57 protein-coding genes (2 of these 57 only partly in view) are annotated in these 55684 nt (G+C 70.7%); 36 read left to right on the top strand and 21 right to left on the bottom strand.

Annotated features, from left to right (window positions below):
• Together ACPPVX_RS00815 and ACPPVX_RS00810 are read right to left on the bottom strand one after the other, a co-directional pair.
• On the bottom strand, positions 1–1606 hold the 5' portion of the coding sequence (locus ACPPVX_RS00815; RefSeq protein ID WP_426572980.1) for an ABC transporter substrate-binding protein. The gene continues 104 nt to the left of window position 1, outside the view; 1606 of the gene's 1710 nt are visible here — the first part of the coding sequence; its start codon is at positions 1604–1606; its stop codon lies beyond the left edge, outside the window.
• Positions 1607–1779: 173 nt separating this feature from the next.
• Positions 1780–3480: an ABC transporter substrate-binding protein gene (locus ACPPVX_RS00810; protein ID WP_426572979.1), complete on the bottom strand. Its 1701-nt coding sequence runs from the start codon at positions 3478–3480 to the stop codon at positions 1780–1782.
• Positions 3481–4445: 965 nt separating this feature from the next.
• On the opposite strand from ACPPVX_RS00810, the gene ACPPVX_RS00805 reads away from it, so the two are divergent.
• Entirely contained in the window at positions 4446–5279 is an 834-nt protein-coding gene (locus ACPPVX_RS00805) for a crotonase/enoyl-CoA hydratase family protein (protein WP_426572978.1), read from the top strand.
• A gap of 18 nt (positions 5280–5297) precedes the next feature.
• Here ACPPVX_RS00805 and ACPPVX_RS00800 read toward each other — a convergent pair whose 3' ends face one another.
• Complete coding sequence (locus ACPPVX_RS00800) at positions 5298–6059, bottom strand: glycerophosphodiester phosphodiesterase (RefSeq protein WP_426572977.1); 762 nt, start codon at positions 6057–6059, stop codon at positions 5298–5300.
• 78 nt (positions 6060–6137) lie between these two features.
• Here ACPPVX_RS00800 and ACPPVX_RS00795 point away from each other — a divergent pair, with 78 nt between their 5' ends.
• Both ACPPVX_RS00795 and ACPPVX_RS00790 read left to right on the top strand, forming a co-directional pair.
• Positions 6138–7559 (top strand): aldehyde dehydrogenase family protein, encoded by a 1422-nt coding sequence (locus tag ACPPVX_RS00795; protein WP_426572976.1) that lies wholly within the window; start codon positions 6138–6140, stop codon positions 7557–7559.
• A gap of 16 nt (positions 7560–7575) precedes the next feature.
• Complete coding sequence (locus ACPPVX_RS00790; RefSeq protein ID WP_426572975.1) at positions 7576–8382, top strand: transglutaminase family protein; 807 nt, start codon at positions 7576–7578, stop codon at positions 8380–8382.
• A 13-nt stretch (positions 8383–8395) separates the two neighbouring features.
• Here ACPPVX_RS00790 and ACPPVX_RS00785 read toward each other — a convergent pair whose 3' ends face one another.
• Positions 8396–9004, bottom strand: a complete 609-nt coding sequence (locus ACPPVX_RS00785; protein WP_426572974.1) for a histidine phosphatase family protein — start codon at positions 9002–9004, stop codon at positions 8396–8398.
• Between the two features lie 71 nt (positions 9005–9075).
• On the opposite strand from ACPPVX_RS00785, the gene ACPPVX_RS00780 reads away from it, so the two are divergent.
• The 6 genes from ACPPVX_RS00780 to ACPPVX_RS00755 all read left to right on the top strand — a co-directional run bounded on the left by ACPPVX_RS00780 (position 9076) and on the right by ACPPVX_RS00755 (position 12521).
• Positions 9076–9831 carry an alpha/beta fold hydrolase gene (locus ACPPVX_RS00780; RefSeq protein WP_426572973.1) on the top strand — a complete coding sequence of 252 codons (756 nt, stop codon included), beginning with the start codon at positions 9076–9078 and terminating at the stop codon, positions 9829–9831.
• Between the two features lie 33 nt (positions 9832–9864).
• Positions 9865–10791: a patatin-like phospholipase family protein gene (locus ACPPVX_RS00775; protein WP_426572972.1), complete on the top strand. Its 927-nt coding sequence runs from the start codon at positions 9865–9867 to the stop codon at positions 10789–10791.
• A gap of 180 nt (positions 10792–10971) precedes the next feature.
• On the top strand, positions 10972–11163 hold the full coding sequence (locus ACPPVX_RS00770) for a Flp family type IVb pilin (RefSeq protein WP_426572971.1): 192 nt from the start codon (positions 10972–10974) through the stop codon (positions 11161–11163).
• 196 nt (positions 11164–11359) lie between these two features.
• Positions 11360–11551 carry a Flp family type IVb pilin gene (locus tag ACPPVX_RS00765; RefSeq protein WP_426572970.1) on the top strand — a complete coding sequence of 64 codons (192 nt, stop codon included), beginning with the start codon at positions 11360–11362 and terminating at the stop codon, positions 11549–11551.
• 237 nt (positions 11552–11788) lie between these two features.
• On the top strand, positions 11789–11980 hold the full coding sequence (locus tag ACPPVX_RS00760) for a Flp family type IVb pilin (protein WP_426572969.1): 192 nt from the start codon (positions 11789–11791) through the stop codon (positions 11978–11980).
• A gap of 97 nt (positions 11981–12077) precedes the next feature.
• A complete protein-coding gene (locus ACPPVX_RS00755) occupies positions 12078–12521 on the top strand; it encodes a DUF3151 family protein (RefSeq protein WP_426572968.1) in 444 nt (147 codons plus the stop codon).
• Positions 12522–12524: 3 nt separating this feature from the next.
• Here ACPPVX_RS00755 and ACPPVX_RS00750 read toward each other — a convergent pair whose 3' ends face one another.
• The 3 genes from ACPPVX_RS00750 to ACPPVX_RS00740 all read right to left on the bottom strand — a co-directional run bounded on the left by ACPPVX_RS00750 (position 12525) and on the right by ACPPVX_RS00740 (position 15310).
• Positions 12525–13289 carry an SDR family NAD(P)-dependent oxidoreductase gene (locus ACPPVX_RS00750; protein WP_426572967.1) on the bottom strand — a complete coding sequence of 255 codons (765 nt, stop codon included), beginning with the start codon at positions 13287–13289 and terminating at the stop codon, positions 12525–12527.
• A 31-nt stretch (positions 13290–13320) separates the two neighbouring features.
• Positions 13321–13800 (bottom strand): hypothetical protein, encoded by a 480-nt coding sequence (locus ACPPVX_RS00745; RefSeq protein WP_426572966.1) that lies wholly within the window; start codon positions 13798–13800, stop codon positions 13321–13323.
• A 70-nt stretch (positions 13801–13870) separates the two neighbouring features.
• Complete coding sequence (locus ACPPVX_RS00740; RefSeq protein ID WP_426572964.1) at positions 13871–15310, bottom strand: aldehyde dehydrogenase family protein; 1440 nt, start codon at positions 15308–15310, stop codon at positions 13871–13873.
• Between the two features lie 125 nt (positions 15311–15435).
• On the opposite strand from ACPPVX_RS00740, the gene ACPPVX_RS00735 reads away from it, so the two are divergent.
• The 8 genes from ACPPVX_RS00735 to ACPPVX_RS00700 all read left to right on the top strand — a co-directional run bounded on the left by ACPPVX_RS00735 (position 15436) and on the right by ACPPVX_RS00700 (position 23318).
• Positions 15436–16206 (top strand): SDR family oxidoreductase, encoded by a 771-nt coding sequence (locus ACPPVX_RS00735; protein WP_426572963.1) that lies wholly within the window; start codon positions 15436–15438, stop codon positions 16204–16206.
• A gap of 110 nt (positions 16207–16316) precedes the next feature.
• Positions 16317–17693, top strand: a complete 1377-nt coding sequence (locus tag ACPPVX_RS00730; protein ID WP_426572962.1) for a glutamine synthetase family protein — start codon at positions 16317–16319, stop codon at positions 17691–17693.
• A gap of 97 nt (positions 17694–17790) precedes the next feature.
• Complete coding sequence (locus tag ACPPVX_RS00725) at positions 17791–19164, top strand: DUF222 domain-containing protein (RefSeq protein WP_426572961.1); 1374 nt, start codon at positions 17791–17793, stop codon at positions 19162–19164.
• 68 nt (positions 19165–19232) lie between these two features.
• Positions 19233–19799 (top strand): flavin reductase family protein, encoded by a 567-nt coding sequence (locus tag ACPPVX_RS00720; RefSeq protein ID WP_426572960.1) that lies wholly within the window; start codon positions 19233–19235, stop codon positions 19797–19799.
• Positions 19800–19808: 9 nt separating this feature from the next.
• Positions 19809–21053, top strand: coding sequence for a pyridoxal phosphate-dependent decarboxylase family protein (locus ACPPVX_RS00715; protein ID WP_426572959.1), 1245 nt, complete (start codon positions 19809–19811; stop codon positions 21051–21053).
• A gap of 7 nt (positions 21054–21060) precedes the next feature.
• Positions 21061–21726, top strand: a complete 666-nt coding sequence (gene mobA / locus ACPPVX_RS00710; protein WP_426572958.1) for a molybdenum cofactor guanylyltransferase — start codon at positions 21061–21063, stop codon at positions 21724–21726.
• Positions 21727–21779: 53 nt separating this feature from the next.
• Positions 21780–22106 (top strand): rhodanese-like domain-containing protein, encoded by a 327-nt coding sequence (locus ACPPVX_RS00705; protein ID WP_426572957.1) that lies wholly within the window; start codon positions 21780–21782, stop codon positions 22104–22106.
• Positions 22107–22109: 3 nt separating this feature from the next.
• Positions 22110–23318: a ribonuclease D gene (locus ACPPVX_RS00700; protein WP_426572956.1), complete on the top strand. Its 1209-nt coding sequence runs from the start codon at positions 22110–22112 to the stop codon at positions 23316–23318.
• A 297-nt stretch (positions 23319–23615) separates the two neighbouring features.
• Here the strand turns inward: ACPPVX_RS00700 and ACPPVX_RS00695 are convergent, their stop codons facing one another.
• Positions 23616–23855: a hypothetical protein gene (locus tag ACPPVX_RS00695; protein ID WP_426572955.1), complete on the bottom strand. Its 240-nt coding sequence runs from the start codon at positions 23853–23855 to the stop codon at positions 23616–23618.
• Between ACPPVX_RS00695 and typA the strand changes: the two genes are divergently transcribed.
• Positions 23838–25637, top strand: a complete 1800-nt coding sequence (typA, locus tag ACPPVX_RS00690) for a translational GTPase TypA (RefSeq protein WP_426572954.1) — start codon at positions 23838–23840, stop codon at positions 25635–25637. The two genes, ACPPVX_RS00695 and typA, sit on opposite strands and share 18 nt — an antisense overlap.
• 39 nt (positions 25638–25676) lie before the next feature.
• Positions 25677–26399 (top strand): VOC family protein, encoded by a 723-nt coding sequence (locus tag ACPPVX_RS00685; RefSeq protein ID WP_426572953.1) that lies wholly within the window; start codon positions 25677–25679, stop codon positions 26397–26399.
• Between the two features lie 55 nt (positions 26400–26454).
• Here the strand turns inward: ACPPVX_RS00685 and ACPPVX_RS00680 are convergent, their stop codons facing one another.
• Positions 26455–27207, bottom strand: coding sequence for a hypothetical protein (locus ACPPVX_RS00680; RefSeq protein WP_426572952.1), 753 nt, complete (start codon positions 27205–27207; stop codon positions 26455–26457).
• A 53-nt stretch (positions 27208–27260) separates the two neighbouring features.
• Here ACPPVX_RS00680 and ACPPVX_RS00675 point away from each other — a divergent pair, with 53 nt between their 5' ends.
• Positions 27261–28457: a GNAT family N-acetyltransferase gene (locus tag ACPPVX_RS00675; protein WP_426572951.1), complete on the top strand. Its 1197-nt coding sequence runs from the start codon at positions 27261–27263 to the stop codon at positions 28455–28457.
• Positions 28458–28487: 30 nt separating this feature from the next.
• Here the strand turns inward: ACPPVX_RS00675 and ACPPVX_RS00670 are convergent, their stop codons facing one another.
• Genes ACPPVX_RS00670 through cofH form a run of 3 tightly spaced genes read right to left on the bottom strand, consistent with a single transcriptional unit; the run spans position 28488 to position 32256 of the window.
• The gene (locus ACPPVX_RS00670) at positions 28488–28694 is read right to left on the bottom strand and encodes a hypothetical protein (protein ID WP_426572950.1); all 207 of its coding nucleotides are present in this window, start codon (positions 28692–28694) and stop codon (positions 28488–28490) included.
• 49 nt (positions 28695–28743) lie between these two features.
• Positions 28744–29859 carry a TIGR00730 family Rossman fold protein gene (locus ACPPVX_RS00665; protein ID WP_426572949.1) on the bottom strand — a complete coding sequence of 372 codons (1116 nt, stop codon included), beginning with the start codon at positions 29857–29859 and terminating at the stop codon, positions 28744–28746.
• A gap of 45 nt (positions 29860–29904) precedes the next feature.
• Positions 29905–32256, bottom strand: coding sequence for a 5-amino-6-(D-ribitylamino)uracil--L-tyrosine 4-hydroxyphenyl transferase CofH (gene cofH, locus ACPPVX_RS00660; RefSeq protein WP_426572948.1), 2352 nt, complete (start codon positions 32254–32256; stop codon positions 29905–29907).
• Positions 32257–32400: 144 nt separating this feature from the next.
• Here cofH and ACPPVX_RS00655 point away from each other — a divergent pair, with 144 nt between their 5' ends.
• Positions 32401–33702, top strand: a complete 1302-nt coding sequence (locus tag ACPPVX_RS00655; protein WP_426572947.1) for a DUF4214 domain-containing protein — start codon at positions 32401–32403, stop codon at positions 33700–33702.
• A gap of 9 nt (positions 33703–33711) precedes the next feature.
• Here ACPPVX_RS00655 and pgl read toward each other — a convergent pair whose 3' ends face one another.
• Genes pgl through tkt form a run of 3 tightly spaced genes read right to left on the bottom strand, consistent with a single transcriptional unit; the run spans position 33712 to position 37507 of the window.
• Positions 33712–34386, bottom strand: a complete 675-nt coding sequence (gene pgl, locus ACPPVX_RS00650) for a 6-phosphogluconolactonase (RefSeq protein ID WP_426572945.1) — start codon at positions 34384–34386, stop codon at positions 33712–33714.
• A 3-nt stretch (positions 34387–34389) separates the two neighbouring features.
• On the bottom strand, positions 34390–35490 hold the full coding sequence (gene tal / locus ACPPVX_RS00645) for a transaldolase (RefSeq protein ID WP_426572944.1): 1101 nt from the start codon (positions 35488–35490) through the stop codon (positions 34390–34392).
• Between the two features lie 28 nt (positions 35491–35518).
• Entirely contained in the window at positions 35519–37507 is a 1989-nt protein-coding gene (gene tkt, locus ACPPVX_RS00640; RefSeq protein WP_426572943.1) for a transketolase, read from the bottom strand.
• A 178-nt stretch (positions 37508–37685) separates the two neighbouring features.
• Between tkt and ACPPVX_RS00635 the strand changes: the two genes are divergently transcribed.
• Positions 37686–39125 carry an aldehyde dehydrogenase gene (locus tag ACPPVX_RS00635; protein WP_426572942.1) on the top strand — a complete coding sequence of 480 codons (1440 nt, stop codon included), beginning with the start codon at positions 37686–37688 and terminating at the stop codon, positions 39123–39125.
• A 105-nt stretch (positions 39126–39230) separates the two neighbouring features.
• Entirely contained in the window at positions 39231–39779 is a 549-nt protein-coding gene (locus tag ACPPVX_RS00630; protein WP_426572941.1) for a VOC family protein, read from the top strand.
• Between the two features lie 32 nt (positions 39780–39811).
• On the opposite strand, the gene ACPPVX_RS00625 is transcribed toward ACPPVX_RS00630, so the two are convergent.
• Both ACPPVX_RS00625 and ACPPVX_RS00620 read right to left on the bottom strand, forming a co-directional pair.
• Positions 39812–40978: an FIST signal transduction protein gene (locus tag ACPPVX_RS00625; protein ID WP_426572940.1), complete on the bottom strand. Its 1167-nt coding sequence runs from the start codon at positions 40976–40978 to the stop codon at positions 39812–39814.
• Between the two features lie 3 nt (positions 40979–40981).
• A complete protein-coding gene (locus ACPPVX_RS00620) occupies positions 40982–41371 on the bottom strand; it encodes a hypothetical protein (protein ID WP_426572939.1) in 390 nt (129 codons plus the stop codon).
• 75 nt (positions 41372–41446) lie between these two features.
• On the opposite strand from ACPPVX_RS00620, the gene ACPPVX_RS00615 reads away from it, so the two are divergent.
• The 9 genes from ACPPVX_RS00615 (at position 41447) to ACPPVX_RS00575 (ending at position 48891) form a co-directional block, all read left to right on the top strand.
• Positions 41447–42073, top strand: a complete 627-nt coding sequence (locus tag ACPPVX_RS00615; protein ID WP_426572938.1) for a TetR/AcrR family transcriptional regulator — start codon at positions 41447–41449, stop codon at positions 42071–42073.
• A gap of 67 nt (positions 42074–42140) precedes the next feature.
• Positions 42141–44300: an acetate--CoA ligase family protein gene (locus ACPPVX_RS00610; RefSeq protein ID WP_426572937.1), complete on the top strand. Its 2160-nt coding sequence runs from the start codon at positions 42141–42143 to the stop codon at positions 44298–44300.
• Positions 44301–45827, top strand: coding sequence for a D-alanyl-D-alanine carboxypeptidase/D-alanyl-D-alanine endopeptidase (gene dacB, locus ACPPVX_RS00605; protein WP_426572936.1), 1527 nt, complete (start codon positions 44301–44303; stop codon positions 45825–45827). It begins immediately after the preceding gene.
• Positions 45828–45957: 130 nt separating this feature from the next.
• Positions 45958–46266, top strand: coding sequence for a hypothetical protein (locus tag ACPPVX_RS00600; protein ID WP_426572935.1), 309 nt, complete (start codon positions 45958–45960; stop codon positions 46264–46266).
• Positions 46263–46472, top strand: a complete 210-nt coding sequence (locus ACPPVX_RS00595; protein WP_426572934.1) for a hypothetical protein — start codon at positions 46263–46265, stop codon at positions 46470–46472. The genes ACPPVX_RS00600 and ACPPVX_RS00595 overlap by 4 nt, the downstream gene beginning before the upstream one ends.
• The gene (locus ACPPVX_RS00590) at positions 46472–46912 is read left to right on the top strand and encodes a hypothetical protein (protein WP_426572933.1); all 441 of its coding nucleotides are present in this window, start codon (positions 46472–46474) and stop codon (positions 46910–46912) included. Before ACPPVX_RS00595 ends, ACPPVX_RS00590 begins: the two co-directional genes overlap by 1 nt.
• A 46-nt stretch (positions 46913–46958) precedes the next feature.
• Positions 46959–47159: a MoaD/ThiS family protein gene (locus ACPPVX_RS00585; protein ID WP_426572932.1), complete on the top strand. Its 201-nt coding sequence runs from the start codon at positions 46959–46961 to the stop codon at positions 47157–47159.
• Positions 47156–48100, top strand: a complete 945-nt coding sequence (locus ACPPVX_RS00580; RefSeq protein ID WP_426572931.1) for an ATP-binding protein — start codon at positions 47156–47158, stop codon at positions 48098–48100. Before ACPPVX_RS00585 ends, ACPPVX_RS00580 begins: the two co-directional genes overlap by 4 nt.
• Positions 48097–48891, top strand: a complete 795-nt coding sequence (locus ACPPVX_RS00575) for a tRNA (adenine-N1)-methyltransferase (protein WP_426572930.1) — start codon at positions 48097–48099, stop codon at positions 48889–48891. Before ACPPVX_RS00580 ends, ACPPVX_RS00575 begins: the two co-directional genes overlap by 4 nt.
• Positions 48892–48973: 82 nt before the next feature.
• On the opposite strand, the gene ACPPVX_RS00570 is transcribed toward ACPPVX_RS00575, so the two are convergent.
• The gene (locus ACPPVX_RS00570; RefSeq protein ID WP_426572929.1) at positions 48974–49207 is read right to left on the bottom strand and encodes a ferredoxin; all 234 of its coding nucleotides are present in this window, start codon (positions 49205–49207) and stop codon (positions 48974–48976) included.
• 256 nt (positions 49208–49463) lie between these two features.
• Between ACPPVX_RS00570 and arc the strand changes: the two genes are divergently transcribed.
• Positions 49464–51227 (top strand): proteasome ATPase, encoded by a 1764-nt coding sequence (gene arc / locus ACPPVX_RS00565; RefSeq protein WP_426572928.1) that lies wholly within the window; start codon positions 49464–49466, stop codon positions 51225–51227.
• Positions 51228–51239: 12 nt separating this feature from the next.
• Here the strand turns inward: arc and ACPPVX_RS00560 are convergent, their stop codons facing one another.
• The 3 genes from ACPPVX_RS00560 to ACPPVX_RS00550 all read right to left on the bottom strand — a co-directional run bounded on the left by ACPPVX_RS00560 (position 51240) and on the right by ACPPVX_RS00550 (position 53650).
• A complete protein-coding gene (locus tag ACPPVX_RS00560; RefSeq protein ID WP_426572927.1) occupies positions 51240–51572 on the bottom strand; it encodes a hypothetical protein in 333 nt (110 codons plus the stop codon).
• Positions 51573–51637: 65 nt separating this feature from the next.
• Positions 51638–52216 carry a hypothetical protein gene (locus ACPPVX_RS00555; protein ID WP_426572926.1) on the bottom strand — a complete coding sequence of 193 codons (579 nt, stop codon included), beginning with the start codon at positions 52214–52216 and terminating at the stop codon, positions 51638–51640.
• Positions 52217–52303: 87 nt separating this feature from the next.
• Positions 52304–53650, bottom strand: a complete 1347-nt coding sequence (locus ACPPVX_RS00550; protein WP_426572925.1) for a hypothetical protein — start codon at positions 53648–53650, stop codon at positions 52304–52306.
• 32 nt (positions 53651–53682) lie between these two features.
• Here ACPPVX_RS00550 and dop point away from each other — a divergent pair, with 32 nt between their 5' ends.
• The 3 genes in view from dop to prcB are tightly spaced (at most 49 nt apart) and all read left to right on the top strand, a layout consistent with a single transcriptional unit that may run on beyond the window.
• On the top strand, positions 53683–55185 hold the full coding sequence (dop, locus tag ACPPVX_RS00545; protein ID WP_426572924.1) for a depupylase/deamidase Dop: 1503 nt from the start codon (positions 53683–53685) through the stop codon (positions 55183–55185).
• Between the two features lie 13 nt (positions 55186–55198).
• Positions 55199–55393, top strand: a complete 195-nt coding sequence (locus ACPPVX_RS00540; protein WP_426572923.1) for a ubiquitin-like protein Pup — start codon at positions 55199–55201, stop codon at positions 55391–55393.
• A gap of 49 nt (positions 55394–55442) precedes the next feature.
• Positions 55443–55684, top strand: the beginning of a protein-coding gene (gene prcB / locus ACPPVX_RS00535; RefSeq protein ID WP_426572922.1) for a proteasome subunit beta. It continues 544 nt past the right edge of the window; 242 of the gene's 786 nt are visible here — the first part of the coding sequence; its start codon is at positions 55443–55445; its stop codon lies off the right edge, out of view.

The raw sequence follows: 55684 nt of genomic DNA, 5'->3' as shown, positions 1-55684 counted from the left end.
CGCTGCCGGGCAGCGGCGGGCCGAGGATGTTGTGGACGTTGCTCTTCTCGGCGACGGCCCAAGGGGTGAACCAGGACCACATGTTCCAGACCTGCTTGGCGAACTCGGCGCTCACCTGCTTGTAGATGTCGGCGCGCTTGGCGGCATCGGGCTCGCTGCGGCCTTCGTCCATCAGCTTGTCGATGGTGGCGTCGTTGTAGCCGCCGAAGTTGACCGGGTTGCTCTTGGCGCCGTACCACCACACGTAGTTGATGTCAGGATCGCCACCGGGGTAGTTGCGGAACAGCATCGCCTCGTACTTGTGGCCGATGGCGTCGTTGATGAGCGCCGCCTGGTCCCGCTTGATGATGGTGACCTTGACGCCGATCTGCGCTGCCTTCTGCTGGGTCAGCTCGGCGAGCTGCACCGTGGTGGGATCAGAGGTGGTGGTGAGGGCGAACTCGGCCTTGCCGCCGCTGTCGACGTACTTCTTCACGAGCTCCTTGGCCTTGGCCAGGTTGTACTTCGGGAAGCCGGGGTCTTGGACGTAGGCGACGGAGTCGGTGGCGAAGGGGCCGTTGGCGACGGTGGGCAGGCTGTTGTTCTGGGTCTTGTTGATGTCGACCCGGTCGGTGCCGTACGCCAGCGCCTTGCGCATGTTGATGTCGTCGAACGGAGGCTTCGCGGCGTTGAGCTGCACGAACGACACCTCAGCCCCGTCCTCGGACACGAGCATGTTGATCTTGCCGTTGTTGCGGGCGTCGAGCAGCGTGCCGCCGATCGACTCGGCGTCGGTGGTGTGGATGATGTTGGCGCCGTCGGAGCTCATGAGCGAGTTGATGCGCACGGTGTTGTCGGTCAGCACCCGGAACTCGATCGAGTCGGCGTACGGGTAGGGCTTCCCATCGGGGGCCGTCTGCCAGTAGTCGGGGTTGCGGACGCCCTCGAGCTTGTCGTTGGGGGTCCAGCTCTTGAACTTGAAGGGGCCGGTCCCGACGAGCTTGCGATCGCAGCTCTTGGCGTCGTCGAGCTGCGACTGCGCCATGATCCCCATGCGGCTGGAGCTGTAGAGGAACGCCGGGAAGGCGATCCACGGCACCTTGGTCTGGACCTTCACGACCTGGCCCTCGGACGAGGTGCTCTTGATGTTCTGGAGGACGAAGGTGAACAGCAGGGGGCTGCGGCCGGGGTAGGAGCCCCGGTACGCATCGATGTTGTTCTGGACGACCTTGCCGGTGAGCGGCGTGCCGTCGTGGAACTTGATGCCGTCGCGGACGGTGATGGTCCACTCGGTGTAGTCGGCGTTCGGGGTGACGCTCTTGGCGAGGTACGGCACGTAGTCGCCCTCGGAGTTGGGCACCGTGAGGGTGTCGTAGATGGCCCGCACGACCATCATCCCGGAGATGGCGAGCTGGCCCTCGGGCAGGCAGTAGCCGCCGTTGGTGTCGGCCTCGACGCCGTAGACGATCTTGCCGCCGCGCTTGGGCGTGCCCGCGTCCTTGAGGCCGCTCTCGCCCGCGGACGCGGTGAGGCCCTCTTGCTTGAGGGTCTTCTCCGACTCCTTGTCACTGGCCTTCGTGCCGCCGCACGCGGCGGCGAGGAGGCTGAACGCGAGTGCGGTGGCCACCAGACCACTGACTCGACGTCCCGACGTTCGGCTGACTCGACGCATTGTTTCCCCTGGATGTGCGGTGTAGGTCGGTCGCTGCTCGGTGTGACCCCTGGCAAGCGACGTGACCGCGACCATAGCGGCCGTTTTCGGGTGACGTTGTCGCGCTCGTTGAGCGAATTGCGAGAACGTCAGTTCCGGTCGATCCACACCCCGAGCAGCGAGTGCCCGGTCACCAGCCGCGTCGACGCCGGACCCTGGGAACCGGGCAGATCGGGGCCCAGGACGCCGTGCACGTTCGAGGCTTCCGCGACGGCCCAGGGGGCGTACCAGAGCCACACGTTCCAGGCCTGCTTGGCGAACTCGCGGTTGATGGCCTCGTACGCCTTGCGCCGCACCTCGAGGTCGGGGTTGCTGCGCGCCTTGTCGAGGTTCTGGTTGATCACGGGGTCGTTGAAGCGCCCGAAGTTGACGGGGTTCCCCTCGCCGTACCACCAGATGTAGTCCATGTCGGGGTCTTCACCGGGCTGGTTGCGGAAGGCGGCGAGCTCGTAGTCGCCGGCGATCACGCGAGAGATCAGGTCGCCCTCGGTCTCGATCTCGAGGGTGATCTTGAAGCCTGCGGCCTCGAGCATGTTCTTCTGGATCTGGGCCTGGCGCACCGCCACCGGCCCCGCGGAGGTCAGCAGCGACATCGAGGTGTCCTGATGCGCGGCCTTCATCTTCGCGACCTCGGCCTTGGCGGCGGCCAGGTCGAAGCCCGGGAACCCAGGGTCGTCGAGGTGGCCGAGCACGCCGGGTGCGAACGGTCCGTCGGCGATCGCCGGGAAGTCGCTGTTCGCCTGCTGGTTGAGCGCCTTGCGATCGATCGAGTGGGCGATCGCCAGGCGGGCGTCGCGGTCGCCGAGGGGGGCCTTCGACGAGTTCATCATCAGGTACGAGACCTCGGTGCGGTCCGACGAGACCGTCAGGTTGATGGCCCCGCTGTCGCGCAGCTGGGGGAGCACGCCGGCCATGTCGGCCGAGGTGGAGGTGTGCATCATGTTGATCTCGCCCTGCTCGAGCGCCGCGATGCGGGCGTCGCTGTTCTGCATGGGGCGGAACTCGATCGCGTTGAGGTACGGGTACGGCTTCCCGTCCGGGGCCGTCTGCCAGTACTTGGGGTAGCGGCGGACCTTGAGCGACTCGTCGCGGGTCCACGACACGAACGAGAACGGGCCGGTGCCGATGGGCTTGGTGGAGCAGTCCGTGGGATCGGCGTCGAGCTGCTTCTGCGCCATGATCCCCAGGCGCCCCGAGGCGTACAGGACGGCCGGGAACGCCACCCACGGCTTCTTGGCGGTGACCTGCACGGTGAGCTCGTTGATCGCCTTCACGTCCGCCACGTTCGACATCACGAAGCTGAAGAGCAGCGGGCTGCGCCCGGGGTACGTGCCGCGGTAGGCGTCGAGGTTGTTCTTGACGACCTTGGCGTCGAGGGTCGATCCATCGTGGAACGTGATGCCCGAGCGGAGGGTGATCGTCCACTTCTTGTAGGTGTCGTCGTGGTCGATCGCCTTGGCGAGGTACGGCACGTAGTTGCCCTGGGAGTCGGGCACCGTGAGGGTGTCGTAGATCGACCGGGCCACCTGCATCCCCGAGATGGCCAGCTCTGCCTCCGGGAGGCAGTAGCCCTTGTCGCTGACCTCGGCCTCCAGCCCGTACACCAGCTGGCCGCCGCGCTGCGGCGTGCCGGCCTGGTCGAGGCCGCTCTCGACGACCCCGGGTCCGCCGTCCGCCGTCGAGGCCTTGCCATCGTCGTTGCTCAGCAGGCTGCACGACGTCGCCACCACGGCCAGGCCTGCGATCAGCACGGCGATGCGGTGGTGAGGCCGGATTCGAGACGGTGACATGGTGGTGGCTCCTCGGAGGCCTGAGGGGAGCAGGCCGGTCACGGCGTCCTGTCGGCCCGTGCGCGACGAACTTGAGCCACCGGCAGCAGGCGGCATCCGGGGAGCGAGGCCCGAAAACGGTGGAGGCCCCGAGTAACCGACGGGGTTTCCCTCGCCAGCTCCTCGGGGCCGACCGTGCCAGGCGCCCGGGCCACCTCCCGAAGGCGGCGACCCGACGTTCCCGACGGTGCCTGTCGTGGCCACCGCGACCCGAGGGCCTCGGCGCCGAGCGACCGGCTGCCGGATCCCCTGTCCGTGGGCCCGAAGGCCTCGGTGCCGGGTACCGGCGGTGCCTGCTCTCCATCCCGCTTCCCCGGAGGGTTGCGGGCCGAGTGGCCGGCTGCCGGATCCCCTGTCCGTGGGCCCGAAGGCCTCGGTGCCGGGTACCGGCGGTGCCTGCTCTCCATCCCGCTTCCCCGGAGGGCTGCGGGCCGAGTGGCCGGCGGTGCCCGCTCCTTCGCTCCGGGGCCCGAGGGCTCCGGCGCCAGGTGGCCGGCTGGGCGTCTCCCCGCCACCGCGACCCGAAGGCCTCGGTGCCGGCTCGGCACCCGGATCCGGGTCCCGCTCCCGCCGCCCGGAGGCGACGCTCGCTGGATTCCGCATCCACCAGGAGCCGGTGGCGATTCGACCACCGAACCCACCCTCGTCCGGTCCTCCCAGCAAGCTGGTCGGTCCTTCCGGGGGCTTCCTGCCCGGTGCTCGTACCGCTCCGTGCGGCCTGGCGAGGGACACCATGCGCTGCGGCGCGGACCCTGGTCAAGGACTTTTCTGCCGTCCCCAGGGTTGTCCCCCAACCTTTTCCGTTCTCCCCAGGTTCACCACTGGGTTGCACAGGTCCATGCACAGTCCATCCACAGAACCGAGGGTCTCGTCGGAGTTGCCGCCGGGCGCGCCAGACTGTCCATCCGTCGTCCCGAGGAGGGTCCATGACCGAGCGAGTCACGATCGATGTCGCCGATGGCGTGGCCGATGTGCGCATGAACCGGCCCGACAAGATGAACGCGCTCGACGCCGCCATGTTCCTCGCGCTCGTCGAGGCGGGCGATGCGGTCGCCGCCGACCCGCGCATCCGGGCGGTCGTCCTGTCCGGCGAGGGCCGCGGGTTCTGCGCCGGCCTCGATGTCGAGGCGTTCATGGGCGGCGGCGACCAAGGAGGCGGCCGGCCCGGCGGCAGCGGCGCGGGTGTGCTCTTGGGCGGCCGGAGCGACGGCCGCATCGCCAACGTCGCCCAGCAGGTGGCGTACACGTGGACCGCGATGGAGGTGCCGGTGATCGCCGCGGTGCACGGCGTGGCCCTGGGCGGAGGCATCCAGATCGCGCTCGGCGCCGACATCCGGATCGTGGCTCCCGACGCCACCCTGTCCGTGCTCGAGATCCGCTGGGGCCTGCTGCCGGACATGACCGGGCTGCAGATGCTGCCGCGCTTGGTCGGCCTCGACGTGGCCAAGGAGCTCGCCTTCACGGGCCGCATGATCTCGGGCACCGAGGCGGTGGCGATGGGCCTGGCCACCCGCACGGCCGACGACCCGCGGGCCAGTGCGCTCGAGCTGGCCCACGAGATCGCCGCCAAGAACCCGGCCGCGATCCGCGGCACCAAGGCGCTCCTCAACGCCGCGGGCACGCGACCGCTCGCCGAGTCGTTCCTCGAGGAGACCCGGCTCATGACCGAGGTCATGGGGTCGCCCAACCAGATCGAAGCGGTGATGGCCTACTTCGAGAAGCGCCCGCCGGTCTTCACGGATCCGTCGCCCACCTCCTGAGACGGGCCGCAGACCGCGTCAGTACCAGGCGCCTCGGCTGCGCAGGACCTCTCGGAGGACCGTGGGGTGGTCGGTCATGATCCCGTCGACGCCGAGGTCGAGGAGCTCGTGCATCTCGTCGGGGTCGTCGATGGTCCACACGTGCACCTGGAGGCCGGCCGCGTGCGCCCGATCGACGAAGCGGCGGTCGGTGACCGCCACGCCCTTGTACTTGTGGGGCACCTGGGCGCAGGCGCCCTCGATGCTGCCCGTGGGGAGGCCGAACGAGCCGCCGCGCAGGCGGGCGATGGCCTTCGGTCCCAGCGAGGTGCAGAGGCGGGGACCGAGCGCGTCGCGCAACCGCTCGATCCGCTTGTCGGAGAAGGACCCCACGCACACGCGGTCGATCGCTCCGGTGCGCTCGATGACCGACACCAGGGCGTCGACGGCGCCGTCGTGCTTGGGATCGATGTTGACGCGGAGCTCGGGGAAGGTGCCGATCAGGTCCTCCATGAGCGGGATCGGCTCCCGGCCGTCGACCCGGGCCTGGCGGACCTCGGCGTAGGGGAGCTCGGCGATGACCCCGTTCCGATCGGTGACCCGGTCGAGGTGGTCGTCGTGGAACGCCAGGCAGATCCCGTCGGCCGTGACGTGCGCATCGGTCTCGACCCACTGGTACCCGAGGGCCACCGCGCCCTCGAACGCGGGCATCGTGTTCTCGGGCCAGGCGCCGGCTCCGCCACGGTGCGCGAAGGCCAGCGGGCCCGGGTGATCGAGGAACGGCCACTGGCTGGACGGCACGGCGGCAGGGTAGCGGTGATGCGCGTCAGGAACGGTGATAAGACGCTCGTGCACACCTCTCGACCCCCGGAGCCCCCCATGTCCGATCAGCGTGCAGTTCGCATCGGCACCGAATCCGTCACCACCGCCGAGAGCCTCGTGGTGGTGTCTCCCTTCGACGGCCACGAGATCGGTCGGGTCCCGCGCTGCGGCCCGGAGCACGTCGAGGCGGCCATCGCGGCCGCCAAGGCTCGGCTGGCCGAGCCCCTGCCGCCGTGGCGGCGGGCCGAGATCCTCGATGCCGCGGCGGTGGCCGTGGCCGCCCACCGCGACGAGCTGGCCACGATCATCGCCGAGGAGTCGGCCAAGCCGATCCGCACGGCGCGGGTCGAGGCCGAGCGCACGGTCATCACCTTCCAGTCGGCTGCGGTCGAAGCCCGCACGCTCGTCGGCGAGATCGTGCCGGTCGATGGTGCCCAGCCCGGCGAGGGCAAGCTCGCCTTCACCCTGCGCGTCCCGCGCGGAGTGGTGGCGGCCATCTCGCCGTTCAACTTCCCACTGAACCTCGTGGCGCACAAGGTGGCGCCGGCCATCGCCGCGGGCTGCCCGATGGTCCTGAAGCCCGCCAGCCAGACGCCCTTCTCCGCCATCCGCCTGTCGGAGATCCTGATGGACGAGTGCGGGCTCCCTGCCGGGTGGCTCAACGTCGTGACGGGGTCCGGCGGCACGGTGGGCGACCCGCTCGTCGAGCACCCCGACATCGCCGCCATCACGTTCACGGGCTCGCCCGAGGTGGGTTGGGGGATCGCGGCCAAGGCTGCCGAGAAGCACGTCGGCCTTGAGCTGGGCAACAACGCGCCGGTGATCATCGAGCCCTCGGGCGACTGGTCCACGGCCGCCGCCAAGATCTCGGTGGCCGGCTTCAGCCACGCCGGGCAGTCGTGCATCTCCACCCAGCGGGTCTACGTGCACCGTGACATCGTCGATCGGTTCACCGAGGCGCTGGTGCCCAAGGTCGAGGCGCTCGTGGTCGGTGACCCGCTCGACGAGGCCACCGACGTCTCGTCGCTCATCAGCCCCAAGGAGACCGACCGGGTCCGGGGATGGATCGACGAGGCCGTCGCCGGCGGGGCCAAGGTGCTGGCGGGCGGTGAGCTCGAAGGCGGGGTGCTGCGGCCCACGGTGCTCGCCAACGTCACCCCGGACATGGAGGTGTGCCGGTCCGAGGTCTTCGGCCCCCTCGTGGGGATCATCGCCTACGACGACTTCGACGATGCGGTCAAGCAGGCCAACGACACCCGCTACGGGTTGCAGGCCGCGGTGTTCACCGCCGACCTCGACACCGCGCTGCGCGCTTCCTACGAGCTCGACTTCGGCGGGGTCCTCGTGAACGAGGTGCCGACGTTCCGCACCGACCAGATGCCCTACGGCGGTGTCCGCGACAGCGGCAACACCAAGGAGGGCCCGCACTACGCGGTGCGGGAGATGACGCGCGAGCGCCTGGTCATCATCCAGCGATGACGGGCGGTTCCTCGTCGTGAACCAGCGCGAGCGGTTCTCGGCGCTGGTCCGGGCGCCGCGGGTGCCGCTGGGGGAGGGGTGCTGCGTCATCGCCAGCCACCTCGGCCACCCCGCCGATCCCAGCGCGGGGATGGCCGCGCTCGACGAGCTGGCCACATCGACGGGCGAAGCGGTCGACGGCCGCAGCGGGCGCCGCCTCGAGGGGATCAGCGCCCACCTCTTCGGCAGCGTGGGGCTGCGCGGCGATCGCGAGCACTACTACGACGCCCGGAACTCGATGCTGCCCGACGTCCTGCGCCGTCGGCGCGGCATCCCGATCACCCTCGCGGTCGTGGTCATCGACGTGGCCGAGCGGCTGGGCGTGCCGGCCACGGGAGTCGGGATGCCGGGGCACTTCCTGGTGGGCGACGGGCCCGCGCCCACGAGGTGGCTCGACGGCTTCGACGGTGGGACGTGGCTCGACGCCGATGGAGCGGTGGCCTGCTTCCGGTCGATCCACGGGGCCGGCGCCACGTTCGATGCGTCGTTCCTGGCGCCGACGCCTCGCCCGCAGATCCTGGCCCGGGTGCTCGCCAACCTGGCCGGCATCTACCGCACGGCCGGCGATCCCACCTCGCTGCTGCGGGCGCTCGAGCTGCGCTGCGACATCCCAGGCGTGGGTACGGCGCCACGTGCCCAGGTCGAGCTGGCCGAAGCCCACGTCGCGGTGGGCCGGACCGATGAGGCGCTCCTCGTGCTCGAGCGGCTCCTGGAGCGCGTCGACCCGCGGCGGCGAACGGCGCTCGAGGAGCGGATCGCCGGGCTGCGGGCCGTCAGGAACTGACGCGCCGGGCGCGTCAGCCTAACGGGGTGGGGACCGGCAGGTTGGGGAGGTGGGGCGACTCGTTGAGGCTCACCACCTGCTTGTGGCTGCCCACGGCGACCGCCCGGCTCACGCTCGTGTACGCCGGCTCGAACCACATGGTGCCGGGCAGCGAGAGGATGTCGGAGAGGTAGGCGTTGATCACGCCGCCGTGGCACACCAGCGCCACGCGCTGGTCCTGGTGGCGCTCGACGATGGCGTCGATGGTGGTGATCACCCCGGCGCGGAAGGCTTGGCGTCCGGCCTCGGCCTCGGGGGACAGCCACTCCTCGACCATCTTGTTCCACGCGGCTTCGTCGGCACGGAGCTCCTCGAGCGGCACGTAGAAGTTGAGGTGCGCGTCGAACTCCTTGAGGCCGTCGTCGAGCTGGAGGTCGAGCCCGGTCGCGGCGGCGAGCGGCAGGGCGGTCTGGTGCGCCCGGTTCATCGGGCTGGCGTAGATGGCGTCGATCGGGTGCCGGGACCACCACTGGGCCATCAGCTCGGCCTGCTCGACGCCCTCGGGCGCCAGGGCGGGATCGGCAGGGCCGTCGCCCCCGTCGATCCGAAGGGGCAGTCCGTGTCTGATCAGCCAGAGCTCCACGTCGGCGATGGTAGAGGGCGCCCGACCCCACGGTGACCAGCGGCAGCCGGCGTCCTGCCTAGGGTCGGGCGGTGCACGCTCCTGCCGGCCTCCACATCGTCGATCGCGCGTCCGACGAGGGCCTCGGTGCCCCCGTCGTCGTGGTGGTGCACGGTGCGATGGATCGTGGGGCCTCGTTCGGGCGGATCGCCCGCCAGCTGCCCGACATGGAGGTGGTCCGCTACGACCGGCGCGGCTACGGCCGGTCGATCGATGTCGGCACCGGCACCCTGGACGACCACGTCGCCGACCTGCTCTCGGTGATCGGGGACCGTGAGGTGGTGGTGTTCGGTCACAGCATCGGAGGCGTCATCGCCCTCGTCGCGGCGGAGCGCCGCCCCGACGTCGTGCGCTCGCTCCTCGTGTACGAGGCGCCCGAGCCCTGGGCCGCCTGGTGGCCGCACCGCAGCCCGACGCCGTCGACCGAGGCTCGAGACCCGGCGGACGAGGCCGAGGCGTTCATGCGCCGGGCGATCGGGGACCGGTTCTGGAACCGCCTGCCGGCCCGCACCCGGGCCGATCGCCGCGCCGAAGGGGAGGCGCTGCTCGCCGATCTGGCTTCGCTCCGGGGCCCGGCGCCCTTCGATGCGGCCGCCATCGCCGTTCCGGTCATCGCGGCATCGGGAGGGGAGACCACCTGGTGGCACAGCCGGGCCACCGAGGAGCTGGTCGCGGCCCTGCCCCACGGCGAGCACGCGGTGGTCGCCGGTGCCGAGCACGCCGTGCACCTCAGCCACCCCACCGCCGGCGCCCACCTCGTCCGGCGCGCGGTCGACCGCCAGACCTGAGGGCCAGGTGAGCGGCGGTAGCCTCGGCGGGCCATGTCCCGCATCCGTGACCTCCTCAAACGCAAGCCGCGCCGCACCGCGTTCGTCCTGAGCGGCGGTGGCAACCTCGGTGCGCTCCAGGTGGGCATGCTCCGAGCCCTGTTCGAGCGCCGGATCGAGCCCAATCTGATCCTGGGATGCTCTGTCGGCGCGCTCAACGGCGCGGCCATCGCCTCCGATCCGTCGCTGGTCATGGTCGGCCGGCTCCAGGAGATGTGGCGGGGCCTGGCGGCCGAGAACGTCATGCCCGCCGGCCTGTTCCCTGCGGTGCAGCTGGCGCGCAAGGGCGTGGCCATCCACGACAACACGAACCTCCGCCGGGTGATCGAGACCGTGCTGCCGAACACGCAGTTCGAGGACCTCGCGGTGCCGTTCCAGTGCATCGCCACGGCGCTCGTCGAAGGCACGGAGACGTGGTTCGAGACCGGAGCCCTGATCGACCCGATCATCGCCTCGTCCGCGATCCCCGCCGTGTACCCGCCCGTCGAGATCGACGGGCTCAAGTACCTCGACGGTGCCATCGTGAACGACGTCCCGGTCAGCAGGGCCGTCACCTTGGGTTGCGACCGCATCTTCGTCCTCCACGTCGGGGCGTGGGACCGGCCCCGGCCCGAGCCGAAGCGCCCCATCGACATGGCCACCTACGCCTACTGGCTCGCCCGTCGCAGCCGGTTCCAGCGAGACCTGGCCAGCATCCCGGCGAACATCGAGGTCCTCGTGCTCCCGCCGGGCAGCACGCCCATCATCAAGTACAACGACTTCGGGCACAGCGACGAGATGATCAGCAGCGCCTACCAAGCCACGTCGGCCTTCCTCGACGCGGCCGATGCCGATCACAGCGAGGACCTCGCGGCTGCGGTGCCCGGCGTGCGCCAGGAGGACCGGCCGCCGCCGGCCCCCGTGGTCGAGCCCTCCTCCTAGACCGGCCGTCCGGTGCCCAGGGCCCGCGCCGGACGATCCGCAGGTCGAAGAGGCGGAATCGGACAAACAGGCCGATCGACCTATTCAGGATCGTTGTGGGACTTCCGATGGATTACCCGTCAGGAAGCAAGCACCCCGCTGGGGTGACCAAACCACAACAATCAACAGGAGATCACCCCCATGCTGACCAGCTACGAATTCATCGCCAACTACATGCGTGCCCGTTTCGGTGACGACGAGCGTGGCGCCTCCCTCGTGGAGTACGCCCTTCTCGTCGCACTCATCGCCGTGGTGTGCATCGTCGCCGTGACCTTCCTTGGCTCCTCGGCCAAGAGCAAGTTCAACACGGTCGGCTCCTCGATCGGCGCCTGATCGAGGGCTCCTCTGGAGCTTTGGCAGCCGGGTCCTTCGGGGCCCGGCTGCTTGCATTTCCGGGACAAGTTCGCTCTGTGCTTCGCGCTCGATCGTGCGGCCACTTCCTCCTCGGTGTTCGAACCCGCCTGAACCGATCACCCCTTGAACGGGGTGGAACCATTCATCCGAAAACCGATCTGGAGATCAACCCCAAATGCTGACCAGCTACGACTTCATCGCCACCTACCTGCGTGCTCGCTTCGGTGACGACGAGCGTGGCGCCTCCCTCGTGGAGTACGCCCTGCTCGTCGCCCTCATCGCCGTGGTGTGCATCGTCGCCGTGACCTTCCTCGGGTCCTCGGCCAAGAGCAAGTTCAACACCGTCGGATCCTCTGTGGCGAAGTGATCGACTGCCCCTCCGGGGCCAAGTGGTGGCCGGTGGCCGGGTCCCTTGCTCAGGGGCTCGGCCACCGGCCGTTTTGACCGTGTGGCCCTTCAAGGACGAGGAGAGGGCGGCGCTGATATGGATGTCACGTGATATCCGTGTCACCCGAAAGGGTGAGAAATCTCTCAAGTCCATCGCGATATGCGCCGTTGGATGGGTCGTAGTACCCACCTCGTCTTCTGAAAGGGCGTCCCTCAAATGCTCACCACCTACGATTTCATCGCCAACTACGTCCGGGCTCGCTTCGGCGACGACGAGCGTGGCGCCTCCCTCGTGGAGTACGCCCTGCTCGTCGCCCTCATCGCCGTCGTCTGCATCGTCGCCGTGACCTTCCTCGGCTCCTCGGCCAAGGGCAAGTTCGAGACCGTCGGCTCCTCGATCGGCGCCTGATAGCTCCGTCTCGATCCTGTTGATCTGCGTTGTGATGGCCGGGCCTCGTGCCCGGCCATCGTCGCGCCCTGGGCGAGGGTCGCCGTAGGGTGCGGACATGAGCGATCGCCCCGTCACCCTCACCACCTCCGGTCCTCCGGAGACCGTGCTCGACGCCGAGCCGGACGCGCTGCTCCAGGCCCTCGATGCCGCGATGGACCAGCCCGAGGCGGACCGGCGGGCGGCTGTCGCCGCGGTCGTGGCCACCCAGCCCCGCTTCCTCGACGGATGGGCGCGGCTCGGCCAGCTCGGCCGAGACCCGATGGAGCGCTACGCCGCCTTCCGCGTGGGGTACCACCGAGGGCTCGACCGCCTGCGGGCCAACGGCTGGCGGGGCAGCGGGTACGTCCGCTGGGCCCACCCCGAGAACCGTGGCTTCCTGCGCGCCCTGCACGGCTTGAGCGTCACCGCCGGAGCGATCGGCGAGGACGATGAGGCGGAGCGCTGCGCCCTCTTCCTCAAGCAGCTCGACCCCACCTGGCCGCCCGCCGACCTCGACTGATCGCTATCGGGGCTCGTCGGGCACCCGGTACACCACCGCTTCGGGCTTGAGGGCTCCCGTGAGGAGGCCGGCGAGGTGCTCCGCCACCCATGCCGGCGAGTTCCACGCGCCCTCGCGGTGGATCTGCTCGAAGCGCTCGACGGCGGGGAACGCCTCGGGCTGCTGCCGCCGGATCTGGGTCTGCATCTCGGTGTCGACGACCCCGGGAGCCACCGAGTAGCAGTACACGCCCGGCTCCTCGGCTGCGGTGATCCGCGTGAACTGGTCGACGGCCGCCTTGGTGGCGCCGTACACGGACCAGCCTTGGTAGATCGACGTGGCGGCGCCCGACGAGATGTTCACCAGGACCCGGCGCCCGGTGGGCCCCGTCCGGCCGTGGTGGGTGAAGCAGCGGGTCCCGTTCATCACCCCGCCGATGTTCACCGCCAGGGCCTGAGCCACGTCGAGGGGGTCGTGGTCGCGCTGCGGGCCGACCGGTCCCAGGATCCCGGCGTTGTTGACCCAGAGGTCGATCGGACCGAGCTGGCGCTCGACCGCACCGGCGAAGGCCTCGAGGCGGTCGGAGTCGGTGACATCCACGGCACCGGTGAGCGCACGGACGCCCGACGGGGCCTTCGGCTCGGTCCGGGCGCAGAGCCCCACGTCGATCCCGAGCTCGGCGAAGCGAGCCGCGATGCCCTCGCCCAGCCCCTTCGAGGCCCCGGTGACGACCGCGACCTTCCCGCGGAGCAGGTCCGGGTCGAGCTCGAACGATGGGGTGGCGGGCACGGCTGAGACCGTACCCAACGCACCATCGCGGTCAGGCGGTGGCGGCCTCGGATGGCGCTGGTGCCGTGTTGGCGTCGAGGGCCAGCTTGGTGATCCAGGTGGTGGTGCCGCCGACCTCGCAGCCGCGCCACACGTCCTTCGCCTGGGTGGGCTCGGCATCGGGGAGCCGGCCGACCACTTCGCCGGGGGTGCTGCGGCCAGTGCGCTCGAGGATGACGACGCCCTGATCGGTGAACGCCACGATGCGGGGCTTCCACGCCACCTTGGTGACGGTCAGCATCACCGCGATGCTGAGCACCACCATGGCGACGATGGCGATCACCGGCCCGGTGATCGGGATGAGGACGAGGGCGGGCACGCCGCCGAGCAGCGACAGGACCCGAGTGACCGGGTTCTTGCCTTCGTAGCCCACGGTGGCCCAGCGGACCTGCTCGTCGGGACCGACCGCCTCCTGGCACGTGGCGGCCAGCTCGGCGCTGGCCGTCGCGATGGCCTGCTTCTTGTCGTCCATGCGGGGCTCCTCCGTGGGTCGGACCGGTTCCGATCGGCAGGAGACCCCGAGGATGTGAGGCGTGGCGGTATCAGTCCTCTTCGGAGAAGAAGACGTTCTTGATCTCGGTGTAGGCGTCCATGGCCTGCATGCCGAGCTCTCGGCCCAGGCCCGACTTCTTGTAGCCACCGAACGGCGCCTCGTAGCGGACCGACTTGTTGGTGTTGACCGACAGCGTCCCGGTGCGCAGCGACTTGGCGACGCGGATGGCACGGGTGGCCGAGCCGGTCCACAGCGAGCCGGAGAGGCCGTAGTCGCTGTCGTTGCTGATGCGGATGGCCTCGTCCTCCGAGTCGAACGGGAGGATCGAGGCCACCGGGCCGAAGATCTCCTCACGTGCGATGCGCATGTCGTTGGTGACGTCGGCGACGACGGCAGGGGAGAGGTAGAAGCCGTCGCCCTCGGGCACGTCGCCACCCGACACCAGGCGGGCGCCCTCACCCGTGCCGATGCCGATGTAGTCGAGCGAGGTCTTGCGCTGGCCCTCGGAGATCATCGGGCCCATCTCGGTCTCGTCGCTCAGCGGGTCGCCGACCTTGATGGCCCGGGTGGCCGCCTCGAAGATCTCGAGGAACTCGTCGTAGACGGGACGCTCGACCAGGATCCGGGAGCGGGCGCAGCAGTCCTGGCCGGCGTTGCCGAACACCGACATGGGCAGATCCCTGGCGGCCTTCGAGATGTTGCCGTCGGCGAACACCACCGCGGCGGACTTGCCGCCGAGCTCGAGTGACACGCGGGCGATGTGGTCCGCCGACGACTTGAGGATGGAGGCGCCGGTGGTGGTCTCGCCGGTGAACGACACCTTGGCGGTGCGGCCGTCGGCCACGAGCGCATCGCCGATGATGCCGCCCGGACCGGGCAGCACATGGACGTTCTCGGCGGGCACGCCGGCATCGACCAGCACGTCGCCCAGCAGCAGCGCGGTGAGCGGCGTGAGCGATGCCGGCTTGAGGATCACCGGGTTGCCGCAGGCCAGCGCCGGGGCCAGCTTCCAGCAGGCGATCAGCAGCGGGAAGTTCCACGGCACGATGAGGCCCACAGGGCCGACCGGCTCGCGCAGGACCATGTCGATGCCTGCGTCCTGGACGGGGATGACCGTGCCGAAGTGCTTGTTGGCGGCACCGGCGTAGTACTCGAACGTGCCGGCGCCGGCGCCCACCTCCCAGCGGGCATCGCCCATGGGGTGGCCGGCGCCGCGGGCCTCGGCGGTGGCGAAGAGGTCCTCGCGCTCCCGGAGCAGCTCGGCCACCTTGTGCAGCACCCGGCCGCGCTCGGTGGCGTTGGTGCGGGCCCACGGGCCGCGCCCGTCGTCGAACGCCTTGTGGGCGGCCGCCAGCGCCAGGTCGACGTCGACCGCGCTGGCCTTGGCCACCTCGGCCAGCGGCTGGCCCGTCGCGGGCTCGATGACCGTGAAGGTGGCGCCTTCGGCGGCGTCTCGGCGGGTGCCGGCGATGATCAGCTGCTCGGTCATGTCGGGGTGTCCTCCAGGCGGCCGAGCACGTCCCGGCGTCGATTGCCGGGGCACCCGGCTCGGGCGGCATCATACGGGCGACCGACTACGGCCCCGAATGGGCCACCGAGGATGTGGAGATCGCAATGGCTCGTCTGGATGGCAAGGTCGCACTGATCACGGGTGCGGGTGGCGGGATGGGCCGGGTGGCGGCGCTGCGGTTCGCCGCCGAGGGCGCCAAGGTCGCCGTCGTCGATGTCACCGAGAAGGCCGAGGTCGTCGAGGAGATCGCCGCCGCGGGCGGTGAGGCCATCGCGATCGCCGCCGACGTGCGCCACTTCGATCAGGTCGAGGCGGCCGTCGCGAAGACGCTCGAGGCCTTCGGTGGGCTGACCACGCTCTACAACAACGCCGGCGTCAGCCTCGGCGACGACGATGACGTCACGTCCACCCCGGAGGAGACCTGGGAGCTGACGATGGACGTCAACGTCAAGGGCCTGTGGCTGTGCTGCAAGGCGGCCATGCCCGCCCTGCTCGACAGCGGCAACGCGTCGATCATCAACGTCGCCTCGTTCGTCGCCCACCTCGGTGCCGCCACCCCGCAGCTCGCCTACACCACCTCCAAGGGCGCGGTGCTGTCGATGACCCGTGAGATCGCGGTCATCTACGCCCGCAAGGGCCTGCGGGCCAACGCCCTCTGCCCGGGCCCGGTGCTCACGCCGCTGCTCGCCAAGTACCTGTCCGACGACGAGAAGCGCAACCGCCGCCTCGTCCACATCCCGATGGGCCGCTTCGGCACCTCCGAGGAGATGGTCAACGGCGCGCTGTTCCTCGCGTCCGACGAATCCAGCTTCATGACCGGCCAGTCGCTCCTCATCGACGGCGGCATCACCGCCGCCTACACCACCCCCGAGTGACCTCCCGCCCCCTCGTCCTGGCGTAGCTCCCGTCGTCCACCGACCGGGATCCACCCCAGAACGGCGGGGTTAGTGTCTGCGAGCGCCGTCACCACGTCTGGGGAGAACCAATGGAACGCGTCACGCTCAGCCTCGATCAGCTCAAGTCGATGATCGGGGACGGGTCGGTCGACACGGTGCTGGTGGCCTTCCCCGACAACCAGGGGCGCCTCGTCGGCAAGCGGGTCATGGGGCAGTACTTCCTCGACACCGTGGCCAACGGCTCGATCGAGGCGTGCAACTACCTGCTCGCGGTCGACGTCGAGATGAACCCGCTGCCGGGGTACCGGGCGTTCAACTGGGAGCAGGGCTACGGCGACTTCTCCGCCATCCCCGACCTGAGCACCATCCGCCTGGTCCCGTGGATCGAGCGGACCGCGCTCGTGCTGTGCGACGTGGTGGAGGAGCACGACAAGGTCACGCCCGTGGGCGTGTCGCCCCGCGCCATCCTGAAGCGCCAGGTCGAGCGGGCCGCCGAGCTGGGCTTCCTGGTCAACATCGGCGCCGAGCTCGAGTTCTTCTTGTTCAAGGACTCGTACGCCGAAGCCGCGGAGAAGCGCTACCACGGCCTGGTCCCGCACTCCGACGTGGTCGAGGACTACCACATCCTCCAGACCACCCGCGACGAGTACATCATCCGCGACATCCGCAACGGCCTGCAGGCCGCGGGCGTGCCGGTCGAGTTCTCGAAGGGCGAGGCCGGCAAGGGCCAGCACGAGATCAACCTGCTCTACGCCGAGGCCGTCGAGATGGCCGATCGCAACACCATCTACAAGAACGCCGCCAAGGAGATCGCCGACAAGCACGGCCGGTCGCTCACGTTCATGGCCAAGTACGACATGGACGAGGTCGGGTCCTCGTGCCACATCCACTCGAGCCTGTGGGACCGCAAGGGCAAGAAGTCGCTGATGTGGGACGCAGCCAAGCCCGACAACATGAGCGACACGTTCCGCCACTGGCTGGGCGGCCTGGTCCACGCCTCCCGTGAGCTCGCCCTGCTGTTCGCCCCCACGGTCAACTCCTACAAGCGCTTCCAGCCCGACTCGTGGGCGCCCACCGCGGTGGCCTGGGGCCTCGACAACCGCACCTGCGGCCTGCGCCTCGTCGGCCACGGCCCCGCCTACCGGGTGGAGTCCCGCATCCCCGGTGCCGACGTGAACAGCTACATCGCGTTCGCCGGCGTGATCGCGGCGGGCCTCCACGGCATCGAGAACGAGCTCGACCCCGGCGACGCGTTCGTCGGCAACGCCTACGTCGACCCCGACGTCGAGCACATCCCGTCGACCCTGGTCGAGGCCATCGACCTGTTCAAGCACTCCGACGTGGCCAAGGCCGCCTTCGGCGACGAGGTCCACCACCACCTGCTCAACTCCGCCGAGCAGGAGTGGGCCGCCTTCAACCGCGCCGTCACCGACTGGGAGCTCCGCCGCAACTTCGAGCAGATCTAGGCGTCCGCCGGCCCCTGCCAGCCTCGAAATCGGACATTGCACGAAACATCCCGAAAGGGATGGCTTCGCTGTCAGACCCCCTGCGTACCGTGGGGGCATGTCGACCACCACCGCCACCGCCCTTGCGGCGCTCGAACGGGCGGAAGCGTCGGTCGAGGCGTTGGTCGGGGTGGAGCTGGATCCGGCGGATGTGACCGCGGCGCTGGAGCTCACCCGGCGGATCGAGCACCTGGGGCGCCGGATGTACGCGGTGGAGGTCGGCGTGCTGGAGGCAGTCGAGGCCCGCCGGCTGCACCGGCCGGACGGCCATGCCTCTGGCCGGGTGTTCGTCGAGCAGGCCAACCACCTGTCGTCGGCCGAGGCCAAGCGCCGCGACCGGGCCCGCCGGATGCTGGCCGAGATGCCGGGGGTGGCCGCTGGTCTGGCCGGTGGCCTGTTCGGCGCCTGTCAGGTGGAACGGATCGCTCGGGTCTTCGTGAACCCGCGCGTGCAGATCGAGCTCATCGCGCTCGATGCCCAGATCGCCGTGCTGGCTGCAGCGCTGCGGTACGAGGAGTTCGACCGGCGCCTCACCAACTGGGTGCGGGAGGCAGATGAGGACGGCACCGCCGACCGGTCCCGGCGGTGCCACGAGAACCGGCGAGCGCGCCTCACGCAGGACTTCGACGGCGGCTGGGAGCTCCTCGCCCAGCTGGGCAACCTGTCGGGCGCGCAGATGCACACCATCCAGCAGACGTTCGTGCGAGCCGAGTTCGAAGCCGATTGGGCCGAGGCCTACGCCATCCATGGCGAGCGGACCACCATCGAGCACCTGGCACGCACCTTCGACCAGCGCGATGCCGATGCCCTCGAGCACATCTTCCTTCTCGCGGCTGACGCGTTCGCCGCCGCTCCGGGCGGGTCCCGGATCGATCTGTCGATCGTGATGGACCATCTCACCTTCGAGCGCGAGGTCGAGCGGGCCGCGGGCGCGCACCTCGATCCGCGACCCGCGCCGGACCTCGGCCCCCTGCCGATCGAGCTCGATGACGAGCCGCTCGATGACGTCGAGGCAGAGGACGAGGAGCGGCACCCTGGCAACCGGTTCCGGTGCGAGACGATCGAGGGTCATCCGATCGACCCGACCGAGGCGTTCGCGGCGGGGCTGGTCGGGAAGGTCCGGCGGACGGTGGTGGGGTGGGACGGGGTCGTGCTCGATCAGTCGGGGCTCCACACCTTGTTCACGGGTTCCCTGCGCCACGCGGTGACGGTGTCGTCGAGCCGGTGCTACTGGCCGGGCTGCAACGTGTCGGTCCGGCATTGCCAGATCGACCACCTCGAACCGAGGCGGGCCGGTGGGAGGACCAACCCCGGCAACGGGGCACCCGCTTGTGGCCGGCACAACCGACTGAAGGAGCACGGCTTCACGGTCTTCCGCGACCGCCGAGGGAACCTCCACGTCCTGCGTCCCGACGGCACCGAGATCGAGTAGCTCCTCTCCGCCACCCCGGCTCCGGCCGGGGCCGCGGCGCGCCCGCTCACCTCGGTACCCTCGGCGCCATGGCTGCTGCTGGTGGTACTGGTCCTGTCGGTCCCTATCCAGGACGGGTCGGCGACTCCGAGGAAGCCCGCGATGAGTACGACCGGCTGCGGCGGCGGGTGCTGTGGACGATGCCCTCAGGGCTGTACCTGATCGGGTCGCGCGCGGGGGAGCGGCGGAACCTGATGACCGCCAACTGGGTCACGCAGGTGTCGTTCGAGCCGAAGCTGATCGGCGTCGGCATCGAGAGGCCGGCCGTGACCCACGAACTGATCGCCGAAGGCGGCACCTTCACCGTCAACACGATCAGCCGGGAGGACCGGGCCATCGTCCGGAAGTTCACCAAGCCGTGCGAGTGGGACCCCGCCGCGTCGACGCTCAACGGCTTCGCGGTGCACGAGGGCGCCACCGGCACCCCGATCCTCACCCAGGCACCGGCGTACCTCGACTGCGAGGTGCGCCAGGCAGTGGAGGTCGGCAACCACACGTTCTTCATCGGCGAGGTGGTGGACGCGGACTTCCAGGTGGACGACGAGGCCACCGAGGTCCTCCGCATGGAGGACACCCGCATGAACTACGGCGGATAGCTTCCGGACATGACTGACGCTGCACGGATCCCTGAGCACGGACGCGACGCCAAGGAGCTGCTGGCCGACATCGAGGCCCGCCACGCAGAGGACATCGACTGGCGGGGTGGGCGGGCGTTCAGCCTCGTCTACAACGTCGACGACCACGAGCACGAGGAGCTGATCGAGCAGGTCGGCCTGCGCTACCTCCACGACAACGCCCTCAACCCGTTCAAGTACCCGAGCGTCCTCCAGATGGAGCTCGACGTGATCGCCATGGCCGCCCAGCTGCTCGGTACCCAGCCCGACGCCGGGTCGATGAGCTCGGGCGGCACCGAGAGCATCTTCTTGGCCGTGCAGGTCGCCCGCGACCACGCCCGCACCGTGCGCGGCATCGCCGAGCCGCAGCTGCTGACGCCGTCGACGGCCCACCCGGCCTTCGCCAAGGCGGCCAAGTACCTCGACATCGAGCACATCCTCGTCCCCGTGGGCGATGACGGCCGGGCCGACGTGGCCGCCACCGAGGCGGCCATCACCGACCGCACCGGACTGATCGTCGGGTCGGCGCCGTGCTACCCGTACGGCGTCATCGACCCGATCACCGACCTGGCCGCCATGGCCATGGAACGAGAGATCCTCTTCCACACCGACGCCTGCCTCGGCGGCTGGATCCTCCCGTGGTGGGAGCGGCTCGGCGAGGACGTGGCTCCCTGGGACTTCCGCGTGCCCGGGGTGACGTCGATCTCCGCCGACATCCACAAGTACGGCTACACGTTCAAGGGCGCGTCCACGGTCCTCTACAAGAGCCGGGACCTCCTCCAGCTCCAGTTCTTCTGGTACGACGAGTGGCCCGGGGGCCTCTACGCCTCGGGCACCGCGGCCGGCACCCGCTCCGCAGCCCCGATCGCCGGAGCGTGGGCAGCCATCAACCACCTGGGCGAAGACGGGTACCTCCGGTTGACCGAGATCGTGCGCGAGACGAGCCACCGGCTCCAGGCGGGCATCGAGGCCATCGACGGCCTGCGCCTCACCCACCAGCCCGACCTGTCGCTGTTCGAGTTCGGGTCCGACACGCTCGACATCGGGGCCATCGGCGACGTGATGGACGACCGCGGCTGGAACCTCGATCGCCAGCAGGGGGGCCTCCACCTCATGATCTCGCCGTACCACGCCCGCATCGTCGACCGGTTCCTTGCGGACCTGGCCGACGCGGTCGCCGCCCACGGCGAGAGCCGCGGCGTCGAAGCCTCCTACGGCGGCCTGCCGGGGGCCTGACCCGGCCGTGACCGAGGTGGTGGGCGCCGTGCTGGTCGGAGGGGCCAGCTCCCGCATGGGCACCGACAAGGCGCTGCTGCCGCTCGACGGCACCGCGATGGCCCACCGAGTGGCGGCCGCGCTGGTGGCTGGCGGCGCCGGCGCGATCGAGCTGATCGGCCGCGACCCGGCTCTCGGCCGGGCGCTCGATCTCCACGACCTCGTCGACGGCTGGGGCACCCGTGACGATCGTTGGAAGGGGATCGGGCCGCTGGGCGGCCTCGCCACCGCCGTCCTCGAGGCGCGTCCGGCGCACGGGTCCGCCGATCCGGCACGGGCCGGCGACGACGTCATCGTGGTGGTGGCGGCGTGCGACCAGCCCAACCTCACCGGACCGCTCGTGCGGCGCCTGGTCGACGCCCTGCTGGCGGCGCCCTCCACCATCGGCGCGGCGGCCGCGATCACGGCGGACGGTCGGCGCCACCCGCTCCCGTCGGCGTGGCGCGCCTCGGCCGGGCCCGCACTCGTCGCCCTGATCGACGGGGGTGCCCGGCGCGCCGATGCGGGGTTCGGTGCGGTCGGTGTGATCGACGTCGCGGCGGACGACGAGGTGCTCATCGACCTCGACACGCCTGACGACGTGCACAGATGGCTCGACGGGCGTCGTCCGCCTGCGGAGCGCGCTCCCGAGTGACGGGCGTCTCGCCCCGTACACTGCTTCCACGCCCCTTCGACCCGGAGAGACCCTTGGACGTACCTGAGATCGACATCGCCGAGGCGGCCAGCCGGATCGCGGCCGGGACCCCGGTCATCGACGTCCGGGAGCTCGACGAGTACCTCGACGGCCACGTGCCGGGGGCGCCGCTCATCTCGCTCGCCACCGTGCCCGACCACCTCGACCAGATCCCCACCGAGGGCGAGGTCCTGATCATCTGCAAGGTGGGGGGCCGCAGCCGCCGGGCTGCGGAGTACCTGCGGGCGCAGGGGATCGATGCCATCAACATCGCCGGCGGGACCATGGCCTGGATCGACGAGGGCCACCCGGTGGTCGACGGCGAAGATCCCGGCTCCTGACCCGTGGCCTGGGAACGCAGCGATCCAGGGCCCCAGACCGGGGTGGGCAACGAGGACGACGACCACGTCTGGGTCGATGACGACGCCGCGTTCGGGGCGATCATCGACGAGCTGCTGCAGGTCGAGGCGTTCGGCATCGACACCGAGTTCCACCGCGAGCGCACCTACTACCCGCAGCTGGCGCTGATCCAGCTCTCCTGGAACGACCAGAAGGCGCTGGTCGACCCGTTCGCGGTCGACATGAGCGCCTTCGCCCGGGCGCTGGAAGGCCCCGCGGTCGTGGTGATGCACGCGGCCAGCCAGGACCTCGAGGTGCTCGACCTCGCGTGCGGCGCCCTGCCCCGCCAGCTCTTCGACACGCAGATCGCGGCCGGGTTCGTCGGCCACTCCCTGCCCAGCCTCGCGGCGCTGGTCGAGCGCTTCTACAACGTGCACCTGCCCAAGGGCGACCGCCTCACCGACTGGCTCCGCCGGCCCCTCGGCGGCGATCAGCGCCGCTACGCCGCGGCCGACGTCGAGTACCTGCTCGGGTTGCGCACGCAGCTCTGCGACCTCCTCGCCGAGCGGGGCCGCCTCGACTGGGCCCTGGCCGAGTGCGAGGTCATGCGGGCCAAGGGCCGCGTCGTGCGGGCTCCGGAGGACGCGTGGCTCCGCATCAAGGAGGCCCGAACCCTGCGAGGCGAGGTAGCCGCCGTCGCCCGGTCCGTCGCCGCCTGGCGCGAGCGGCGGGCGGCCGAGCTGGATCAGCCGGTGCGGTTCGTGTTCTCCGACCTCGCCGTGGTGGGCGTCGCCCAGCGGCGGCCCAAGACGATCGAGGATCTGCGCCGCATCCGGGGCGTCGACGAGCGCCACGCCAAGGGCAAGGTGGGCGAGGCGGTCCTGGCGGCCGTCGAGGCGGGTCGGGGTCAGACGGTCAGCCGTCCTGACGGTCCCACCTACGACCTGGACCGCCGGCTGCGGCCGGCGGTGTCGCTGGTGGCCGCCTGGGTCAGCCAGCTCTCGCGCGACCTGGAGATCGAGACCTCCCTGGTGGCCACCCGGTCCGACATCGAGGCGCTCCTGGCCGGCGATCCCGCCGCCCGGCTGGCCGTGGGCTGGCGGGCGGAGCTGGTGGGCGAGCGCATCCGCCGCCTGGTCGAGGGTGAGGCTGCGCTCGCCTTCGACGGCTCCGGGAACCTGGTGCTCGAGGATCGCCGCGTCCCGCCCACCTGACGCGGCCCGGTCACCCGCCTGCCACGTCCCTGTCGCGGCCCTGCCACCAGGGGTTCATCCGCAGCACGGGGACCCCACGCCAGCCACCGACGACGGTCGGGGAGGCCCGTGAAGCCCCCGTGGACAAGGGCGCGAAACGTGCTGCCACCTGGTGATCTCACCGAATGCGGCGCTCAGGCCGCGTTCCGGTACACTTGCCCTTCGGATTACGCCACCTCTTCGGGAGTTTGGCCCATGAAAAAGGGTCGTCACCGCCGTTACGAAGAAGCTCGGGAGCTGAAGCGCTCATCGGAGCCATCATTCAACGATTTGATTGATCGCGCAGATGAGCGTTCCTGCCCTGAGTGCGGCGCCGATCCTGGTCACGACCACGCCGGTTGGTGCATGGCGCTGACCGACGATGCTCAGCAGGAAGCCGACGACTGGGCCTGAGCCCGTCGTCTCCTGCGCTTCCGCTCCCGCTCCCAACTGCAAACAGGTCCTCTCGTGTCTTTTTCCGCGCTCCGCAACGTCGCCCTCGTGGCGCACGTCGACCATGGCAAGACCACCCTGGTCGATGCGCTGCTGCGTTCCACCGGCGTGTTCTCGTCCCACCAGACCGGTGGGCTCGTCGACCGGGTGATGGACTCGAACGACCAGGAGCGCGAGCGGGGGATCACCATCCTCGCCAAGGCCGCCTCCGTGCAGTACGGCGATGTGAAGATCAACCTGGTCGACACGCCCGGCCACGCCGACTTCGGCGGTGAGGTCGAGCGGTCGCTCGAGCTGGTCGACGGCGTGATCCTGCTGGTCGACGCGGCAGAGGGGCCGCTCCCGCAGACCCGCTACGTGCTCTCCAAGGCCCTCGCGGCCGGGCTGCCCTCGATCCTCGTGCTGAACAAGGTCGACCGCCAGGACGCCCGTCCCGACGAGGTCCTCGACGAGGTCTACGAGCTCTTCATGGACCTCGGCGCCTCCGACGACGACATCGAGTTCCCGATCATCTCGGCCATCGCCCGGGACTCGAAGGCCGTCGTCGGCATCGGCATGCCGGGCGAGGGCGACGACCTCACCCCGCTGCTGCAGTGCATCATCGACACGGTCCCCGAGCCCAAGGTCGACAAGGACGGGCCGCTGCAGGCCATCGTCACCAACCTCGACGCCTCCGACTACCTCGGGCGCCTCGCCATCGGGCGCGTCAAGCGCGGCACGATGCGCAAGGGCGAGCGCGTGGCCCTGCTCGACGAAGAGGTCATCGAGGGCGGCAAGCCCGTCGAGCGCAAGCTCGGCAGCCTCATGGGCTTCACCGGCATCGGCCGCGACGACGTCGACGAGCTCCAGGCCGGCGACCTGTTCGTGGTGGCCGGGTTCCCCGAGGTCGAGATCGGCGACACCATCGCCGATCCCACCAACCCCGAGGCCCTGCCGCGGCTCAGCGTCGACGAGCCCGTCCTGCGCATGACCTTCGGCGTGAACACCTCACCGCTGGCCGGCAAGGAGGGCAAGTACCTGACCTCCCGCCACCTGCGCGACCGCCTCGAGAAGGAGGTGCTCGGGAACGTGTCCATCCGTCTCGAGGACACCGACTCGCCCGACGTGATCGAGGTCGCCGGTCGCGGTGAGCTCCAGCTGGCCGTGCTCATCGAGAGCATGCGCCGCGAGGGCTACGAGCTGCAGACCAGCCGTCCCGAGGTCATCGTCAAGGACATCGATGGCAAGAGGCACGAGCCCCTCGAGCGCGGCGTCTGCGACGTCCCCGAGGAGCACGTCGGCACCGTCACCCAGGCGCTCGCCCCTCGGAAGGGCACGGTCACCGACCTGCGCCCCGGTGACACCGGCCGTACCGTCGTCACCTTCGAGGCTCCGGCCCGCGGCCTGATCGGCTTCCGCAGCCTGCTGCTCACCGCCAGCCGTGGCACGGCCCTGCTGCACACCCACAACGCCGGGTGGATGCCGTGGGTGGGAGAGCTCCCGCACCGCCAGGGCGGTGCCATGATGGCCGACCGCACTGGCACCACCACCGCCTATGCGCTCGACAACCTCCAGACCCGCGGCGTGCTCTTCGTCGGGCCTGGCGAGGCCGTGTACGAGGGCATGATCATCGGCGAGAACAGCCGGCCCGACGACATGATGGTCAACTGCGTCCGTGAGAAGCAGAAGACCAACATCCGCACCCACTCGGCCGACGAGGCCATCAAGCTGACCCCGCCCAAGGTGGTCACGCTCGAGTCGGGCATCGAGTTCATCGCCGAGGACGAGCTCGTCGAGGTCACCCCCGAGAGCATCCGCGTGCGCAAGCGGATCCTCAAGGAGCAGGACCGCCGCCGCCTCAAGCGGTAGCACCCACCCCATCTGGTTCTGGGCCGTAGCGTTCGGCCCATGGTCGATGTGGTCTTCCAGGATCTGTGCCTCGACGTGACCGCCGGCGGCGGGCGCCCCGCCGCGGTGGCCGAGTTCTGGGCCGCCGCGCTCGACCTGACGATCAGCGGCGCCGGCGGCGAGGACTCGAAGCTCAGCCCACCGGCCGGCGTCACGTCGGCCCGCACGGTGTGGGTGAACGCCGTGCCCGAGGCGATGGAGGCCAAGGCGCGCGTCCACCTCGACCTCTGCCTCCCCGGTGGCGACCCGGCGCCGCTGCTGGCGGCCGGTGCCACCCTCGTGCGGGCCGCCGATGAGGAGCGGGCGTGGCACGTACTCGAGGATCCCGACGGGATCGTGCTGTGCGTGTTCGACCCGTTGACCGTGGGGTCGGGCCAGCTGGGCGTCTACGAGCTGGTGGTCGACGCGGTCGATCCAGAGGCCATCGCCGGCTGGTGGGCCGACCGGACCGGCGCCGCGGTGCACCGCCATCCCGACCGTCCCTTCGTGTGGCTCGAAGGCGTGCCGGGGTTCCCGTTCCAGCGCTGGGAGTTCAACCCGGTCCCCGAGCCCAAGACCACCAAGAACCGCGTGCACTGGGACGTCACCCTCGAAGACGCCACCGTGGCCGATCTCACCGCCGCCGGCGCCACGATCGTGACCGACCCCGCGCCCGACGCGCGGTGGACGGTCCTGGCCGACCCGGAGGGCAACGAGTTCTGCGTCTTCGCCAAGGCCGGCTGACAGCGGACTGCGGCAGACCAGCCACCAGGGACCGTCGGCGCGCCGGGGCGATGCGTCAGCCGTCGTCGCGGTGGCGGACCGCGGGATGGGGGACGTAGACCTCGGTGCCCTTGCGCTGCACCCGGTCGCGGAGGTGGGCCTCGACCATGGCGAAGACGTCCTCGCCCACCATGGCGCCCAGCTCGTCGCCCAACGTCTCGTAGACCGGGTTGGCACCGATGAACGCGTCGTCGGCATCGGTGCACCACCAGTGGAAGTCGTGGCCGCCGTCGCCCCAGTCGCGGCGCTTCCACTCGCGCACCGTCGAGGTGACGTGCCCGAGGTCGTCGGTCTCGTCGACGCGGCGGAGGGGGAGCTGCCAGCACACCTCGGGCATGACATCGAGGTGGCGCTCGCCGGACGCCTCCGCCATGTGGTGGAAGGCACAGCCGAGGCCGGCGCCGTCGAAGCCCGGGCGGTTCAAGAAGACGCACGCATCTTCGACGAGCAGGGTGGTGGTCTCGCCCTCGTCGTTGGTCTGGGTGATGCCCTGGGCCAGCCCCTCGTCGCGGAACTGCCACTGCTCGGCCGTCAGCCGCTCGGCCATGGCCTGGGTGTGGGCGATGTCGTCGGGCCCGGTGAAGTGGGCGCCGTACGAGCAGCAGCCCTGCACGGCCTCGCTGAAGTCCTCGGTGAGCACGCCCTGGCACCCGCGCCCGAAGATGCAGGTCCAGTTGCTGGTGAGGAACGTCACGTCGAAGAGCCAGGTGCGATCTTCGGTGGGGTCGTCGAACGACACCCATTCGTGGAGGTCCTGCGGCTTGGGCACCGGTCGAAGCTACTCCCACCCGCGCCCACCGGCGGACGCCTACCTTCGGGCTCATGGAACTGCCCCTGCGCACCGCCACGGCCGACGACATCGACGGCCTCTGGGACCTCTTCCGCATCGGGTTCGGGGCATCCGAGCGCCGGCGCGAGGAGTGGGTCTCGGGGCTCGACCCCGCCCGTGCCCTGATCGCCGAGGGCCCTCGTGGCGAGGTGGCGGCGGCATCGCACATCCATCCGTTCGAGCAGTGGTTCGGCGGCCGCCCCGTCCACGTCGGGGGGTTCTCGCCCGTGGCCGTGCTCCCCGAGTTCCGCCGACTCGGCCTGGGGAAGGCGGTGACCGCCGGGCAGTTCGCCGATCTGCGCGACCGCGGCGAGGTCGTGTCCGGCCTGTACCCCGCGTCGCTGGCCCTGTACCGATCCGTGGGCTTCGAGTGCGCGGGGTCGTACGTGCACCGGCGGTTCCCGGCCGGCGACCTGGCGGGCATCCGCCCCCGCACCGAGGTGGCCGTGCGGCGGGGCACCGTCGACGACGTCGAGGCCGTCCACCGGTGCCACCTGGCGGCGGCGCCCCACCGGGACGGCACGGTGAGCCGGGACCACGGGTGGTGGGCCCGGCGGCTCCCGCCCGACCTCGAGGGCACCATGCTCTACGTCGTCGACGCACCAAACGCGCCGGGCGAGCTCCTCGGGTACGCGATCTACCGCCACGGCTCCGCTCGCCACCCCTACGACTACTCGGTGGTGGTGAGCGAGGTGCTGGCCGCCGATCCCGACGTGGTGCGCGCCCTCTGGCGGGTGGTGGCGAGCTCCGGGTCGCAGGCACCCGACCTCGACGTCATCGGTCCGGCCGAGGACGACCTCTTCTTGATGGTCGACCACGCCGCGCCCGATGTGGTGCGCAGCGAGATCCGCTGGATGCTCCGGTTGATCGACGCGCCGGGAGCCGTGGCGGCTCGGGGCTGGGCCGCCGGTGTGGAGGGCTCGGTCGACCTCGCGCTCGTCGACGAGCACGCGCCCTGGAACAACGGCACCTGGTCGCTGCACGTGGCCGACGGCCACGGCACCCTCACACCGGGCGGCGACGCCACCGTGGAGGCGTCGATCGGAGGCCTGTCGAGCTGGTGGAGCGGCTACGCCACGGCCACCAAGCTGGCGCGCACCGGACACCTGCGCAGCGCCGACCACCGGGCCCTGGCCACGATGGACCGCCTCATCTCGGCCGCACCACCCGTCCTGCCCGACTTCTACTGACGCCGCAGCCCGGCCGTTAGCCGAGAGCTGTCAGTCGTACGCGTGCTCGTCGGGCTCGCTCAGCAGGTTGATGGCCTTCTCGACGGCGCGCCGGGCCCGGGTGAGGCGCTTCTCGTCGACGGGGTACTCGGTGCCACCGGCATCGATCGATTCCCGCAGGCGCAGGATGGCCAGATCGGCCAGCTCCTCCGCGATGCCCTCGAGCCGACCCCGGATCTCTTCGAACTCTCCAGCCATGGCCGTCGATTCTGCCAGGCCGGTCTGACAGCCGAACCACAGGCCGTGCTCAGGCCGGCGGAGCGCTGGGCAGCGAGTTGAGGGCCCGGACCAGGCGGTGCAGCTCGCCCACCTGGAACGGGTTCCACACCATGGCGAGGCGGGGCAGGTCGAGGTGGTCCCGGCCCGACACTTCGGCCGAGAGCGGTGCGGTGGCCGTGATGGCGCCTTCGAGGAGGCACGGCGAGAACTGATCGTTCAGCTGCTCGATCTCGCTCGTGCTGGGGGCGCTCCGGACGCGGACGATGAGCCGCTTCCCGACCCAGCGCAACGAGTGGTAGTTGCGCCAGAACCCGAGGATCTCGGTGACGGCCGCATCGCAGCTGTCGGTGATGAGGACCCGCTCGAGGTCGTCGTCGGCGACGAGGCCGCGGGTGACGACCTCGTGGTCGATGAACGAGGCGAACCCCTCCCAGAAGGTGCCGCCGGGGGCGTCGAGCAGGACGATGGGGGTGGGCTCGGCCTTGCCCGTCTGCTGGAGGGTGAGCAGCTCGAGGGTCTCGTCGAGCGTGCCGAACCCGCCCGGGACGGCGATGAACCCCTTGGACTCCTTGACCAGCATGAGCTTGCGCGTGAAGAAGTACTTCATCGACACGTGCTTCGGGTCGTCGTGGATGACGTCGTTGGCCCGGGTCTCGAACGGGAGGCGGATGCTCACGCCGATCGACTTCGCCGGCCCGGCGCCCTCCATGGCGGCGAGCATGATCCCCGGCCCGGCGCCGGTCACCACCATCCACCCGGCCGCCGCCAGCGACGATGCCACGTCGTGGGTCTGGCGGTACACCGGATCGGTGGACGCCGTGCGGGCCGAACCGAAGATCGTGACCTTCGGCTGGTCCTTGTAGGGCGCGAACATCCGGAACGCGTGGCGCATCTCCTCGATGGCCGATGCGGTGATCTTGAGATCGAGCCGGTCGGTGTGGTCCTGGCCCAGGTGCACGCCGGTGGCCAGGATGTCGAAGATCTGATCGACGTCGGTGGTGACGCCCGCGCCCGCGAGCAGCGAGCGGATGCGGTCGTCGACGGTGGGATCGTCGGTGTGGGTGTGGGCCGCCGGCTCGTCCGCCGGCGTGTGGGGCCCGATCGGCTGCGCCAGATCCTTGGCGGAGGAAGAGGGGTCGGTCATGAGGTCGTCAGCTTCGCACGGAGGTCGGTGCTGCGGTGACCGCGATCAGGCCGGCTGGGGTGCCGTGCCGTACAGCGTGGTGCGCTGCTCGAGCCGGCGGCCCAACGGCTCGACCACGGCCCGGAACCCGGCTTCGTCCATGCCCTGACCGTGGCTGGCCCCGGCCGCCCGGGAGATGTTCTCGTCGATGAGCGTGCCGCCCAGGTCGTTCACCCCGGCCTGGAGCAGCTGGCGCACGCCGGGCACCCCGAGCTTCACCCAGGAGGCCTGGATGTTCGGGATGAACCCGTGGTAGGCGATGCGGCCGACGGCGTGCATCAGCACCACCTCCCGCCAGGTGGGCCCGCGGCGGGCCCGCTTGCGGAGGTAGATCGGCGAGGCCATGTGCACGAAGGGCAGCGGCACGAACTCGGTGAAGCCGCCCGTCTCCGCCTGGAGGTCCCGGGTGCGGACCAGGTGCTTGGCCCACGACCGCGGGTGCTCGATCGACCCGAACATGATCGTGACGTTGGAGTGCAGGCCGACCGAGTGCGCGGTGCGGTGGGCGTCGAGCCACTCCTGCGTGTTGACCTTGTCGGAGCAGAGGATGGCCCGGACCTCGTCGTCGAGGATCTCCGCCGCGGTGCCGGGCAGGGTGGCCAGGCCCACGTCGACCAGGCGCTGGAGGTAGGTGGCCAGCGGCTCGTCGAGGCGCTTGGCGCCCTCGGTGACCTCGAGGGCGGTGAAGCCGTGCACGTGCATGTCGGGCACCGCGTCCTTCACGGCCCGGGCCACGTCGATGTAGTAGTCGCCGTCGAAGTCGGGGTGGATGCCGCCCTGGAGGCACACCTCGGTGGCGCCCATCTCGCGGGCCTCGACGGCGCGCTGGGCGATGTCGTCGAGCGTCAGCAGGTACGGCGTGCCCCGCAGGTTGAGCGACTTGGGGCCCTTGGAGAAGCCGCAGAACTGGCACTTGAACGTGCAGACGTTCGTGTAGTTGATGTTGCGGTTCGACACCCAGGTGACGGTGTCGCCGATCACCTCCTGGCGCAGCTCGTCGGCCAGCTGGGCGACGGCAGCCACCTCTCGGCCGCGCGCCGAGAAGAGGGTGGTGATCTGGTCCTCGTCGGGCACGTCGCCGCGGCGGACCGCGTCGAGCACCTCGGCGACGCGGCCGGTGGCGCGGGCGGGGCCGGGGATGAGGTGGGGCGGATCGGCATCGAGACCGACGTACCACTGCGTGGAGCGGCGGCCCACGAGGATGACCTCGGCACCGTCGCCCACGTTGCGGACCTCGCCCACGGTCTGCGGGTGCACCGCGCCGGGGTCGTCACGGCCGAGGCCCTCGGCGTCGGAGCGGTCCATCACGGCGAAGTGGAGGTCGGGGTGCACCCAGGTCTGAGGGGCGGTGGCGTACTCGGGGTAGATGGTCAGGCGGGGAGCCAGCTCGAAGCCGGCCTCCTCGGTGACCGAGCGCAGGCGGTCGCGATCGGGCCAGGGGCGCTCGGGGTTGACGTGGTCGGCGGTGACGGGGGAGACCCCGCCCCAGTCGTCGATGCCGGCATCGAGCAGCACGCCGAAGTCGTCGGAGAGGTTCGGCGGGGCCTGGAGGTGGATCTCGGCCGGAAGGATGAGGCGGGCGAGGGCGATGGCCTCGAGGTACGTGTCGGGCGGGCACGGCGGCGCCTGGTGCATGCCCGTACCGGCCTTGGGCAGGAAGTTCTGCACGATGACCTCTTGCACGTGGCCCCACCGGGCGTGGCTGGCCGCGATGGCCTCCAGCGCCTCGATGCGGTCGGCCCGGTCCTCGCCGAACCCCACCAGGATCCCGGTGGTGAAGGGGATGTGCAGCTCTCCGGCCGCCTCGAGCGTGGCGAGCCGCCGTTCGGGCTCCTTGTCGGGGCTGCCCCGGTGGGCGTCGAGATCGGCGCGGAGCGACTCGAGCATCATCCCCTGCGACGGCGACACCGCTCGGAGCGCGTCGAGCTCGGGGGCGTAGAGGGCGCCGGCGTTGGCGTGGGGGAGCAGCCCGGTCTCGGTGACCACGAGCTGCGCCATGGCGACGAGGTAGTCGACCGTGGAGGCGTAGCCGTGCTCGGCGAGCCACTCGGCGGCCACGGGGTAGCGCTCCTCGGGCCGCTCGCCCAGGGTGAACAGCGCTTCGTGGCAGCCTGCGGCCGCACCCTGGCGGGCGATCTTCAAGACCTGCTCGGGGGTGAGGTAGGGCGCATCGAGCCGGGCGGGAGGCTGGGCGAACGTGCAGTAGCCGCACTTGTCGCGACACAGCATGGTGAGGGGGATGAACACCTTGGGCGAGTAGGTGATGCGCGTCCCGGTGGTGGCGTTCCGCTTGGCGCGGGCCTGTTCCATCAGCTCGGGCAGCGTCTGGTCCCATGCGGGACCCGGGTGCGGCGACATGGGCGGCAGGCTACCTGCGCCCCCAGGTGCCGCGGCTCCCTTCGGCCGGGTCCCGCCCCGGTTCCCGGTCGGGATCCTTGATCTCACAATCAGTGACAGAGATGTCACTCCTTGAGGTTCCCGTTCGGGGGCCGATGGAGGGCCATGGCGTTGCGGCGGTCCCGTTCCCTCCACCTCCGAGCGTCCGGCCTGGTCGCCGCGCTGGTCGCCTCGAGCGTCCTGGCGCTGGCGGCTCCGGCCGCGTCCGGTGCCACCGCAGCCACGCCGGTGATGGGCGCAGCCCGCGTGTCGGCCGCCGACCTGGCCGGCTACTTCCGCTCGAAGGGCAAGGTCGCCCACGCCACGGTCTCCATCGACGTGCTCGCCGGCTACTACGTGAGCGAAGGCCGCGACGAGGGGCTGGCGGGCGACATCGCCTTCGCCCAGTCGATCGTCGAGACCGGCTGGTTCACCTTCTCGAGCAGGACCCCGGCCGCCTTCAACAACTTCTCCGGGCTCGGAGCGGTCGACGGCGGGTCCAGCGCCGCGTCGTTCGCCAGCGCTCAGCTGGGGGTGCGGGCGCAGATCCAGCACCTCCGGGCCTACGGCGACGCATCGGTCACCACCGCCAAGCTCGCCCACCCCTTGGTGGATCCGCGGTTCTCGCTCGTGGCCCCCAAGGGCAAGGCGCCCACCTGGGAGCAGTTCGGCAACGGCACCTGGGCGTCGGACCCGGGCTACGCCGCCAAGGTGCTCGGGATCTACCAGCAGATCCTCGCCTACGCCGGCACCACGACGGCCGACTGGACGCCCTTCAACTCGTCATCGTCGGTGGTCTCCCAGGCCTACGGCGACATCTTGGCGCGCGGTGCGTCGGCGGCCGAGAGCTCCACCGCCACCTCGGCGCTCGACGCCGGGACGATGACACCGAGCGGCCTGATCGCCTCGCTCGTCGCTGGTGAGGGGGCGGTGCACGGCCAGCCGGTCGCCCGGCTGTACCTGGCCGCGCTGGGTCGCCTGCCCGACCGTGGCGGGCTCCAGTTCTGGACGCGGCGCCACGCTGCCGGGTGGGGCCTCTCGTCCCTGGCCAAGGAGTTCCTCGCCTCCACGGAGTACGAACGGCGCTACGGCACCCCCGACGACGCCGGCTACGTCGCCCTCCTCTACCAGAACGTCCTCCACCGCCCGCTCGACCGGGCCGGCTCCGACTTCTGGGTGCGCAAGCTCGCCCTCAGATCGATGTCGCGCCGCGGCCTGCTCGTCCAGTTCAGCGAGTCGAACGAGAACCTGAAGAAGACGGCGGCCACCACGGAAGCGGCGCTCGTCTACGTCGGCATGATCCTGCGGCCGCCGGACCCCTCGGTCCTGGGCTGGTGGGAGACCAAGCGGGCCGGTGGCGCACCGCTGTCGGACCTGGTCGACCTGGTCTACGGCTCCACGGCCTACCTGCACCGCTTCTCGGCCTGACCGTCGGGGTCAGAGGAGCGACGCGGCCTCGGGGTCGACGAGCCAGATCACCCGGTCCGACGAGATTCGCGACGCGGGCAGCTCCTCGCCCGCGACGATGGCGGCGAGGGCCTCGGCCTTCTCCGTGCCGGTGACGGTGACCACCGCCAGGCGGGCCCGGGCGATGCCGGCCAGCGTGAGCGTCATCCGCGGGAAGGGGTTGCGCCCGCTCGGATCGTCGTTCATGGCGACGAGCCGGCCCGGGTCGGAGCTGAGCGCCGCCGAGTCGGGGAAGAGCGAGGCGGTGTGGCCATCGGCCCCCATGCCCAGGTGCACGAGATCGATGCGACCGAGGTCGCCCAAGCGCAGCTGGTACGGATCGGGCCCCTCGGCGCACCGCATCAGGTGGGTGGCGTTGGCGGCGCCCACCCGGTCGAGGAGCGCCTCGCGGGCCAGGCGGTAGTTGGACTCGATGTCGTCGTGGGGGACGCAGCGCTCGTCGCCCCAGTAGACGTCGACCTTCCACCAGTCGATCTGCGAGCCGGTGACGTCGGCGAGGCGCTCGTAGCAGCGCCGCGCCGTGCTGCCCCCGGAGAGGGCGATCGAGAAGGTGTCGAGGGCGCGGGTGCGGAACGCGTCGATCACGCGCTGCGCGAACGCGGCCGGGACGTCGTCGGTGATCACGAGCTCGCCGGGCAGCGCCATGGATCAGGGTCGTCCGGTGAGCTCGTCGGCCTTGGTCTGCAGCGACGCCAGCAGCTCGTCGAACGCCTTCGCGAACGACGCGACGCCTTCGTCCTCGAGCTGCACGGTGACGGCTTCGAGGTCGATCCCGATCGCCGCCAGCTGGTCGATCACCGCGTGGGCGCCGGCCAGGTCGGCGTCGGCCGTGCGCGCGACGGTGCCCCCGGCGTCGAACGCTTCGAGGGTGGCCTCGGGCATGGTGTTGACCGTGTCCGGCGCGATGAGGGTGTCGACGTAGAGCGTGGGCGGGTAGGCCGGGTTCTTGGTGCCGGTGGAGGCCCACAGCGGCCGCTGCACCTGGGCACCGCGAGCGACCAGCGCATCCCAGCGCGGGCCGCTGAAGCGGTCGAGGAACAGCTCGTAGGCGAGCTGCGCGTTGGCGACGGCGACCTTGCCCTTCAGCGCCAGCGCCTCGGGGGTGCCGATGGCGTCGAGGCGCTTGTCGACCTCGGTGTCGACCCGGCTGACGAAGAACGAGGCGACGCTCGAGATGCGGTCGAGCGGGCCGTCGTGGGCCTCGAGGCCCGACAGGTACGCATCGATCACCTCCTCGTAGCGGTTGACGCTGAACAAGAGGGTGACGTTGACGCTTCGGCCCCCGGCGATGACCTGCTCGATGGCCGGCACGCCCTCGGCGGTGCCCGGGATCTTCACGTAGAGGTTGGGCTCGTCGATCCGGGCGTGCAGGCCCTGGGCGGCGGCGATGGTGCCCGCGGTCTCGTGGGCCAGGTTGGGGGCCACCTCGACCGAGACGAACCCGTCGAGCCCGTCGGTCTCGTCGTAGATCGGGCGCAGCAGGGCCAGCGCCGACTCGATGTCGGAGATCACCAGCTCCCAGTACGCGTCGCCCACCGGCGTGCCCGCCGCGATCAGCGCCGAGAACTGGTCGTCGTAGACGGCCTGGCCCTCGATGGCCTTCTGGAAGATCGAGGGGTTGGAGGTGAGGCCCCGGATGCCGCGGTCGAGCCAGCGAGCGAGCTCGCCGTCCTCGATCCAGTCGCGGCGGAGGTTGTCGAGCCAAGGGCTCTGGCCGCCGGTGGTCAGCAGGTCCTGCAGCTTGGTCATGAGGTGCCTCCCGGCGGGTGGGGGTGGTTCAGTCGTCGATCTCGGCGAGCAGGGCGCGGGCCTGCTCGGCCACGTGGTCGGGGTTGATGCCGAGGTTGGCGAGCACGAGCGCGCCGGGCGCCGAGGCGCCGAACCGGTCGATGCCGACGGAGTCGCTCGCCCAGCGCTCCCAGCCGAACGTGACCCCGGCCTCGACCGACAGCGTGAGGGCCTCGGCGGGCAGCACGTAGGCCTGGTACTCCTCGTCCTGCTCGTCGAAGTCCTCCCAGCACGGCATGGACACGACGCGCACGGCGATCTCCTCGCCCGCCAGGGTCTGGGCGGCCGCGAGGCACACTGAGACCTCGGAGCCCGTGCCGATCAGGATGATGTCGGGCAGGTCGTCGTCGGTCTCGGGTCCGAGCTCGGCGACGATGTAGGCGCCGCGGCTCACGCCGTCGTTGCCGGCGGTGCCCTCGATGACCGGGAGGTCCTGGCGGCTGAGGACCAGGGCGGTGGGGCCCTGGTGCTCGATGGCGTCGCGCCACGCCGTGGCGGTCTCGTTGGCGTCCGCGGGGCGGACCACGCGCAGCCCGGGCATGGCCCTCAGGGACGCGAGGTGCTCGATGGGCTGGTGCGTGGGGCCGTCCTCGCCGACGCCCACGGAGTCGTGGGTCCAGCTGTAGATGACCTGCAGGCCCGAGAGGGCGGCCAGCCGGACCGGCGGGCGCATGTAGTCGGCGAAGACGAAGAACGTGCCGCCCACGGGGATGATCCCGCCGTGCGCCGACATGCCGTTCATCACCGCGCCCATGCCGTGCTCGCGGACGCCGAAGTAGATCTGCTTGCCACCGGGCGTCACCGACGTCAGCTGCGCCTGGCCCTTGAGGAGGGTCCCGGTGTTGCCCGACAGGTCGGCGCCGCCGCCGATCAGGCCTGGCACCGTGGCGGTGAGCGCGGCGAAGCACTGCCCGCTGGCCACCCGGGTGGCCACCTTCTCGCCGGGCTCCCAGGTGGGCAGGGCGTCGGCCCAGCCCTCGGTGCCGGTGCCGGCGAGGACCGCGTCGAGCGAGGCGCGATCCCCGGTGAACGCGTCGAGCCGCTTCTCCCACGCCTCGCGGTGCTCGGCCCCCTTGGCGCCGGCCGCGGCGTAGTACTCGGCGACGTCGTCGGGGATGTAGAAGGTCTCGTCGGGCGGGAAGCCCATGACCGTCTTGGTGGCGGCGATCTCCTCGTCGGAGAAGGCCTTGCCGTGCGCCGCGGGGCTGTCGGTGAGCTTGGGCGACGGGTACGCGATGTGGCTGCGGACGACGATCAGCGACGGCTTGTCGGTGACGGCCATGGCGCGCCGGATGGCGGCCTCGAGCTCGTCGAGGTCGTTGGCGGCCTCGCCGAGGTCCTGGACGTCCCAGCCGTAGGCCCGGAAGCGCTCGGGGGCGTTGTCGGACAACGACAGCTCGGTGGGGCCGTCGATGGTGATGTGGTTGTCGTCGTAGATGTAGACGAGGCGGCCGAGGCCGAGGTGGCCCGCCAGCGAGGCGGACTCGTGGCTCACGCCCTCGGACAGGTCGCCGTCGCCGCAGATCACGAACGTGTGGTGGTCGCAGATCTCGGGACCGAAGTGGGCCCGAAGGTACTGCTCGGCCACGCCCAGCCCGACGCCGTTGCCGACCCCCTGGCCCAGCGGGCCCGTGGTGACCTCGACGCCGGCGGTGTGGCCGCGCTCGGGGTGGCCCGGCGTGCGCGAGCCCCACTGGCGGAACTCCTCGAGGTCCTGCAGCGACAGGTCGTAGCCCGTGAGGTGGAGCATCGAGTAGAGCAGCACGGACGCGTGGCCGGCTGAGAGCACGAACCGGTCGCGATCGGGCCACTCGGGGTGCTGCGGGTCGTAGCGCATGATCCTGGTCCACAGGACGTGGGCCAGGGGAGCGAGGGCCATCGCCGTGCCCTGATGGCCGCTGTTGGCCTTCTGGGGCATGTCCATGGCGAGGCCACGGATGGTGTTGATGGCGCGGAGTTCCAGATCGTCGGTGGTCATCGGTGCTGCCGGGGTCGAGAGACGGACGCCTCACCCTACCCAGCTCGGACATGGACCCTTCCCAGCGCCGGCCCCGGACGCCTGACCAGGGTTGGCGTGACCGTCGCCACAAATCTGACGAGGCGTCAGAGACTCGTTACGCTGGGCCCACAACACCTGGCCTAGGGGGTCCCCAATCGTGATCGTCCACGATCGTCTGTACATCGGTGGAGAGCTCGTCGAGCCGGCAGGAACCGGCACCATCGACGTCATCAACCCGTTCACCGAAGAGGTCGCGGGCCGAGTGCCCGACGGCACCAACGCCGACATCGACCACGCCGTCTCTGCTGCTCGCACCGCGTTCGACACCACCGACTGGTCCACGCGGCCCGTCGCCGAACGCTGCGCCATCCTGGCGGCGGCCTCCGCGGGCATCCAGGCCCGCATGGACGAGCTGACGCAGCTCATCTCCACCGAGATGGGCAGCCCGTCGGGCTGGGGCCTGTTCGGCCAGGTGCTCGCGCCGAGCATGATCCTCGACTACTACGCCGGCCTGGGCGAGACCTACGCCGTCGAGGAGACCCGGCCCGGCATGTTCGGCCCGGTGGTCGTCCGCAAGGAGGCCATGGGCGTGGTCGGGGCGATCATCCCCTGGAACGTCCCGCTGTTCGAGGCCGTCATGAAGGTGGCCCCGGCAGTCGTCGCCGGCTGCACCATCGTGCTCAAGCCGTCGCCCGAGACCGCGCTCGACCCCTACGCCTTCGCCGAGATCATGGAGGAGGCAGGGCTGCCCAAGGGCGTGCTCAGCATCGTCCCCGGCGGCCGCGAGGTGGGCGAGTACCTCGTCACGCACCCCCTGGTCGACAAGATCACCTTCACCGGCTCCACGGCTGCCGGCATGAAGATCGGTGCCGCCTGCGGCGCCCTGCTCCGTCCCGTGACCCTCGAGCTCGGCGGCAAGTCGGCCGCCATCGTCCTCGACGATGCCGACCTGGCCACCGTGATCCCCAACCTGCTCGACGCCGGGATCATGAACAACGGCCAGGCCTGCGTGGCCACCACCCGCATCTTGGCCTCGCGCACCCGCTACGCCGAGGTGGTCGATGCCTTGACCGAGGCCGTCGCCGCCATGGTCGTGGGTGATCCGCTCGATCCCACCACTCAGGTCGGCCCGGTCGTGGCCCAGCGCCAGCGCGACCGCATCCTCGGCCTGCTCGAGACCGGCCGCGGCGAGGGCGCACGCGTCACCACCGGTGGCGGGCGCACCAGCCACGAGAAGGGCTGGTTCATCGAGCCCACCGTGTTCGCCGATGTCGACAACAAGATGACCATCGCCCAGGAGGAGATCTTCGGTCCCGTCCTGTCGGTCATCCCCTACGACGACACCGCCGACGCCGTCCGCATCGCCAACGACTCGCCGTACGGCCTCGGCGGCTCGGTCTGGGGTGGCGCCGACGAAGCGACCGCGATCGCCCGTCAGGTCCGCACCGGCACCATCCAGGTGAACCACTTCGGCATGGCGTTCGGCGCCCCGTTCGGTGGCTACAAGAACTCCGGCCTCGGCCGCGAGCTCGGCCCCGAGGGCGTCGATGCGTTCATGGAGAAGAAGGCCCTCAGCCTCGATCCGGCTGCCGGCTGAGCACCCGCCCGCACTGACGATCCGTCCCCGCCGGCCCGAAGGTCGGCGGGGACGGTCGCGTTTGGGCACAATCGTGGGCAGGCATCGACAGGAGCAGGGGAACCGATGAGCGACAAGCCGTTCGAGCTCGGTGGGGTCAACCACCTGGCACTGGTGTGCCGGGACATGGCGGCCACCGTCGCGTTCTACGAAGGCGTCCTGGGGATGCCGCTGATCAAGACCATCGAGCTGCCCTTCGATCTGGGCCAGCACTTCTTCTTCGACTGCGGCGGCGGCGACTCCCTCGCCTTCTTCTGGTTCCCCGATGCCGAGGAGCCCCAGGAGGGCATCAGCGGTCCCGGCTGCCGCCCCGACCGGGGCCGCCTCACCAGCGCCATCGGATCGATGAACCACGTCGCCTTCCAGGTCCCGCCCGAGAAGCTCGAGGAGTACCAGGCCAAGCTGCGGGCCGCCGGAGTGGAGACGAGCGAGATCGCCAACCACGACGACAGCGAGTACGGCCTGTCCGAGGCGTGGACCGAGGACACGTTCGTGCGCTCGCTCTACTTCCAGGACCCCGATGGCATCCTGCTGGAGTTCGCGGCGTGGACCCGCGGCTTCGGTCCCGGCGACACCACCCACGTGCCGAAGGGCGCGGTGCGGCCCGCCCCCTGACGGAACCGTGAGGGCCTCTGCCCGTCGGCCGCTCAGCGATCGTCGTCGAAGAGCAGCACCGTGGCGCTCATGGCGTGCACGAAGTGCCGCTCGCCCACCGGCCCGATCTCGGCTCCGCTGAACATGCCGGCGGTGGCCCCGCCCTCGACGTGCTCGTTCACGATCCTGGCGTCGTGGTCGGGCGCGGGGAACAGGTTGGTGCCCCGTCCGGTGCAGGTGAACACGAGGGCGGCGGCGCCGGGCTGATCGGCGAGGAGGTCGCGAAGGTCCTCGTCGGCGGTGACGGCGTCGCGCACCTGGAACTGGACCGTGCTCCCGACCTCGATCTCGGCTCCCACCGCCACGGCGCGCCGCTCGTGGTCGGCGCCCAGCACGGCGCGGATCAGGAAGTCGCCGCTCTCGAACTCCAGCTTGTGCTCATCGAGCACGAGCCCGAGCTGCAGACCGCGTGCCATCCGCGACCGATCCTCTGGCGTGGCCGCCTCGGCCTGGGCCATGAGCCGGTCCAGCGCGGGCTGGCCCGCGATCTCCTCGATGACGTTGCCGGTGGCCTTGGTGACCACGAGGGGCTCCCCGACGGGCCGGCAGCCCTGGGACACCACAGCGTGGGCGCCGATCCCCGGCGGCAGCAGGAGCGCCACGGCCCCTTGGCTCGTGGTGCGGCCGTCGGCGACCAGGCGGTTGCCGCCGGGGCCCGATCCCGCCGACGCCAGCCCACCCACGACCGTGAGCCCGGGAGCTCGGCTGGTCACGTCATCGACGAAGGCGTCGACCGGGAACGAGAACGGATCCGCGACCAGCACCACGGTGGCGCCGGGGAGGGCCAGGTCGACATCGGCCGAGACCCGCCACGCGTCCTCGTGGCGGACCACGTCGATCGGGAGCGCCCGGGCGATGCGGGTGGGGGAGTGCCTCGACTGCGTGCCGAACCGCATGGCGAACAGCGAGATCGCTGCGCCCTGCTCCACCTCCTGGTCCCCGGCGAGCACCGCGGCCGCGGTGGCCCCGATGAGGGCACCGGGTCGCAGCGTGGCACGGACCGCGGCGGCGATGTCCTCGAGCGCCCCCGCGAACGGAGGGGTGACGAACACGATGGCGGCGTCGGGCGCATCGCCCATCTGGTCGAGGATCTGGCCGACCACCTCACCGACGGCATGGGTCGCCAGCGGGTGCTGGGACAGGGCCGCGGCGAACGCCACGGGTCAGCCCTCGGCGGGCGGGAGGAGCGTGAACGGGACGGTGGTGACGTGACCCATGTCGATGCGGACGCCCGCTTCGACCGTGCCGTAGTCGTCGAACGTGAGCTCGGCCTTGACGAGGCGGTAGGCGAACTTGCCCGGCTCGACCTGGAGCGGCTGCACGTTGCGAGCGACCTGCTCGCCGTCTCGCGAGTAGATCGTCTCGAGGGCGCCGGTGCCGGGCTCGTCGGGCGCGCAGCGCACCAGGACCACGAGGTGGGGCTCCAGCGTGACCGGGACGGGGGACGGGGCCGCCAGCGAGAAGTGGATCCCGGTGAGATCGATGCGGGTGGAGGGCCCGGCCACCTGACGGAGCTCGATGTTCTCGATGAAGACGGCCGCGACGATGTCCATGCGCCGACCGTATCTGCCCGTCACGCTGGGAAGGAACCCACATGAACGCGTCAGGTCGGGCGTAGGCTTGCCAGGATGGCCGCCACCGAACCGGTCCTCTCCACGCGGGAAGCGATCATCGTCGAAGCCCGGCGGTGCTTCGCCGAGCACGGCTACGAGGGGACGTCGCTCAACGAGATCGCCGAGGCGGTCGGCATCCGGCGTCCGAGCCTGCTGCACCACTTCCCGTCCAAGGACGCCATCTACGCCGAGGTGTTCCGCATCAGCCTGGCCGAGTGGTCGATCCGGGTGGAGGACGCCGTGGGCCGCTCCGCCGAGGGCTGGACCAAGGTCGACCTGGTCATCACCGCCGGGTTCCGCTTCTTCCAGGAGAACCCGGAGTTCGTGAGGATCGTCCGCCGGGAGGCCCTGGAGGGAGGCGCCCACCTGGGCATCGACCTCGGCGCCGCGCTCCGCCCGTTCATGATCCGGGCCGAGGGGTGGTTCGAGAAGGAGATGGCGGCGGGCCGCTTCCGTCGGGTCGACATCGAGCAGATCCTGCTCACCGGCTACGGCGTGATGCTCAGCTACTTCAGCGATGCGCCCTTCCTCGAGAGCCTGCTCGACCGGGATCCGCTGGCCCCCGACGCGCTCGAGGCGCGGCTCACCCACGTGCGCAACCTGTTCCACGTGGCGCTGTCGCCCACCGCCCCCTACCTGTAGACGCCGGACCAGCCTGCTGATCGGCTGCCTCGGAGCGGCCGGGGGCCAGTCAGTAGGATCGCTCGCCATGTCTGCACGGACCCTCAGCGAGGCCGATTCCAAGATCCTGCTGGCCGCCCACGGCGTCCCCTTCGCTCCGGAGCGGGTGGTCAGCTCGGTCGACGAAGCGGTGGCTGCCGCGGCCGAGGTCGGGCTCCCCGTGGTGGTGAAGCTCAACGGCGATGCCATCGCCCACAAGACCGAGCGGGGTCTCGTGCGCCTCAACCTGGCCGACGGCGACGCCGTGGCCGACGCGGCCAGCTCGCTGCTCGAAGCGGCCACGCCCGACGATGGCGAGGTCGGCCTGCTCGTCGCGCCCATGCTCAAGGGCAACCGCGAGCTGATCGCCGGCCTGGCCGACGATCCGCAGTTCGGGATGACCGTCATGGTGGGCGTCGGCGGCATCCTCGCCGAGGCGATCGCGGATGTCGCCATCCGGCCGGTCCCGATCAGCGCGGTCGACGCCGCCGAGATGATCGCCGAGCTCCGCACGCAGGCGTTGCTCGGCGAGTTCCGGGGCGAGCCCGCGGTCGACCTCGACGCGCTCGCTGCCGTGGTGCTCGGCCTCTCGGCCGCCGCCGAGGCCGACCCCTCGATCCGCTCTGCCGACCTCAACCCGCTGATCATCGTGGACGGCAGGCCCATCGCCGTCGATGCCCTGGTCGAGGTGGCCGACGGCCCCGGCGATGCCGGCGGTCCCATCGGAGCCCGTCCGGCTCGGCCCGGCGATGCCGCGTTCCGGGCGCTGTTCGAGCCCAAGGGCATCGTGGTCGCCGGTGCCTCCAGCCACCCTGGGAAGTTCGGGTTCGTCAGCCTCCACAACGTGCTGGCCGCCGGGTACGAGGGTGCCGTCGCCGCCACCAACCGGGAACGGGCAGAGGTGCTGGGCATCCAGACGGTCGCCGACATCGCCGAGCTGCCCGACGACACCTACGACCTGATCTTCGTGTGCACCCCGGCTTCGGTGAACACCGAGCTGCTGAAGGCGGCGGCCGCCAAGGGCATCCGCGCGGCGTTCGTCACCTCGGCCGGCTACGGCGAGGCGGGCGAGGCCGGCATCGCCGCCCAGGCCGAGCTGGTGGCGCTCTGCGACGACCTGGGCATCCTGCTCGCCGGGCCCAACGGCCAGGGCGTCGTGTCCACGCCGGCCCACCTGTGCGCCCAGATCGTGGCGCCGTACCCGCCGGCCGGGGCGATCGGCGTCGCCAGCCAGTCGGGCAACTTCGTGTCGTCGTTCCTCAACTACGCGGTCCAGACCGGCGTCGGCATCAGCCGGGCCGTGAGCGCCGGGAACGCCGCCGCGGTGAGCGTCCCCGACTACCTCGACTTCTACGCCGACGACCCCGCCACCGCCGTGGGCCTGGCGTACGTCGAAGGGGTGCCCGACGGCCGCACGTTCCTCGACCGCATGTCGTCGGTGGCGGTCCGCAAGCCCCTCGTCCTGGTGAAGGGCGGCGCCACGTCAGGCGGACAGCGGGCCGCGGCCAGCCACACCGGGTCGCTCGCCACCGATGACCGAGTGTTCGACGGCGCCTGCCGCCAGGCGGGCATCACCCGTGCCGCCACGGTCGAGGAGGCGTTCGAAGCAGCAGCCACGTTCGCCACCCAGCCGCTCCCGAACGGGCCGCGGGTGGTCGTCATGACCACCGCCGGGGGCTGGGGCGTCGTCACGGCCGACGCCATCACCCGCAGCGAACTCGTCCTGGCCGAGCTCCCCGACGACCTGCTCGCCGCGATCGACGAGAAGCTCCCGCCGCGGTGGAGCCGGAACAACCCGGTCGACCTGGCCGGCGGCGAGACCCGCGACACCATCCCCGAGGTCCTCGAGCTGATCGCGTCGCACCCCGAGGTCGATGCCGTGATCCAGCTGGGCGTCGGCATCCAGGCCAACCAGGCCCGCCTCATGCGCGAGGGCCGCTTCTACCCCGACCACGGGCTGGAGCGGATCGTGGCGTACCACGAGCGCCAGGATGCCCGCTTCGCCGAGGCGGCCGACGAGATCTCCACCCGCACGGGCAAGCCGATCCTGCTGGCCACCGAGCTGGCCGTGGCCGACCCGCAGAACGCGGCGCCGGCCACCGTCCGCGCCACCGGCCGCCTCTGCTACCCGTCCGCCAACCGGGCTGTCACCGCCCTGGGCCACGCCTGGGAGCGCGCTCGGTGGCTCCGGGCACGCGGCCTGGCCTGAGTGCGCCCGGTCCGGCGGCTGCTCGCCGCCTCGCTCGTCGTCGCGTGCATCGCGATCCCCGCGCCCCTCGGCGTCGCCTCGGCGCGCCCGTCGGCGACGCTCCCGCCGGTCCCCGTGGCCGGGCCCGATCCGGCGCTCACGGCCAAGCTCGACACGGTGATGGCCGTGTCGCCCGACGATTCGTGCCTGTCGGTCTCGATCGACGGCACCCGGGTGTACGACCACCGCGGCGACGACCTGCAGACCCCGGCGTCGGTCCAGAAGCTGCTGACGTCGTCGGCCGCCCTCGAGGAGATCGGGCCCGACGCCACCTTCACCACCAAGGTCACGTCCGGCGCCCCGGTGGTGGGCGGGGTGGTGCAGGGCGACGTGGTGCTCGTCGGCGGGGGAGACGCCACCCTGCTCACCAGCATCTACAAGGCCGCCCGCCACGTCTCCGCCACGCAGCCCACCACCTCGCTCGACGCGCTCGCCAAGAAGCTGAAGGCAGCCGGCATCACCAAGGTGCAGGGCCGGGTCCTCGGCGATGAGACCCGCTACGACGCCCTGCGCACGGTCCCGTCGTGGCCGGAGCGCTACGTCGACCAGGAGCAGTCGGGCCCGCTCAGCGCGCTGAGCGTCGACGAGGGCTACGTCCTCGAGCGCAACAGCGATGGCGACCTGGTGCGCAAGCGCTCCGAGGATCCCCCGGCCGACGCAGCGCGGGCGTTCACCGCGCTGCTCGAGGCGCAGGGCATCGACGTCGCGGGGGAGCCCGCCGGCGGCAGGCAGCCGGCCGGCGCGGCTGCGCTCGCCTCGATCACCTCGGCGTCGTTGGCCGACGTGATGGGCGACATGCTCCAGCGCAGCGACAACCAGACCGCGGAGATGCTGGCCAAGGAGCTCGGCGTGGTCAGCGGCCAGGGTGGCACCACCGCCGCCGGCGCGCACGCCGTGGCGGCCTGGGCGGCGGCGGCCAAGGTGGCACCGGCCGGTGGCGTCGTGGTCGACGGCTCCGGCCTCGATCCGGGCAACAGGGTCACCTGCAACCAGATGGTGGGCGTCCTGACCGCGTCGGGTGGGCCCGACAGCGCGATCGCCTCGCGCCTCCCGGTCGCCGGACGGACCGGCACCCTGCGCAACCGCTTCGACGGCACCCACGCCGAGGGCAACCTCCGGGCCAAGACCGGCAGCCTCAACGGCGTGCGCTCCCTCGTGGGCTTCGTCGACCTCCCCGACGGCGGCACGGCGACGTTCGCCTACATCGCCAACGGTGACGCCACCGACAAGGACCCCATGCGCGCCGAGGCCTTCCTGGGGGAGTTCCTGTCCACCTACCGCCCGCCGTGCCCAGCCGGCGGCGCCACCCCGATCGCCATCCCCGCGGCCACCGATCTGGCCCGGATGGGGGCCCTGGCGGCGGTGCCGGCGGCCGGCGCCCTGCCCGTGGTGGTGGGCTCGTTCCACGCGATCGATGCGCGTGCCGCCGACCTGGTCGACCGCTGCTCGGCTGAACGCAAGGTCGCGGTGGCGGTCGGAGGCCCTTGACCGGCCCTGAGCAGGCGGCCCGTGGCCCCGGGGTCCTCACCGCCCCGTAAGGTGGCACCAGCAAGGTCCAGCCCGACGGCCAGGAGAAGATGTGGCAGCTGCAGGTGGGATGCCAGGAGAGCACCAGGGAGTGAAGGAGGTCGTCACCGACCTCTGGATCCTGTGCCGCGACTACGCGAAGCAGGAGACCATCGACCCCGTCAAGATGCTGGGGAGGTTCCTCGGCTGGGGCCTGGCCGGATCGCTGGCGCTGTGCCTCGGCATCGGGTTCGGTGCGCTCGCCATCATCCGCGGGCTGCAGACCGAGACCGGCGCCCACCTGACCAGCAGCCTCAACTGGGTGCCGTACCTGGTCGGCCTGATCTTCACCGGGCTCGCCGCGGCGATCTCCATCTGGTTCATCAAGCGCCCGTTCCGCCACGAGGAGGCATCCGCATGACCGACGTCCAGAAGATCACCCGTGACGACATCGAGGCCAAGTTCCGCACCCTGACCGGCGATGTCGACGACATGGCCGAGGACGCCCGCAGCACGGCCATCTCCGTCGGTGCGGTCGTGGCCGCGGCGGTGGTGCTGGGTGTGTTCCTGTTCGGCCGTTCACGTGGCCGCAAGAAGACCACCCTCATCGAGGTCCGTCGCTTCTGATGGCCAAGACCGTCCACCACTCGACTGCGGGCACCCACCGCCTGCTGCGCGCCGTCGAGGCGCACGGCATGCGGATGGGCCGCAGCGGCAACAAGCGCTGGCTGTACGTCGGCACGGCCATGTGGACCCTGCGCACGATGCGGCGCCTGGCCGAGCGCCGCGAGGAGATCCTGATCTCCGAGACCCTCAAGCCGGGCCAGCGGCTCATCATCGCCAACGCCCGTCCCACCCTCGGCGAGCCCGACCCCAAGCCGAAGGCGCCCCGGACCAAGCGGGGCCGCAAGAAGCTGGCCAAGGCCCAGGCCAAGACGGCCAAGGCGCAGGCCAAGGCCGACGCCAAGGCGGCCCGCAAGGAAGCCGAGCTCCAGGCCAAGCGCGACGTGAAGGCCGCGAAGAAGGCCAAGAAGGTCAAGCCCATCGAGTCGGTACCGGTCAGCTGATCGCCGCACTTCCGCGCCGCGTCCCGCTCGCGCCAGGATGGAACCCGTGAAGGTCCAGCTCCGCAACCCGTCGCGCACCCTCGAGGTGCCGGGCCCCGTCAGCATCGTCGCCCTCCTCCAGCGGCTCGAGCTCCACCGCGAGACCGTGCTGGTCATCCGCGGCGGCACCCTCGTGCCCGGCGACGCCATGCTCGACGACGCCGACGAGGTCGAGATCCGCCCGGTCATCTCCGGTGGTGCCGCGTGAAGTGCCGCGTCTGCCGCGAGCCCGCGGTGATCGACATCCGTCGCCACAACGCCAACTTCTGCTCCGAGCACTTCTTGCGCCTGTGCCGCGACCAGGTGGCCAAGGCCATCGCCGACTTCGACATGTTCCAGCCCGGCGACCGGTTGCTGGTCGCCGTCTCCGGCGGCAAGGACAGCCTGGCGGTGTGGGACATCCTCCGCGAGCTCGGCTACGAGGCCGACGGCCTCTACGTCGGCCTCGGCATCGGCGAGTACTCCGAGGAGTCCGGTCGCACGACCAAGGCCTTCGCCGAGCAGCGGGGCTGGCCGCTGCGGGTCATCGACCTGCGCGAGGAGTACGACTACGACGTGCCCACGGCGGCCAAGGTCACCAAGCGGGTGCCCTGCTCGGCCTGCGGCATGTCGAAGCGCCACCTGTTCGACCAGGCCGCGCTCGACGGGGGATACGACGCGGTCGTCACCGGCCACAACCTCGACGACGAGGCCGCCGTGCTGTTCGGCAACACGCTGCGTTGGCAGACCGAGTACCTCGCCCGCCAGCTGCCGGTGCTGCCCGCCCGCCACGGCTTCCCCCGGAAGGTGAAGCCGCTGGTGCGCCTGGGGGAGCGCGAGATGGCGGCCTACTGCGTCCTCCGGGGCATCGACTACATCGTCGAGGAGTGCCCGATGGCAGCCGGCAACAAGCACCTCGGCTACAAGGAGGCGCTCAACGCCATCGAAGCCCAGTCGCCCGGCAGCAAGCAGGCGTTCTACTTCGGCTTCCTCGACCGGGCCGTGGCCCGGTTCGCCGACGCTGCGCCCGATGCTCCCGAGACCTCCGGGCTCGGCCTCTGCCAGACCTGCGGGTCACCGTCCACCAACGAGATCTGCGCGTTCTGCCGCCTGGTCGAACGCTCGGCCGGGGCCCAGCCCGTGGTCCTCACCGTGAAGGGGTCCTCGTGACCGAACCTGTCCTGCCCGACCGCTCCCTGCGCGCCGGAGAGCGGGTGCTGCTCATCGACCGGAAGAAGCGCCGCTACCTGGTCACCCTCGAGGTCGATGGCGAGTTCCACACCCACTCGGGCTTCATCGCCCACAACGACATCGTCGGCCAGGGCGAGGGTGCGGCCCTGCGGTCCACCCGGGGCGCCACGTTCTCCGCCTTCCGGCCCACCCTGTCCGACTTCGTCCTGAAGATGCCCCGCGGCGCGCAGGTCATCTACCCCAAGGACCTCGGCGCCATCTTGATGCAGGCCGACATCTTCCCGGGCGCCCGCGTGCTCGAGTCGGGCGTGGGCTCGGGCGCCCTGTCGATGACGCTGCTGCGGGCTGGCGCGGTGGTGACCGGCTACGAGATCCGCGCCGACTTCGCCGCCCGCGCCATGAAGAACGTCGAGTCCTTCTGCACCCCCGAGATGGTGGCCAACTACGCCGTCGAGGAGCGCGATTGCTACGAGGGGATCGACGAGCTCGCGTTCGACCGGATCATCCTCGATCTGCCCGAACCGTGGCAGGTGGTGCCCCACGCCGAGAAGGCGCTGCGCCCCGGCGGGATCCTCGTGGCCTACACCCCGGCCATCACCCAGGCCGTGCAGCTGCGCGAGCGCCTGGTCGACAGCGGCTTCGAGCTGGCCGAGACGATGGAGGTCCTGCACCGGGGCTGGAACATCGACGGCATGTCGGTGCGCCCCGACCACCGCATGGTGGCTCACACCGGCTTCTTGACCAACGCCCGCCTGCTCCCCAGCGAGTAGCGGGGCCCGCCTGCGCCCGGACGCGACGACGGGGCCCCGGAGGGCCCCGTCGGTCAGATCGCGTGCGCCCGGAGGCGGCAGATCAGAGCTCGATGAAGATGCACTCGCCGGGGCACTCCTCGGCGGACTCGATGGTGGCCTCTTCCTGACCGGCCGGCACGACGGCCAGGCCTTCCGGGCCGCCCGGGTCGGAGAAGATCTTGTCGCCTTCCTTGACGTAGGCGAGACCGTCATCGAGGAGCGTGAACACGTCGGGAGCGATCTCCTCGCAGAGACCGTCGCCGGTGCAGAGATCCTGGTCGATCCAGACCTTCATGGTGGTGTGCCTCTCTCGTCAGATGGAGCCTCCACGTCGGCGGCTCCCTGGCTCTGCGGAGCGTAGCGGACCGCTTCGCGAACACGGGAACCCTGCCATCGGCCGTTCGTCACGTCCCTTGATGTTTCGCCGGTGTGAAGGCTCGGAACCCTCCGTGGAACCCGCGAAGTCACCGTGTAGCGTCGCCGCGGAGCGCCCCGATCAGGCCGGCAACGGCCTGCCAAGGGCATCCCCGACTCGCACTTGAGGTGGTCCCATGAGCGACGACACCGAACAACGAATCGCTGAGCAGGCGGCAGAGCTCGAGGAGCTGCGCGAGCAGGCCTCCTCGCTCGAGGAGGAGGTGGTCGGCCTCCGCCGCCGCCTCCAGGACGCCCCGAAGCGGGTGCGCACGCTCGAAGAGCGCTTGCTCGAGACCAAGGGCCAGCTCTCGCAGGCGGTCACCCAGAACGAGAAGCTCACCTACACCCTCCGCGAGGCACGCGACCACATCGCGGCCCTGCGCGAAGAGGTCGACAAGCTGACCCAGCCGCCGGCCGCCTACGGCACGGTGCTGGGGGTCAACGAGGACGACGACACCGTCGACGTGTTCTCGGGGGGCCGCAAGATGCGGGTGGCCGCCATGCCCGACGTGCTGGGGCAGCTGCAGCGGGGCGATGAGGTGGCGCTCAACGAGTCGTTCAGCGTGATCCTCTCCCGCGCCAGCGAGCGCACCGGCGAGGTGGTCACCATCAAGGTCGTCATGTCCGAGGGCCGGGCCCTGATCGTGGGCCGGGCCGACGAGGAGCGGGTCTGCGAGCTGCTCGAGTCGGTGGCCGCCGAGGGGATCCGCGTCGGCGACTCCGTGCTCATGGACACCCGCTCGGGCCTCATCGTCGAGAAGCTGGCCCGGCCGGAGGTCGAGGAGCTGGTGCTCGAGGAGGTGCCCGACATCTCCTACGGCGACGTCGGCGGCCTCGACAGCCAGATCGAGCAGATCGCCGACGCGGTGGAGCTGCCGTTCGTCCACGCCGCCCTGTTCGCCGAGTACCGCCTGCCCGCGCCCAAGGGCATCCTCCTGTACGGCCCTCCCGGGTGCGGCAAGACGCTCATCGCCAAAGCCGTCGCCAACTCGCTGGCCAAGAAGGTGGCGCTCGTCTCCGGCGATGAGCACGCCAAGAGCTACTTCCTCAACATCAAGGGCCCCGAGCTCCTCAACAAGTACGTGGGCGAGACCGAGCGCCAGATCCGCCTGGTGTTCCAACGGGCCCGGGAGAAGTCGGAGGAGGGCTGGCCGGTCATCGTGTTCTTCGACGAGATGGACTCGATGTTCCGCACCCGCGGCACCGGCATCAGCTCCGACATGGAGTCCACCATCGTGCCGCAGCTCCTCGCCGAGATCGACGGCGTCGAGACCCTCAAGAACGTCATCGTGATCGGTGCCTCCAACCGTGAGGACCTGATCGACCCGGCCATCCTGCGCCCGGGCCGCCTCGACGTGAAGATCAAGATCGAGCGGCCCAACGAGGCCGCCGCCGCGCAGATCTTCGGCCGGTACCTCACCGCCGACCTGCCGCTCGACGCCGACGAGGTGCGCGAGCTGGGCGGGGGAGACCCCGAGAAGTGTGTCCGGTCGATGATCGAGCGCACCGTCGAGGAGATGTACCGCGACGACGAGGAGAACCAGTTCCTCGAGGTCACGTACCAGAACGGTGACAAGGAGGTGATGTTCTTCAAGGACTTCGCCTCGGGCGCCATGATCGAGAACGTGGTGCGGCGGGCCAAGAAGCTCGCCATCAAGCGGCTCATCGGCGAGGGCTCGAAGGGCATCCGGACCGAGGACCTCATCGCCTCCATCCACCAGGAGTACAAGGAGCACGAGGACCTGCCCAACACCACCAACCCCGATGACTGGGCGAAGATCTCGGGCAAGAAGGGCGAGCGGATCGTCTACATCCGCACGCTCATCAGCCACAAGGGCGACGAGGAGCCCGCCGGTGGCCGCGCCATCGAGCGGGTGGGCACCGGCCAGTACCTCTGACCCGCACGCGGCCTACGAGCAGCGCTCGGTCGCATCAGCGTCGAGCGATCGAGCAAGCGTCCGCGCCGCACCGAAGTCGTCCGATCGCTCGCCGCTCACCACGGCGGCCGCGAGACGCCGGATCTGTGCCGCGTCAGGCGCAGGGGTGGACGCGAGGGCCGCGGTCTGACGGAGGAACCCGGCCCGCACCGTGGCCACGGTCGCTCGGAGGTCGGCACCTTCGGTGTGCTCCACACCGTCGAGCTGATGGGTGAAGGTGGCGCTGGCGAACTCGCCGCAGAACGAGGTCGGCGCCTCGAACACGTGGATGTCGAGGAACATCGCCTGGTGGCGTTGGAGCACCACTGCCCCCACCGTCGCAGTCACCACCAGGAGGGCAAGGCCAGCGAGCACGAACCGAGGTGCTCTCCTCATTCCCACACGTGCTTCCCGGTCCGGCAATCACCGTTCGTACGGCCTCGGGTCGTCCAGTTGGAACCACCCACGACTGGCACGCTCAACGTGAGGCAAGCGGAGAGCTCCAGCGAGTCGCTCCTGCTCGACCGCACGGTGCTGAACGCGTCGCGGAAGTCGGTCAGTCGCGGCTCGGGATCGCTCATTCCCGGCTGCGCTGCGTCGGATGTCGCTCGTCGCCACACCCCTCCTGCGAAGCCGGAGATCTGCGTCCGGTCGTGCAGCAGCTTCATCACGCATCGATCGGCGCTCGTGGACGACCTGTTTCCGTGGCACTTGAACCCGGCCATCTGATCGGCGAAAGCATCGTTGTTCGCGTAGAACAGGCGCTGGGCCAGGGTGAGGTCCCAGCTCGTCCGCTCTCGTAGGACCACGTCGTCACGTGGGGCGCCCCAGTGGACGAAGTACTGGTCCCCGCTCGTCCAGCTGCAACTGCTGAGCAGCACCGCCAATGCCAATGCCAACGACGCGCGTGCAGTGCGTTGCTTCGGTCCGGGCCCGTTCAGTCCGGGCCGGGAGACTTCCTGTTGGTCCATGGTTCCGCCTTCGGTCGGGACCCATGGTCCTCTGACCTGGTCCCTCGTCGTGCTATGTACATGTCTTTGAACCCATCTGAGGCTCGGTCATGACGACGGTGGGCAGATCTCTCGGGGACGCTGGCCGAGCAGGGCGGCGAGGAGCAGCAGGAGGACCCCGGTGCGGAGCTGGACGGTGGGGACCAGCAGGTGGCGGGCCGACTCCATGCCGTCGCTGTGCCAGACCACCAGCGCGTGCGGCGCACTGGTGAGCGCCAGGACCGCCCCCACGGTGGCCAGGGCCGTCCAGGGGAGGCGGCGGACCACCAGGGTGGTCACCGCTCCGGCCGCCACGACGGCCACGAGCGGAACCCCCGGGGCGAAGACCGTGGCGATCCACGGCACCTCGTGCAGGTCGAGCGGACGGTAGGTGGCCAGCCCGACGCCGTTGTTGAACACGCGCTCCGGCTGTTCCTCGGGCTCGGACCACACGTAGCTCGGGTGGGCGGCGGTGTAGGCCAGCAGGGTGCGGCGGCCGTCGCGGTCGAGCCACGCCCGCCAACGGTCCCAGGCCGGCGCGGCATCCACCGGCGTGTAGGTGGCGTGCAGGCCGCCAGGGTCGACCACCTCGGGGAGGGCTTCGAGGGCCCGGGCCTCGGGCATCCCGTGGTGGGCGAACCACTCGACCCGTTCGGGGTAGGGCAGGACCCGCGCCACGTAGACGTGCTCGATGGGCTGGCGGTCCCGGTGGCCGTACTGGGCGGAACCGGCCGCCAGGAACGCCACCGCCACCAGGAAGCCGCCGGTCAGCACCACCGTGCGCCGCGGTCCCGTGAACCGCGCGACCGCCGCGCCCACCAGGCCGAGGCCCACGGCCGCGACGGGGATGATGTGGCTGTCGCGCGCCACCAGCCACAGCGTGGCGGCCACCACCAACCAGGCGCCGCGCGCCGGGGTCCGGTGGCGGGCGAACCAGACCCCCGCCGCGGCGAGCAGGGCGAACGTGCTCAGGGCGAGCGACTCGGTCAGCACCTGCTGGTCCCACATGGTGATGGGCCACGTGAGCGAGAACACCAGCACCGCCCCGCCCGCCACGACCGGCCGCCACCCGCCTCGGAAGCATCCGGCGGTGACTCCCGCCAGCAGCCCCCACGACACGGCGGCCACCGCGTCGTGGGCCTCCACCAGGTGCTCGAGGCTCAGGTGCGAAGCCGACAGCACGAGCGGCATCAGGATCGGGCGCGGGCCCAGCAGGCGATCCACGCTCCACAGCGGGGTGTGCGCCGACGCCAGGTAGTCGGCGCTGTCGTTCCAGACCAGCGGACCGGCACTCGCCCGGACCCACACCCGCGTGAGGTAGCCGAGCACCACGGCGAGCGCGCCGACCACGGCCGCCGCCGGGACCCGCTCGATCCAGCTCCACCGTGGTCGGTTCCGGCCGCCTGGCTCCACCATGGGGCGGCACCCTACGGCGGTAGGGTGCCGGCGTGGCGCTGCACAAGATCATGGGCATCGAGACCGAGTACGGCATCGTCGTGCGCGGCGGTGGCGAGTCCAACCCGGTCACCGCGTCCTCGCTCCTGATCAACGCCTACGTCGGCGAGCTCGAACGCGAGCGGCAGGCCGGCCCGAAGGTGGGCTGGGACTTCGAGGACGAGATGCCCGGCAACGACGCACGCGGCGCCTCGGGTCCGTCGTCGCCGCCTGACGTGGAGACCCACCTGGTCAACGCGGTGCTGACCAACGGCGCCCGCTACTACGTCGACCACGCGCACCCCGAGATCTCCACCCCCGAGTGCGCCGATGCCCGGGCGGTCGTGGTGTTCGACCGGGCGGCCGAGGAGATCGTCCGCCGATCGATCCTGGCCGCCAACCGGATCCTGCCCCAGGGCCAGGAGCTGGTGGTCCACAAGAACAACTCCGACGGCAAGGGCAACTCGTACGGCTGCCACGAGAACTACCTCATGGCGCGCAGCGTGCCGTTCGGCCGCATCGTCACCCACGCCACGGCTCACTTCATCACCCGCCAGATCTTCACGGGCAGCGGCAAGGTGGGCACCGAGGCGCAGGGCACCTCCGACGCCGAGGTGCCCTTCCAGCTCACCCAGCGGGCCGACTTCTTCGAAGCCGAGGTGGGCCTCGAGACCACGCTCAAGCGCCCGATCATCAACACCCGCGACGAGCCTCACGCCGACGCCCAGAAGTACCGGCGCCTGCACGTGATCACCGGCGACGCCAACTGCTCCGAGGTGGCCACGTTCCTGAAGGTCGGCACCACCGCCTTCGTGCTCTGCCTGGTCGAGGATGACGCCCTGCCCAAGACCTTCCACTTCCGCAGCGGCGTCGCCGCCATGCGCCAGGTCTCCTACGACTTGGACCTCAGCCGGCCCCTAGAGCTGGTCGACGGCTCCACCGTCACCGCCCTCGAGGTCCAGTGGGAGCTGCTCGACCGCTCCAAGAAGTGGGCCGACGAGCACGGTCTCGATGCCGTCGGCGGGGCCGTCGGTGCCCAGGTGCTCCGCGAGTGGGAAGAGGTCCTCACGGGGCTCGAGGCCGATCCCATGCAGCTCGCCGACCGCCTCGACTGGGTGGCCAAGTACCGCCTCCTCACGAGCTACCAGGAGCGCCACGGGATCGGCTGGGACGATCAGCGCATCGCCGCGCTCGCCCTCCAATACCACGACATGCGTCCCGAGCGGTCGCTCGCCCAGCGCGTGGGCCTGCGCCGCATCACCGACGATGCCGAGGTCCACCAGGCCATGACCGAGCCGCCCGAGGACACGCGCGCCTACTTCCGAGGCAAGTGCCTGCAGCGTTGGGCCTCCCAGGTCGTGGCCGCCAACTGGGATTCGATCGTGTTCGACATCGGCCAATCGTCCCTGCGCCGGGTGCCGATGATGGAACCGTCACGTGGGACCCGCGCTCATGTCGGTACCGTGTTGGACGAGAGCGCCGATCCTGCCGACCTGTTGGCTCGGCTGAACGGCTGAGGAGGACCTGGACATGGCTGAGAGAGAACAGAAGCGCAAGACGGCACCGGCCCGCGAGACCGAAGAGGTGGTCGACGCACCCCAGACGTCCGAGACCGGCGAGAAGCTCAAGGCCGACATCGATGATCTCCTCGACGAGATCGACGAGGTCCTCGAGACCAACGCCGAAGACTTCGTGCGGTCCTACGTCCAAAAGGGCGGGGAGTAGCAGCACCCCCGTGCCGGACCGCTGACCCGGCCCGTTAGTGTCCTGGTCGATGCAGATCCCCTCCTTTTCTGTCGGTGACGATCCAGGGCCCGACTTCGCGGCGCTGCTGCGGGCCTCGGGGCTGAACCCGGCGGCCCTCGACGGGCCGGCCAGCGCAGCCGGGCCCATCCCGCACGGGACCACGGTCGTGGCCATCCGCTACGCCGATGGCGTCGTGATGGCGGGCGACCGGCGGGCCACGTCGGGCAACTTCATCAGCCACCGCTCCATCGAGAAGGTCTTCCCGGCCGA

Source organism: Aquihabitans sp. McL0605, assembly GCF_049993875.1.
GTDB lineage: Bacteria > Actinomycetota > Acidimicrobiia > Acidimicrobiales > Iamiaceae > Aquihabitans.
The sequence above is the reverse complement of the archived record's forward strand: the minus strand, read 5'-3'. Positions and strand labels throughout refer to the sequence as shown.

Bases quoted from the DNA above. Each gene is read 5' to 3' on its own strand.
- ACPPVX_RS00805 (WP_426572978.1), top strand. From the start codon at position 4,446: ATGACCGAGCGAGTCACGATCGATGTCGCCGATGGCGTGGCCGATGTG.
- ACPPVX_RS00695 (WP_426572955.1), bottom strand. From the start codon at position 23,855: ATGGTCGACGTGCGCCACGAGGGCGACGTTGCGGAGCGCGGAAAAAGA.
- ACPPVX_RS00540 (WP_426572923.1), top strand. From the start codon at position 55,199: ATGGCTGAGAGAGAACAGAAGCGCAAGACGGCACCGGCCCGCGAGACC.
- ACPPVX_RS00685 (WP_426572953.1), top strand. From the start codon at position 25,677: ATGGTCGATGTGGTCTTCCAGGATCTGTGCCTCGACGTGACCGCCGGC.
- ACPPVX_RS00630 (WP_426572941.1), top strand. From the start codon at position 39,231: ATGAGCGACAAGCCGTTCGAGCTCGGTGGGGTCAACCACCTGGCACTG.
- ACPPVX_RS00590 (WP_426572933.1), top strand. From the start codon at position 46,472: ATGGCCAAGACCGTCCACCACTCGACTGCGGGCACCCACCGCCTGCTG.
- pgl (WP_426572945.1), bottom strand. From the start codon at position 34,386: ATGGCGCTGCCCGGCGAGCTCGTGATCACCGACGACGTCCCGGCCGCG.
- ACPPVX_RS00555 (WP_426572926.1), bottom strand. From the start codon at position 52,216: ATGGACCAACAGGAAGTCTCCCGGCCCGGACTGAACGGGCCCGGACCG.
- ACPPVX_RS00675 (WP_426572951.1), top strand. From the start codon at position 27,261: ATGGAACTGCCCCTGCGCACCGCCACGGCCGACGACATCGACGGCCTC.
- ACPPVX_RS00615 (WP_426572938.1), top strand. From the start codon at position 41,447: ATGGCCGCCACCGAACCGGTCCTCTCCACGCGGGAAGCGATCATCGTC.
- tkt (WP_426572943.1), bottom strand. From the start codon at position 37,507: ATGACCACCGACGATCTGGAACTCCGCGCCATCAACACCATCCGTGGC.
- ACPPVX_RS00775 (WP_426572972.1), top strand. From the start codon at position 9,865: ATGTCCCGCATCCGTGACCTCCTCAAACGCAAGCCGCGCCGCACCGCG.
- ACPPVX_RS00670 (WP_426572950.1), bottom strand. From the start codon at position 28,694: ATGGCTGGAGAGTTCGAAGAGATCCGGGGTCGGCTCGAGGGCATCGCG.
- ACPPVX_RS00715 (WP_426572959.1), top strand. From the start codon at position 19,809: ATGACTGACGCTGCACGGATCCCTGAGCACGGACGCGACGCCAAGGAG.
- ACPPVX_RS00810 (WP_426572979.1), bottom strand. From the start codon at position 3,480: ATGTCACCGTCTCGAATCCGGCCTCACCACCGCATCGCCGTGCTGATC.
- ACPPVX_RS00570 (WP_426572929.1), bottom strand. From the start codon at position 49,207: ATGAAGGTCTGGATCGACCAGGATCTCTGCACCGGCGACGGTCTCTGC.
- ACPPVX_RS00795 (WP_426572976.1), top strand. From the start codon at position 6,138: ATGTCCGATCAGCGTGCAGTTCGCATCGGCACCGAATCCGTCACCACC.
- ACPPVX_RS00655 (WP_426572947.1), top strand. From the start codon at position 32,401: ATGGCGTTGCGGCGGTCCCGTTCCCTCCACCTCCGAGCGTCCGGCCTG.
- ACPPVX_RS00730 (WP_426572962.1), top strand. From the start codon at position 16,317: ATGGAACGCGTCACGCTCAGCCTCGATCAGCTCAAGTCGATGATCGGG.
- ACPPVX_RS00770 (WP_426572971.1), top strand. From the start codon at position 10,972: ATGCTGACCAGCTACGAATTCATCGCCAACTACATGCGTGCCCGTTTC.
- ACPPVX_RS00760 (WP_426572969.1), top strand. From the start codon at position 11,789: ATGCTCACCACCTACGATTTCATCGCCAACTACGTCCGGGCTCGCTTC.
- ACPPVX_RS00755 (WP_426572968.1), top strand. From the start codon at position 12,078: ATGAGCGATCGCCCCGTCACCCTCACCACCTCCGGTCCTCCGGAGACC.
- arc (WP_426572928.1), top strand. From the start codon at position 49,464: ATGAGCGACGACACCGAACAACGAATCGCTGAGCAGGCGGCAGAGCTC.
- ACPPVX_RS00720 (WP_426572960.1), top strand. From the start codon at position 19,233: ATGGCTGCTGCTGGTGGTACTGGTCCTGTCGGTCCCTATCCAGGACGG.
- cofH (WP_426572948.1), bottom strand. From the start codon at position 32,256: ATGTCGCCGCACCCGGGTCCCGCATGGGACCAGACGCTGCCCGAGCTG.
- ACPPVX_RS00665 (WP_426572949.1), bottom strand. From the start codon at position 29,859: ATGACCGACCCCTCTTCCTCCGCCAAGGATCTGGCGCAGCCGATCGGG.
- ACPPVX_RS00610 (WP_426572937.1), top strand. From the start codon at position 42,141: ATGTCTGCACGGACCCTCAGCGAGGCCGATTCCAAGATCCTGCTGGCC.
- ACPPVX_RS00740 (WP_426572964.1), bottom strand. From the start codon at position 15,310: ATGACCGAGCAGCTGATCATCGCCGGCACCCGCCGAGACGCCGCCGAA.
- ACPPVX_RS00725 (WP_426572961.1), top strand. From the start codon at position 17,791: ATGTCGACCACCACCGCCACCGCCCTTGCGGCGCTCGAACGGGCGGAA.
- ACPPVX_RS00765 (WP_426572970.1), top strand. From the start codon at position 11,360: ATGCTGACCAGCTACGACTTCATCGCCACCTACCTGCGTGCTCGCTTC.
- ACPPVX_RS00745 (WP_426572966.1), bottom strand. From the start codon at position 13,800: ATGGACGACAAGAAGCAGGCCATCGCGACGGCCAGCGCCGAGCTGGCC.
- ACPPVX_RS00595 (WP_426572934.1), top strand. From the start codon at position 46,263: ATGACCGACGTCCAGAAGATCACCCGTGACGACATCGAGGCCAAGTTC.
- ACPPVX_RS00735 (WP_426572963.1), top strand. From the start codon at position 15,436: ATGGCTCGTCTGGATGGCAAGGTCGCACTGATCACGGGTGCGGGTGGC.
- ACPPVX_RS00550 (WP_426572925.1), bottom strand. From the start codon at position 53,650: ATGGTGGAGCCAGGCGGCCGGAACCGACCACGGTGGAGCTGGATCGAG.
- tal (WP_426572944.1), bottom strand. From the start codon at position 35,490: ATGACCAAGCTGCAGGACCTGCTGACCACCGGCGGCCAGAGCCCTTGG.
- ACPPVX_RS00620 (WP_426572939.1), bottom strand. From the start codon at position 41,371: ATGGACATCGTCGCGGCCGTCTTCATCGAGAACATCGAGCTCCGTCAG.